This window comes from Anaeromyxobacter sp. SG64, from assembly GCF_022690745.1.
Lineage (GTDB): Bacteria > Myxococcota > Myxococcia > Myxococcales > Anaeromyxobacteraceae > Anaeromyxobacter > Anaeromyxobacter soli.
Genome location: NZ_JALCZB010000012.1, coordinates 1 through 54844 on the forward strand (window position 1 = coordinate 1; position 54844 = coordinate 54844).

The following is a 54844-nucleotide window of genomic DNA, read 5'->3' on the forward strand; positions in this document are numbered from 1 at the left end:
CGGCGCGGGCCCTCGCCGACGCCGCGGTGCGCGCCGCGCCGCGGGCCGCGATCGCCCACGAGGCGCTCGGGATGGTGCTCGACGCGCAGGGTGAGCGGAAGGAGGCCCGCCGCGCGCTGGAGCGGGCCCTGGAGCTCGAGCCCGGACGCGCGTCGGCCAGGGCGCGCCTGAAGAGCCTCCGGTGGAGCTTCCTCGGATGAGCGACCTCGATCCCGTCGTCGGCATCGACCTCGGCACCACGAACTCGGTGGTCGCCACTGTCCAGGACGGCGTCCCGCGCGTCATCCCCGGGCGCACCGGACAGCCGCTCACGCCCTCGGTCGTGGCGATCGCGAAGAACGGCAAGCGCCTCGTGGGCGCGCTCGCGAAGCGGCAGGCGATCACGAACCCCGACGGCACGGTGTTCGCCGCGAAGCGGCTCATCGGCCGGCGCTGGGGGTCGCAGGAGGTCGAGGACGCCCGCAAGGTCCTGCCCTACGCGCTCGTGGCGGGCCCGGAGGGGAACGACGTCCGCGTGGAGCTCGGCGGCCGCGGGGTCTCCATCCCGGAGATCTCGGCGCTCGTGCTCGCCGAGCTGAAGGGGGACGCGGAGGCGTTCCTGGGCCGGCCGGTGCGCCGCGCCGTCGTCACCGTCCCCGCCTACTTCAACGACGGGCAGCGCCAGGCCACGAAGGACGCGGGGCGGATCGCCGGGCTCGAGGTGCTGCGGATCGTGAACGAGCCCACGGCCGCGGCGCTCGCCTACGGGTTCGGGAAGCACGTGCAGAGCAAGGTCGTCGTGTTCGACCTCGGCGGCGGCACGTTCGACGTCTCGGTGCTCGACATCGGCAGGAGCGTCTACGACGTCGTCGCCGTCGGCGGCGACACCTACCTCGGCGGCGAGGACTTCGACCGCCGGGTCATGGACTGGCTCACCTTCGGCTTCGCGAAGGAGCACGGCGGGGTGGACCTTCGCCAGGACAAGATGGCGCTGCAGCGGGTCCGCGACGCGGCCGAGCGCGCCAAGTGCGAGCTCTCCTCCACCCAGACCGCCGCGATCCACCTGCCGTTCCTGCTCGGCGGCGGGGAGGGCAAGGGCGCCCTGCACCTCGACCGCCAGCTCTCGCGCGAGGGGCTCGAGGAGCTCACGAAGGACCTCGTCGATCGCTGCATCGCCGTCACCGATCGGACCCTGAAGGACGCCGGCGTCCGCCCGGCCCAGGTCGGCGAGGTGATCCTCGTCGGCGGGATGACCCGCATGCCGCGCGTGCAGCGCGCGGTGCGCGAGTTCTTCGGGCGCGAGCCGTGCAAGGGGGTCCACCCGGACGAGGTGGTCGCGCTCGGCGCGGCGATCCAGGCCCACGCCCTCGCGGCGCCGGCGAAGGGGGACGACGTCCTCCTCCTCGACGTCACGCCCCAGAACCTCGGCCTGCTCGTGGTGGGCGGCTACTTCCAGACGGTCATCCCGCGGAACACCACCGTCCCCACCGCGCAGACCCACCTCTTCACGACGGTGAAGGACGATCAGACCTCCGTGCGCATCGCCGTCCTCCAGGGCGAGAGCGAGCGCGCGATCGAGAACGAGCTCTTGGGCGAGTTCGTCCTCGACGGCATCCCGCCCGCCCGGCGCGGCGAGATCTCGATCGAGGTCACCTTCGAGATCAGCGCGGACGGCATCGTCGGCGTCTCGGCGAAGGACGTCGCCACCGGGCAGCGGCAGTCGATCACGGTCACCGCCACCTCCGGCCTGACCGAGGAGGAGCTGCGGCGGATCCTCGACGAGCAGCTCGACGAGCAGCTCCAGCGCAAGCAGACGACGCGCGAGATCGAGGAGCGGCGGCAGTGGGTCAGCCGGATGGTGAACGAGGTCGAGGCGCTCGTCCCCGCCGCGCGCGACGCGATCGAGCGGACGCGCTTCGGGGGGGACGCGCTGAGGAAGGCCGAGGCCGTGCTCGCGCGGGCGCGGGCGGCGATGCAGGCGCGGGACGGCGACGCCCTCGCCGCGGAGGTGGAGCCCCTCGAGCGCACGCTCGCGCTCTTCCAGGGGCTCGCCGCCGGCGGGCGCACGCCCGGGGGACGGTGAGCGATGGCGACGGTTGCGGAGCTCATCGACCAGGGCGTGAAGGCCTACCTGGCCGGGCGCGTGAAGGACGCGCTGGCCGCGTTCCAGGCGGTCCTGGTGCTCGATCCCGGCAACGCGAAGGCGCGCGGGTACATCGTCCGGATCCACGCCGTGACGCCCGCCTCGACGCCCACCCCGGGCACGTTCCGGGCGGTGACGCCGGTGCCCGGTTCGCGGTACGTGACGCCGCACCCCGTCCCGGCCTCGCCGCGGCCCGAGCGCGGGCAGGAGTTCGCGCCGTCGCCCTGGGACGACGGTCCGGCGGCCGCCGCGACCTACGTGCTCGAGCCGGGAGGCGGCCTGGATCTCGAGGCGGTCTCGGAGAAGTCGGGCCTGCGACCCCTCGTGCCGGAGGGCGCCCCGGGCGCCCCGGGCGGCGCGGACCGGCGGGGCGAGCCGACCGCGTGGCTCGCGGCCGCGAAGGAGCTGTTCGCGCTCGGCGACTTCTCGGGCTCGCTCGAGCTCATCGAGAAGGTCCTGCAGGTCGATCCGGACCACCCGGAGGCGCGCGCGTACCTGGCGGAGAACGAGGCGACGCTCGTCGCGATGTACGAGTCGAAGCTCGGCCCGCGCACGGGCGTGCCGCGCCTCGCCATCCGTCCAGAGGAGGTCCTCTGGCTGAACCTCGATCACCGGGCCGGCTTCCTGCTCGCGCAGGTCGACGGGACGGTGGACTTCGAGGCGCTCTTCGCCCTCTCCGGCCTGCCGCGGCTCGACACGGCCCGGATCCTCGCGCGGCTGCTCGCCGAGGGCGTGATCGCGGTCTAGGAGGCGAGCGAGCGCGCCTCCCGGCGCGGGCCGCGCTGGAACGCGACGGCATTTTCTGCTACGTCGCGGGGACCATGAGCCGCATCTACAAGTCGCTCCCGCCCAAGGGAACCGCCCTCGGAATCGCCTTCAGCGGAGGCCTCGACACCCGCTGCGCCGTCGCCTGGCTGTCGGAGCAGGGCATGGCCGTCCACGCCTACACGGCAGACCTCGCGCAGCCGGACGAGGCGAACCCGGCCGACATCCCGCCCATCGCGCTGCAGCACGGCGCCGTGAAGGCGCGGCTCATCGACTGCCGCGACTCGATGGTGCGGGAGGGGCTCGCCGCCATCCAGTGCGGCGCGTTCCACCTCTCCTCGGGCGGCAAGAAGTACTTCAACACGACCCCCCTCGGCCGCGCGGTGACCACGACCGCCATCGTGCGGGCGATGCGCGAGGACGGCGTGCACGTCTTCGGCGACGGCTCGACGCACAAGGGCAACGACATCCAGCGCTTCTACCGCTACGGGATCCTGGTCGACCCCGACCTCAAGATCTACAAGCCTTGGCTCGACCAGGCCTTCGTGACCGCCTTCGGCGGCCGCAAGGAGATGAGCGAGTACCTCGAGCGCCGGAAGCTCCCCTACAAGATGGGGACGGAGAAGGCCTACTCCACCGACGCCAACGTGCTCGGCGCCACGCACGAGGCGAAGGACCTCGAGCGGCTCGACTCGGGCATGCGGATCGTGAACCCGATCATGGGCGTCGCGCACTGGAAGCCGGAGGTGGCGGTCAAGGCCGAGGAGGTCACCGTCGCCTACGAGAACGGCCAGCCGGTGGAGCTCAACGGCAAGCGCTTCGAGTCGCCCTACGAGCTGTTCCTCGAGGCGAACCGCATCGGCGGGCGCCACGGCCTCGGGATGAGCGACCAGATCGAGAACCGCGTCATCGACGCGAAGAGCCGCGGCATCTACGAGGCGCCCGGCATGGCGCTCCTCCACCTCGCCTACGAGCGGCTCCTCTCCGCGATCCACAACGAGAACACCCTCGATCTCTACTTCACGCTCGGGCGCAGGCTGGGCCGGCTGCTGTACGAGGGCAAGTGGTACGACCCCGAGGCGATGATGCTCCGGGACGCGCTCACGCGCTGGATCGCCCCGGCGGTCACCGGCTCCGTGAAGGTCGAGCTGCGCCGCGGAGACGACTGGACGATCGTCGCCACGAAGGCCGTGTACATGAGCTACGCGCCCGAGAAGCTCTCCATGGAGCGGGTGGAGGAGCCGGCGTTCACGCCGGAGGACCGCATCGGCGCGCTCGAGCTGCAGAACCTGAACGTGGGCGACAACCGCGCGCTCCTCCTGCACCACCTCGACGCGGTGCGCGCGCTCGGGGCGGCGAAGAGCGGGCCGAGCATCTCGGCGCTGCTCGGGGCCGGCGAAGACGACGAGTGACTCGAGGCGCGCCCGGCGCGCGCCGCGCGAGTCGTCACGGAGCCCCCGTCGGCCTCGCCGGCGGGGGCGTCCTGCTTTCGGGCACCGCCCGCCGCGCGCGCCGCCCTGCGCGCGCCGTGGCGGCTGCGCCGCGGGCGTGCGCCCGCTCCACCGCGCGAGCCCGAGTGCGAGGGAACCCGTGCGTCCCCTCGCCGGCGCCGCCGGCCCGCGGTACGTGGCTGCGGGGAGGTGGACCATGAAGGACTTCCATTGCCGGGACGTGGGGATGAGCTGCGACTTCGTGGCGCGCGGGAGCAACGAGCAGGAGATCCTGGATCAGGCCGGTCGTCACGCGCAGCAGGCGCACAACCTGACGGTGACGCCGGAGCTCGCGGACAAGGTGAAGGGGCTCATCCACGACGAGTCGAGCGACGCCCACCAGCGGTCGATGGCGCGGCGCTGAGCGGCAGCGCGTGACGGTGCGTGATTCGCGACCACTCGGTGTCGCGAATCACGCCGTCGCTCGAGCCGTCAATTCCGGACGATCGCCGTCCAGACGCCCTTCACCACCACGCGCCCGTGCTGGTTGCGCGTGGTCGTGGTGACCTCGACGAAGTCGAGGTTGCCGCGCTCCTGGAGGCGGGTGATCTCGCCCTCGGTCTCGAGGACGTCGCCCGGCCGCACCGGCTCGTGGAACTCGAACTCCTGCTCTCCGTGGACGAGCCGGAGGACGTTCACCGCGAGCTCCGGATCCGAGCAGGCCCGCGCGAACGGCTCGATGGCGAACGTGGTCGCGAACGTCGGGGGCGCGACGATCCCGCCGTGCGGGGACGCCTTCGCGGCCTCCTCGTCCCAGGTCCACGGGTGATGAAACCGGTCCGGCGGGCTCGGGAACGCATGGCCGGGGACGCCGCCGCCGGTGGCGGCCACGAAGTCCTTGATCTGCTCGACGCTCACCTGGAACCGGTACGGCCCGTAGCGGCGGCCGAGGTGCTTCCTGTCGACGGGCACGATCACCTCTCCTCGACGCGGCCCTCGGCCACGGCGCTCTTCAGCACGTCCTCACCCCGCTGGTTCCTCGCGGAGAGCTCCAGCTTCACCGCGCTGCCCTCGACGGCCACGCAGCGCCCCTCGATCCGGATGACGTCGCCCACCTGTACGGGCTTCGTGAAGCGGGCGCGCACGCGCACGAGCCGGGCGGGATCGTCCAGGTACCCCACGCACGCGTCGGAGAGCCACGAGAACGTGCACATGCCCTGGAGGATGACGCCGTGGTAGCCGGCGGCGCGGCCGACCTCGGGGTCGATGTGGATCGGGTTGAAGTCGCCCGACGCGCCCGCGTAGTAGACGGGACGGTAAGGATCGACCTCCCGGACGAGCTCGAAGGTGTCGCCCGCGGTGAAGTCCTGGAGGCGTTTCATCCCATCCCTGTAAGGGAGAGCGGACGGCAGCACAAGTCTCCGGCCCCGGCCGGCGCGCCTGACGCCGCGCGTCACGCGACGCTCGCCAGGGCCGAGCCGAGCCGTCGCGAGGTTCACGGCGGCGGCGCCCGGTCACCCGCGCGGATCGAGCGGGTCCTCCACCTCCGCCGCCCGGGCGGCGTCCTCGCGCCGGCGCGCGAAGGCGCCCTGCACGAAGTCCATGAGGCGGTCGAGGTAGCTCGCGATGGGCGGGCAGCGGATGCCGGTGCCCTCGAGCAGGTCGAGCAGGTTGCGCGGGTTGTAGATCGCGAGGTGGTTCACCCGCGCGAGCGCGGGGCGGTGCGGGCGGGAGAGCCGCTCGAGCACGGGGAGCTGGAGGATCGCGTCGAACGCTCGGGACGGGAAGGCGATCGAGGGGAGCCGCTTGCCCGCGCGCGCGGCGATGAGCTCGTACACGCGCCGCGTCGAGAGCGGCGCGGGGTCCACGAGGTGGACGGTCTTGCCCGCCGCGGCGGGGTTCCGGGCGATCGAGAGCGACGCCTCGACGACGAAGTCGATCGGCACGACGTTGAGCGGCGCCGAGCCGGCGCCCGGGAGCGGCAGCGGGACGGCGAGCGGCGACGCCACGAGGAGGATCGCGAGCGCGTACGGGCCCTCGAAGCGGTCGATCTCGCCGGTGCGCGAGTCGCCCACCACGATGCTCGGCCGGTAGATCGTCGCGGGAAGATCGGCCTGAGCGCGGCGCACGAGCAGCTCCGCCTCGTACTTGCTCTCCTCGTAGGCGTCGTGGAAGCGCTGGCCCAGCGCCAGCTCGTCCTCGAGGATGACGCCCTCGCGGTCGCCGGAGACGAGCGCGGTCGAGAAGTGGTTGAGCCGCGCGAGCCGGCGAGCGCGCTGCGCGAGCTCGAGGACGTTGCGGGTGCCCTCGACGTTCACGCGACGGACGTAGCGCGGATCGGCCCCGAGCCAGGAGATGGCGGCGAGGTGCCAGACGTCGGTCACCGCGCCGGCGAGCGCCTTGAACTCGGCGCCGGAGAGGCCGAGGTGCATCTGCTCGACGTCGCCCTCGACGACCTCGGTGTGCCGCGCCCCCAGCGCGGCGAGCTCGGCGCGCGCGGCGGCCGCGTGCTTCGGCTGCACGAGCAGCACGAGCCGGCCGCGGTCGGGCGCCGCCTGGGCGAGCTGGCGCACGAGGCGCTTGCCGATGAAGCCGGGGTAACCGGTGACGAGCTGGACGCGCTCGGAGGAGGGCATCGGCGGGGTCAATAACGTACGGCGGGTGCGTTGGGAAGCTTCCGCCCGAGGCCCCGCCGGAGGTCCGCGAGGAGGCGGTCCGCCTTGGGGCCGAGGTCCTCCTCGTCGGCGTTGTCCACGAGGAAGTCGGCCCGCCTGGCCTTCTCGTCGATGGGGAGCTGCGCCGCGAGGCGCGCGTCCGCCTCGGCGGGGGTGCTCCCGTCCCGCCGCACGACCCGGGCGCGCTGCACGTCGCGCGGCGCCCACACCACGACGACGCTGTCGAGCGCCGCGTCGAGGCCGACCTCGAAGAGGAGCGGCACGTCGTAGAAGGCGAGGTCGTGTCCGAGGCCGGCGAGGCGGGCGGTCTCGGCCACCATCGCCGCGCGGATGGCCGGGTGGGTGATCTCCTCGAGGCGCCGGCGCGCCTCCGGGTCCGAGAAGACGATGGCGCCGAGCGCCCGCCGGTCGAGGGCGCCCCGGGCGTCGAGCACGCCGGGCCCGAAGACGCGCGCGATCTCGGAGAGCGCCGGGGTGCCGGGCTCGACCACCGCGCGCGCGAGGGCGTCCGCGTCGATGACCGGGACGCCCCGGCTGCGCAGGGCCGCCGCGAACGTGCTCTTTCCCGTGGCGATCCCGCCGGTGAGGCCGATGACACGCACGCTAGCGCGCCGCCTGGGTCGCGCCCGGCGCGGCGGCCCCGGCGGCCGGCGCCCCGCCGGCCGAGGGGCCCGAGGCGGCCGGGCGCGCCTTGCCCTGGGAGAAGGTGAGCGCCTCGACGTTTCCGTCCTTCCCGAAGTAGACGGTCACGCCGGCGGCGGGATAGAGCCACACCTTCTGGAAGGTGTCCTCGAGGAACGTGCGCTGCGGCGGCTTCCCGTACGTCCCCTCCACGGTCTCCGCGTCGAGCTGGGCGGTGAGGAAGATCGTGATCTCCTGCACGACGCCGGCGGGATCGACGTGGAACTGCGCCTGGCGCGTCCCCGCGGGCGCGTGCTCGCCGTGGTAGGCGAGGACGGTGCGCGCGCCGCGCTTCGCCCGCGTGACCGGCTCCCCGAAGCGCTCGACCACGTCGCGCTGGGTGCTGGCGCCGGGCTGGATGCCCTGCCAAGGGCGCGCGACCGCGAGCGCCGGCACGAGGGCGACGAGGACCAGCAGAGCAGGGTGGACGGGACGCATGAGACATTATACTCCGTGCCCGTGATCGCCCCCGTCCGTCTCGCCCTCGTGTGCGCCCTCGCGCTGCCCGCCCTCGCCCTCGCCGGCGACCGCGTCGGCCCCGAGACGTGCAAGGCCTGTCACCCCGCCGCGTACGCGCGCTGGCGCGCCGGTCCGCACGCGCGCGCCCGCGAGAGCCTGCCCGAGAAGAGCCGCGAGGACCGGCGGTGCCTGTCCTGCCACGCGCCCGACGCCGCCGACGGGATCTCCGGCGTGAGCTGCGAGGCCTGCCACGGCCCCGGCGAGCTCTACGCCGCGAGCTACGTGATGCGCGATCCGGAGCTCTCCCACGCGCTCGGGCTCGTCGATCCCGGCGAGAAGACCTGCGGCGCGTGCCACACGGAGTCGACCCCGAGCCTCGAGCGCTTCGACGCGAAGCGAAAGATGCCGCTCATCGAGCACTGGGTCGACGAGAGGAAGGGGCGCTGACGTGCCGATCCAGGTCGTCTCCGCGGAGTTCGTGAAGACCGCGACGAAGCAGAAGGAGTGGCCGATGAGCGCCACGCCGGAGCTCGCGTTCGTCGGCCGCTCGAACGTCGGCAAGTCGTCGATGCTGAACGCGCTCACGCGCAAGAAGGGGCTCGCGCGCGTGTCGGCGACGCCCGGCCGCACGCGGGCGCTCCAGTTCTTCGACATCGCCTTCCGGCCCACGCCGGCCGCGCGGCCACGCCACGTGCGCTTCTGCGATCTGCCGGGGTACGGCTACGCCAAGGTGTCGCGCGACGAGCGCGATCGCTGGGCGGCGATGATCGAGGACTACCTCCGCGCCCGCGACGTGCTCCGCGCGGTGGTGCTCATCGTCGACGCGCGCCACGCTCCCTCCGAGAGCGACGTCGACGCCGCGTCGTTCCTGCGCGCCACCGGCCGGCGCGTGCTCGTGGCCGCGACGAAGATGGACAAGCTGCCGAAGACGCGGCGAAGCGCCGCGCTCCGAACGGTCGAGGAGACGCTGCAGCTCGAGCGGGGAGACGCGGTGCCGTTCTCGGCGATCGAGGGCACCGGCACCGACGCGCTCTGGGCGCGCATCGCGAGGTCCGCGTCGGACGAGGGGGCGCCGGCGCCGGCCGGGACCGGCGCGTAGCGCCCCCTCGCACCGAGCGCCCGCGGCGCTCAGTGACCTGCCGACGTCGTGGGCGGAAGCCCCGACTCCACTCCCATCTCGCGCTGGAAGTCCTGGCCCGTCCGGCCGCGGTTCTTCCAGGCCTCGCCGACGAGCTGGCGCATCTCGTCGCCCCGCTTCGGCGCGAACATGAGGCCGAGGCCGGCTCCCACGAGCACCCCCACCGCGAACAGGCCGAGGCCGGTGAAGACGTCGGTCGTCGGGCTGCGCTCCTCGAGCCCGATGCGCTTCAAGAGCGCATCCCGCTCCAGGTACTTCTTCATCAGCTTCCAGTTCATGTTCATGTCCATCGAGTCCCTCCCGCCCGCCTCGGGCGCCGCTCTTAGGCTGCGCACGGTCGTTCTCCCTCACATTCACCCCGGCGGGCGGACCTCCTGCGGCCGCGCCTCGCGCCGCCGCGCGCGGCGGATGGAAGCCCTCACGTGCGGACGGTCGTCACGACGCCTGCTGCCTCGATCGGCCGGAGCTCGGGCGGCCGCCGGGCCGCCGGCGCGAGCTCGAGGTCCACGACGATGGGCAGGTGGTCCGAGGCGCGCCGCGCCACCGGGTCGCGCACGACCGTGCTCCGGACGACGGTGAACGCCGAGTCCACGAAGACGCGATCGAGCCGCAGCAAGGGAAAGCGGGACGGGAAGGTCGGCGCCTCGTCGCCCGACGCGTGGGCGCAGTCGACGAGCTGGCGCCGGAGCCAGCGCGGGACGGCGGAGCGGTTGGAGAGCGAGTTGAAGTCTCCGACCAGGACGAGCGGGTGGGCGAGCGCCGCGTCGCGCAGGATGTCGGCCGAGAGGAGGGCCGCGACCTGGCGGCGGCGCTCCCTCCAGTGCAGGCCGAGGTGGGCTGCGAAGAAGTGGACGCGCAGGCCGGCGATCTCGACGTCCGCGCGCAGGCAGCCGCGCGGCTCGCGGCCGGGGACCGAGAGGTCGTAGGTGCGCGTCGCGTCGATGGGGTGCCGCGAGAGGATCCCGTTCCCGTAGGGATGGCCGTGGAAGCTCCGGGTGGGTCCGAAGGCGCTGTGCATGCCGGTGAGGCGCGCGAGCACCTCCGCGGCGTCCTGCGGCCCGCCCGCCGAGAGCTCGCCGCCCACCTCCTGCAGCCCGACGACGTCGGGGCGCAGCTCGTCGATGACCCGCGCGATGCGCTCGGGATCGCGCCGCCCGTCCGTCCCGCGGAGCGAGTGGACGTTCCAGCTCATCACTCTCACGACCTGAAAGCTAGGACGCCGGCCGCGAGGCCGGGGGATCAGCCGCGGCGGCGCGCCTCGAGCTCGCCCAGGATGCGCTCGAGGCGGCGCTCCTCCGGGCCGACGTCCAGCCCAGCCGCCCTCGCCCCCTCCACCACGGCCAGGCAGAACATGAACAGATCGACGTGCGCGCGGTCCGGCCGCTCGCCCGGATGCTCGAGGAGGAAGTGCGTGAGCCTCGCCTCCGCCCCGGCGAGGTCGCGCAGGCAGACGGCGGCGGGGAGCCCCTCGAGCGGTCCCGTGCTGGAGGTCACCGGCGGGAAGGCGAGCCCCGCGTCCGTGAGGGCGATCTCGGTCCCGCCATCGCGCAGCAGGGCCAGGTAGGCACGCCCGGTCGTCGCGTCCCTCCGCTCCTCGACGGCGGCGAGGGCGGCGTAGTCGAGCGGGAGCGCCTTGCCAGAGAAGACGTCGAGGAGCGACGGGCCCGTCGCGTCGAGGAGGAGGGCGAAGGGGCGCTCGCGGACGTAGCGCTCGACGAGAGCGCGCTGCGCTGCCCGGTCGGTGACGGCGGTCATGATCTCTCCGGGGCGGTCCAGCAGATCTCGACGATCGTCAGCTCCGCCTCGCCGGCGGGGCGCTGCACCACGACCGAGTCGCCCTCGCGCTTGCCGAGGAGCGCCCGGCCGAGCGGCGCGTCCACGCTGATGAGTCCGGCCGGGACGTCGAACTCGTCGGGGCCCACGAGCCGGTACGTCCGCTCGTCGCCGTCCTCCCCCTCCACCGTCACCCAGGCCCCGAAGAACGCGCGCCCGTGCGGGTGGGGCCGCGGCACGATCACCGTGAGCGCGTCCATCCGCTGGGATAGGAAGCGCAGCCGCCGGTCCAGCTCGCGCAGCTTCTTCTTGCCGTAGATGTACTCGGCGTTCTCGCTGCGATCGCCGAGGGCGGCCGCGGCCTCGACCTCCGCCACGATGCGGGGGCGGTCCACGGACCAGATGCGCTCGTGCTCGGCGGCGAGCCGGCGGAAACCTTCGGGCGTGATGTAGCGGGGCGGCTTCGACATGGCGGCGGGACAGGCTTCATTGTAACCTCCGGCGGACCGTGCGGATCAGCGACCTCCTCCGCTTCGCCCGCGAGCGCGGCGAGCCCATCTTCTCGTTCGAGTTCTTCCCGCCGAAGACGGACGACGGAGTCCGCCAGCTCTTCGAGACCGTCGAGGCGCTCCGGCCGCTCGGGCCCGCCTACGTGTCGGTGACCTACGGCGCCGGCGGGTCGACCCGGCAGCGCACGCTCGAGCTCGTGAAGCGGCTCAAGGGCGAGACCGAGGTCGAGGCGATGGCGCACGTCACCTGCGTCGGCGCCTCGCGCGAGGAGCTCGCCGGCGTCCTCGACGAGCTCGCGGACGCGGGGATCCAGAACGTCCTCGCCCTCCGCGGCGATCCCCCGCGCGGGCAGGCGAGCTTCGAGCCGCACCCGGAGGGCTTCCGCTACGCGAGCGAGCTCGTCGCCTTCATCCGCTCGCGCCCGGACCGCTGGCGCTTCTGCGTGGGCGCGGCGGCGTACCCGGAGGGCCACGTCGAGACGCGCGACCTCGCGGCCGATCTCGCGCACCTCAAGATCAAGGTGGAGGCCGGGGCCGACTTCCTCGTCACCCAGCTCTTCTTCGAGAACGCGCACTACGTCCGCTTCGTCGAGCGGGCCCGCGCGGCGGGCATCACCGTGCCGATCGTGCCGGGGATCATGCCGTTCACGAACGTGGACCAGACCGAGCGCTTCACGGCGATGTGCGGCGCGGCCATCCCCCCGCCGCTGCGCGCCGCGATGGAGGTCCGCCGCAGCGATCCGGACTCGGCGCGAGATCTCGGCGTCGCCTACGCCACCCTGCAGTGCGCCGAGCTCCTGCGCCGCGGGGCGCCCGGCATCCACTTCTACACGCTCAACCGCTCCACCTCGACCCGCGCCATCGTGGCCGCGCTGCGGGCGAGCGAGCCATGGAGAGGCTGAGCGCCCGCTGGCCGGCGCCGCGCTGCGCTCGGAGGGCCGGAGGCCCGCCCGGGCCTTGCCCGCGCCTTAGATTCCTGGAGTGAACGGCCGCTTCGCCCGCTTCGCCCTGGCGATCTCGGAGGTGGTGGGGACGCCCCGCGCGTTCCTCCTCGCGCTCGCCCTCGTGGTCGGGTGGGGGGTGACCGGGCCGCTCTTCCACTTCAGCGACAGCTGGCAGCTGGTCATCAACACCGGCACGACGGTCGTGACCTTCCTCATGGTGTTCCTCATCCAGGCGACCCAGAACCGCGAGACGCGCGCGCTGCACCTGAAGCTCGACGAGCTCATCCGCTCGCAGCGGAAGGCGAGGAACATCTTCACCGACCTCGAGCACGCGACGGACGACGAGCTCGCGGAGCTCGAGGCCGAGTTCCGGAAGGTCCGCGCGCGCGCCGAGGCGCGGCAGGCGGCGAAGAGCGCGGGCAACACGCACTGAGGCGAGCGGACGGCGCGGCCCGGCGGTGTCGCCACCCCGTGCTACGTGGAATCGCCCGCCGAGGGAGGGCGCTCGATCTCCAGCGCCGCGAGCACGCGCGCCGAGTTCACGAGCGCCACGTGCGTGAAGGCCTGGGGGAAGTTTCCGAGCAGCCCAGCGGCGGGATCGTATTCCTCCGAGAGGAGGCCGACGTCGTTGCGGAGCGAGAGGAGGCGCTCGAAGAGGGCCCGCGCCTCGCCCACCCGGCCCGTCACGGCGAGCGCGTCGACGAGCCAGAAGCTGGACGGCAGGAAGTACCCTTCTCCCGGTGGGAGCCCATCCACGTCGGCGTCGTCGCGGTACCGGCGCACGAGCCCGTCGTGGACGAGATCGCGCTCGACGGCGCGGACGGTGCCGAGGACACGCCGGTCGTGCGGCGGCAGGAACCCGACGAGCGGCAGGGTGAGCAGGCTCGCGTCCACCTCCGCGGAGCCGTAGGTCTGCGTGAACGTGCCGCGCGCCGCGTCGTATCCCCGGCGGCACACCTCCGCGTGGACGTCGTCCCGCACCCTGCGCCAACGCGCGGCGGGTCCATCGAGCCCGAACCGCTCCACGGCCCGCGCGGCGCGGTCGAACGCCACCCACGCCATCACCTTCGAGTGCGTGAAGTGGCGGCGACCGCCGCGCACCTCCCAGATGCCCTCGTCCGGCAGCTGCCAGCGGGACTCGAGCAGCTCCACGAGCGCCCGCACCACCTCCCAGCCCCGCGCAGCCGGCTCGACGCCGCTCTCCGCCGTCGCGTGCAGGGCGGAGAGCAGCTCGCCGAACACGTCGAGCTGCCGCTGGCCCGCGGCGGCGTTCCCGACGCGGACCGGCGCGGAGCGCGCATGGCCGGGCAGCCAGGGCAGGATGAGCTCGGGCAGCTGCCGCTCGCCGGCGACACCGTAGAGGACCTGGACCTGCTCCGGGGCGCCCGCCACCGCGCGCAGGAGCCAGTCTCGCCACGCGCGCGCCTCGTCCCGGTAGCCGGCGTGCAGCAGCGCGTACAGCGTGAGCGCGGCGTCCCGCACCCAGCAGTACCGGTAGTCCCAGTTCCGCTCGCCGCCGAGCCGCTCCGGAAGCGAGGTGGTCGGTGCCGCCACGATCCCGCCGGTCGGGGCATACGTGAGGGCCTTCAGCGTGACGAGCGATCGCACGACCGCGTCGCGCCAGGGCCCGGCATGCAGGACACGCCCCGACCACGCGGTCCAGTACGCGTCCGTCTCGGCCAGCAGGGCGGCCGGATCCTCCGGGTTCGGCGGGCGCTCGTGCGAAGGAAACCACGCGAGCTCGAGCTCCGCGCTCGCCCCGGCCTCCAGCGCGAACTCGGCCGTCACCGAGCCAGGGCGGACGTGAGGCTCGATGGTGCCGCGGTACGCGAGCGCGTCGGGGCCGCCCACGAGCACGAGCTGGCCGGCTGATCGCCACACCCACGGCAGGATCGCCCCGTAGCCGAACCGCGGCGCGAGCTCCATGCGCATCTCCACGCGCCCGCGGACGCCCTCCACGATCCGGAGCACCCGCGGCGGGCCCCTGCGCGGGGGCATGAAGTCGACGAGGCGCACCGTGCCGTCGGGTGTGTCGAGCTCCGTCTCGAGGACGAGCGAGCCCGGCCGATACCGTCGGCGGACTGCGTGGGCAGGGGCGAGGGGCGCGACGCGCCAGAGGCCGTGTCGCTCGTCTCCCAGCAGAGCTGCGAACACGGCGGGCGAATCGAAGCGCGGCAGGCACGCCCAGTCGATCGAGCCGTCGGATGCGACGAGGGCGGCGGAGTGGGTATCCCCGAGCAGCGCGTGTTCCGAGATCGAGGCAGGCATCATCGTCCTCCCTCGCAACGTGCGTGCCGCTCAGAGAAAGATGTGAAGGCCGATCCCGGCGAACGACACCTCCTCCGAGAAGAACTGCCCGTAGCGCCCAGCGGCGCCGCCTGCCGCCGGGCGCTCCGGGCGACGGGCCGAGCTCGACGCCCGCGCGCAGGCTCACGTCGGCTGCACGCTCGGTGGACCACGAGCAGCGCTCTGGCGCCGCGGCGACCCCTCGCGCCTGCGGCCGAGCGGCGCACGCGCGTGAGGCATTGCGCGCCGGCCGGCGCCGCGCCGGGACGTTCGCGCCGCCCCTGGGCGAGCGGGGTGGGGACCCGGTGTAAACGAATCCGACGGAGATGCCGGTCTTCCTGACACGCTGACGCCCGACGGCAACGGCCGATTGACCGCGCTGCCGCATGACGGCGCCGCCCTCACCGCTTCTCGACCGTTCGTCGCGCTCGCATCGTGCCTCGGGCCGAGCTTTGCAGGGGGTCGCGAAGGGGGACATTCCATGAAGCTCCACCGCATCCGCTCCACGCTCGTCGCGCCAGGCGTCCTCGCAGACCGCGCCGTCCGGCTGCGCGTCTTCCTGACGGTCGTCTCGGTCGGCGCTGCGCTCGCGTGCCGGGAGGCCGAGCCCCCGCCGCGACTCGCTCGCGCAGTCCGCGTCGCCACCGTCGGTGCCCGACCCACCGGGACCCCGTCGCGCTTCGCGGGCGCGCTGGAGCCGGAGACACGGCTCGAGCTGAGCTTCAAGCTCGGGGGCCGCGTGGCGAGGCTTCTGGAGGTGAACGCCGACGAGGGTCGACGTGCCGTGCAGGAGGGAGACGTCGTCCGCAAGGGTGCCGTGCTCGCCACGCTCGACCCGCAGGACCTGCTCATGCAGGCGCGCGCGGCGCAGGCGTCGCTCGCGAACGTCGAGGCGCAGGAGCGCTCGGCCGAGGCGGCGCTCGCGCAGGCCGAGCTCGATGCGCGGCGCGCGCGCTACCTGCTCGAGCACCAGACCATCGCGCGTGCGGAGCTGGATCGCGCGGAGACCGCACTCCGTACGGCCCAGGGAAACCTCGCGGCGGCGCGGGCGCAGCGCCGCTCGCGCGCGGAGGAGGCCGCGCTCGCCGCCGGGAACGTCGAGGACACGCGGCTCGTGAGTCCCGTGGACGGCGTCGTCGCCCGGCGCGGCGTGAACGCCGGCGAGCGCGTCGGACCGGGGCAGCCCGTCTTCACGATCCTCCGCACCGCCGAGATGAGGACCGTCTTCGGCGTGCCCGACGGACGGGTGAACGATCTCGCGCTCGGCGATCGGGTCCCGGTGGAGGTGGACGCGCTGCCGGGGCGCCTCATCGAGGGGAGGATCACCAAGATCTCGCCGGTCCCGGATCCCGGGCTGCGCTCGTACGCGGTCGAGGTGACGATCCCCAACTCCGCGGGCGCGCTCAAGCCGGGGATGGTCGCCACCGCCCGGATCGCGCCGGACGACGCCCGCGAGGCGATCCTCGTCCCGCTCTCCGCGGTCGCGCGAGCGCCCGACGGGAAGGGCTTCGCCGCGTTCGTGCTGCGCGAGGGCGGCCGGCACGTCGCCGCGCGCCGGGTGGAGATCGGCGACCTCCACCAGGACGACGTCGCGATCGTCTCGGGGCTCTCGGGGGGCGAGCGCATCGTGGTGGACGGCGCACAGTTCCTCCACGACGGGCAGCAGGTCGAGGTCGTGCCGTGAACATGCACCCGGCCGGCGGGCGCTTCAACACGGCGCGCTTCTTCGTCGAGCACCCGCACATCGCGTGGGTGGCGCTCGTGGCGACCCTCGCGTGGGGCGCCTGGGCGTACGTCCAGATGCCGCAGCGCAAGGATCCCGAGATCCTCGTGAAGACCGCGACCGTCACCGCCGCGTGGCCCGGAGCGGAGGCCGCCGACGTCGAGCAGCTCGTTGCGCGCCCGCTCGAGCTCCTCGTCGCGCAGGTGCCGCACGTGGACGAGATCGAGTCCATCACGCGCACCGGCACGACCACGCTCTTCGTGACGCTCGAGGACGACGTCGGCAAGCAGGAGCTCGAGGAGGCCTGGAACGATCTGGAGTCGCGCCTTCAGACCCTGCGCGGGCTCCCTGCCGGCGCGCTCCGCCCGTTGCTCAACACGCACTTCGGAGACACCGCGACCGTCCTGTACTCCGTGGCGAGCCCGCCGGTGGACGAGGTGGAGGTCGACGTGCGGGCGGCATCGATCCGGAAGGCGATCGAGGCGCACCGCGCGGGGAAGCCGGACGCCGCCGGGCGCGCGGCCAAGGTCTTCGTGTTCCCGGCGGGCGTGGACGGCCGGACGGTCGCGGCGGCCGCGCGGAAGTACCTCGAGACCGGCGAGCGGATGGGGGCGATCGCGGACGGCGCGGTCCTGGGCGGCGGCGGCTTCGTCGCGATCGACTACTCGCCGCGAGGAGAGGAGCGGATCGCGGCGCTCGACGCGCACTTTCGCCAGGAGGTGATGGGGGGAGAGCTCCCGCACCCCGACATCTGGACGCCGATCCTGGTCCGCGACCCCGCCGCCGTGCGCGCACAGCTCGTGGCGTCCGCCGGCGACAAGTACAGCTATCGCGAGCTCGACGAGTTCACGACGGTCCTCCGCGACGAGCTGGCGCGCCTGCCCGCGGTGGGACGGGTCGAGCGGTACGGGGTCGTCCCGGAGAAGCTGTACCTGCTCTACTCCCAGGAGCGCCTCGCCTCGTTCGACCTCCAGCCGCAGCGAGTCGCCGCGGCGCTCCGGGGGCGGAACGTGATCCTCCCGGGCGGGAGCGTCGCCGCGGGGCGGCAGACGATCTTGCTCGAGCCCTCGGGTGCATTCGAGGACGAGCGCGACGTGCTCGACGCGCCGGTGGCCCGGACGAAGGACGGGCGGACGGTGTACGTCCGGGACGTCGCCGAGGTTCACCGTACGTACGAAACGCCGGTCTCCGACGCGAGCTGGGTCTCCTGGCGCGACGCGCGGGGCGGTTGGCATCGCACGCGCTCGCTGGCGGTCGCGGTCCAGGCGCGGAGCGGCGTGCAGGTGGCGGAGCTCGGTCACGAGCTCGACGCTCGTGTCGAGGAGCTGCGTCACCGGCTCCCGGCGGATCTGCGCGTCGTCAAGACGAGCGACCAGCCCGAGCTCGTGCGCGAGAAGATCGGGGAGTTCTCGCGAAGCCTCGTCGAGGCGGTCGCGATCGTCATCGGGGTGGCGCTCTTGTTCATGGAGCGGCGGAGCGCGCTGCTCGTCGCGGCGAGCGTCCCGCTCGCGCTCGCGATGACCTTCGGGCTCATGCAGCTCCTGGGGATCGACCTCCAGCAGGTCTCGATCGCCTCGCTCATCATCGCGCTCGGCCTCCTGGTGGACGATCCCGTGGTGGCGGCGGACGCGATCAACCGTGAGCTGGCCGCCGGCACGCCGCGGAGGCGAGCCGCGTGGCTGGGCCCGACCCGGCTGGCGAAGGCGATCCTGTTCGCCACGCTCACGAACGTCGTCGCGTTCGCCCCCCTGCTCCTCGTCGAGGGATCGATGGGCGAGTTCATCTACTCGCTCCCCGTGGTCGTCTCGCTCGCGCTCCTCTCGAGCCGGGTCGTGTCGATGACGTTCATGCCGCTCCTCGGCATGTACCTGCTGCGCGGGCAGCGCGGAGTCGAGGCGGGCGGCGCGCGGTCCGCGCGGGTCGCCGCCTGGTATCGCCGCGCGGTCGACGCGATGCTCCGTCGCAAGCGGCGCAGCCTCGTCGCCGCGGCGGTGTTCCTGGGGGTCGGGCTCGCGCCGGCGCTCCTCATCCGAACGCAATTCTTCCCGGAGGAGGACCTGGAGCGCTTCTACGTCGAGGTGCGGCTCCCGGAGGGTTCGGACGTCCGGGCGACGCACGACGTCCTCGAGCGCGCGCGCACGACGATCCTCGCGCGGGAGGGAGAGGCGCTCGAGCAGATCACCTCCTTCGTCGGCGGTGGCGAGCCGCGCTGGTGGGCGAACGTGGGCCCGGAGCCGAAGAACCCGGCCTACGGCGTGCTCATCCTCCAGGCTCGGGACCCGGCGGAGTCCCGGCCGATGCAGGGGCGGATCCAGGAGACGCTCACCCGTTCCGTGCCGGGAGCCCGGTTCGCGGTGTACCGGCTCTCGTCCGGCGCGCCTGCGGTGGTGCCGGTGGAGGTCCGCATGTCCGGCCCCGACATCCAGGTCCTTCGCCGCCTCTCCGAGGCGGCGAAGGGGATCTTCCGGACGCTCCCCGCGAGCGGCGAGGTGAGCGACGACTGGGGAGCGGAGGGCGCCCGGCTCGGCGTCGAGGTGGACGACGCGCGCGCCGGCCGCGCCGGGGTGACGCACGCGGACGTGGCGAGCTCGACCACGACCGCGCTGAGCGGGCAGGCCGTCACGCAGCTCCGCGACGGCGATCGCCTCATCGACATCGTCCTGCGGCTCACTCCGAGCGAGCGCGCCTCGACCTCGAGCGTGCGAGATCTGTACGTCTGGGGCGCCGAGGGAGGACGCGCGGTCCGGCTCGACCAGATCGCAGCCCTCGAGGAGAGCTACGAGCCGCAGAAGATCGTCCGGTACCGGCAGGAGCGGACGATCACGGTGGGCGCGAGTCCGCGCGCGGGCGTGCTCGCGTCGACGCTCCTCGGCGACGCGCGGCCCCGGCTCGAGGCGATGCCGCTGCCGCCGGGGTACCACCTCTCCTACGGAGGTGAGTACGAGCAGCAGACGGAGGCGTTCGCCGGGGTCGCCGTCGCCTTGAAGGTCTCCATCGCGCTCATCTTCCTCGTGCTCGTGTGGCAGTTCGCGAGCGTGTTCAAGCCGCTCGTCGTCTTCGGAGCGCTCCCGTTCGGGATGGTCGGTGCGGTGCTGGGGCTCTGGGCGACGCGGACGAACTTCGGGTTCATGGCGTTCCTGGGCGTCACGAGCCTCATGGGCGTCATCGTGAGCCACATCATCGTGCTGAACGACTTCATCGAGGAGGCGCGGGAGGAGGGTGTGCCCCTCCGGAAGGCCGTGGTGGACGCGGGCCTCGTCCGGCTCCGGCCGGTGCTCACCACCGTCCTCGCGACCGTAGGCGGCCTCATCCCGCTCGCGATCGAGGGCGGGCCCATGTGGCAGCAGCTCGTGTACGTCCTCGTCGCGGGGCTGCTGCTCGCGAGCTTCGTGACCCTCGGCGTCGTGCCCCTGCTGTACGTGGTGCTCGTCGAGGACCTGAAGCTCGTCGCCTGGAAGCCGACGGAGCGGGACGACGCCGCCGCGCACACGTGACGAGGCCTGAAACGCGTGGGGCACCCTTCCGCCGGCTCGCGAGGGCCCGATGCTGCATGTGCGATTCCCGGGCTTGAGCGCTCACCCGCTCCCGGACGAGCATCGCCGCTCTTCGTCTGGGGAGTGCTCGCATGCGCCTTCGCCGCCTCGTACCCGCAGTGCTCGCCGCCGCGCTCGCCGCGTGCGCGCAAAACACGACCCCCATCGAGAAGAAGGGCTACACCGGGAAGCCGCCGCTCGGGCAGGCGATCTCCGAGGCGGAGCTGCCGCTCGAGACCTGGGCCTGGATCCCCTTCGACGACGCCGTGTGCGCCGACGGCTCCACCACGGGCCTCGCCGTGAACCGCGGGAGCGGGTCCGACCTGCTCGTGTTCTTCGACGGCGGGGGCGCCTGCTGGGACTACGCGACCTGCGCCGCCGGGACCGCGGTCGACGACCACTACGGCCAGGCTCAGTGGGACGTCGAGCTGCGGGACTACGTGCCGAGCTCGCTCACGGATCGCGCGAACCTTCCGCCCTCCCTCGCCGGCGCGACGATCGTGTTCGTGCCCTACTGCACGGGCGACGTGCACGGCGGGAGCAACGTGAAGGTGTACGGGAACGCGGTCTTCTCCGAGACCTGGAGGCACGTCGGGCACGCGAACGTGCTCGCGTACCTCGCGCGGCTCGCCCCGACGTTCCCGTCGCCCCGCAAGCTCGTCGTGGCGGGCTCCTCCGCCGGCGGCTTCGGCGCGCTGGTGAGCTACGAGGCGTTCCGCTGGTACTGGCCGGAGGCGCGAGGCTACCTCGTGGACGACTCCGGGCCCGCGCTCGTCAACAACGACGTGCCCGCGGACCTGCGCGACGCGTTCTACGGCTCCTGGCACCTCGGCGAGGCGCTCGACCCCGTCTGCGTCGAGTGCCGCTCGAACCTGTCCGCCGCGTTCAGCGAGCTCTCCTCCTCGCACGCGGGCGACCGGATCGCCTTCCTGTCTCACGTCCGCGACCCGGTCATGGCCACGTTCATGCTCTCGACCCCGGACGCGTTCGAGGCGTCGCTCCGCGAGCTCGAGGCGCTCGTCTTCGCGCCGACCGGCAACGCGCGCGTCTTCTACGACACGGACGGCGGGCAGCTCGACGCCCACATGCTCCTCACGCCCGCGACGCCGTTCGCCGGGGGCTCCTACGTCGCCTCGCACGAGGAGGGCGGGACCACGCTCGCGGCCTGGCTCGAGCTCATGGTCTCGGACGACCCGCGCTGGACGACCGTGATGCCGCCGTGACGGGCGGCGGCCGCAGAGATCGCAGCAGGCCGATCCCCACGGTGAGCGTCGCGTACACGACGAGCGCCGCGCCCGCGTAGAGCAGCGCGCGGAGCGGGGGCGCGTGGGCGAGCCCGAAGAAGCCGGCCGAGACCAGGATCGCGGCGAGAGGGGCGGCGACGCGCGCGCTCCAGGCGACGCCCGGTGAGAGCCGGACCGCGTCGAGCAGGTGCTGCAGCACGAGCGACAGCAGGACGAGCACGCCCGCGTGAGCATGGCCGGCACGGTACAGCGTGAGCTGCAGCGGGGTCAGCTCCGGGCCGGGGACGCCCGCCCCGCCGGCCGTGACGATGCCGAGCACGGCGAGGCCGCCGAACACGATGGTCGGGACGGTGACGAGGGTGGCGCCGATCATCAGCCGGGTCGCGTGTGACATCGCAGGCTCCTCCTCCGTGCGGGCGGTCGGCGGATCGCCCGGCTTTGAGCGGCGTGTGGCCCCGAGAGGTCATGGCACCGAGCGCGCCGCTCCCACAGGCACTGGGCCGATATGACGGAGTCAGTCAACGGTATCGCCTCGCGCTTCAAGGCGGTGCTCGACGCAGCGCCGGACGCGATGGTGATCACGGACCGCGTCGGCCGCATGGTGGTCGTGAACGCCGAGGCCGAGCGGCTCTTCGGCTACCGGAGCGAGGAGCTCCTCGGTGAGCCCGTCGAGATGCTCATGCCCGAGCGCTTCCGGGCGGCGCACCCGCACCACCGGAACGGCTACTTCCGCGACCCGCGCACGCGTCCCATGGGCGCCGTCGGCGGCCTCGAGCTCTTCGGGCTGCGCAAGGACGGCACCGAGTTCCCCGCGGAGATCAGCCTCTCGCCCCTCGAGACCGAGGACGGGATGTACGCGATCACGGCGCTCCGGGACGTCACGGCTCGCAAGAAGGTGGAGTCGTACGTGAAGGGCGTCCTCGAGGCCGCGCCGGACGCGATGGTGGTGACCGACAGGCGCGGCAAGGTGATCCTCGTGAACGCGCAGGCCGAGAAGCTCTTCGGCTACTCGCGCGAGGAGCTGCTCGGCCAGCGCGTGGAGGCGCTCATCCCGGCGCGCTTCCGCGCGGCGCACCCGGCCCACCGCACCGAGTACTTCGCCTCGCCGAGGACCCGTCCGATGGGCGCGGGGCGCCTCGAGCTCTTCGGCCTCACGAAGGACGGGACCGAGTTCCCCGCGGAGATCAGCCTCTCGCCGCTGGAGACCGAGGACGGACCGCTCGCCATCACCGCCATCCGCGACGTCGCGGAGCGCAAGCGCGCGGAGGAGGAGCGGGCGCGCCTGCACGCACGGCTCGAGGCGACGCTCGGCGAGCTGGGCGCCGCCTACGACAAGTCGAAGGAGCTGGAGCGCCAGAAGGCCCGGTTCTTCGCGAACGTGAGCCACGAGCTGCGGACCCCGCTCGCGCTCATCCTCGGCCCCGCCGACGAGCTCCTGGCCGCGGAGCTCCCCTCGGGGACCCGGCGCGACCTCGAGGTCATCGCGCGCAACGCGCGTACGCTCGCGAAGCACGTGAACGACCTGCTCGACGTCTCGAAGCTCGAGGCCGGCAAGATGGCGCTCGAGCTCGCGGACGCGGACGTGGGGCGCCTGGTCCGCCTCGTCGCCGCGCACTTCGAGGCCTTCGCGGCGGAGCGCGGCACGGCCTTCGCCGTCGAAGGCCCCGAGTCGCTCGCAGCCCGCGTCGATCCCGGGAAGCTCCAGCGCGTCCTGTTCAACCTCCTCTCGAACGCCTTCAAGTTCACGCCGGCCGGGGGGCGGATCCGCTGCTCCCTGCGCGCGGTCACGGCCGCGGGCGCGGAGGTCACGCCGGGCTTCGCGCTCGAGGTCGCGGACAGCGGACCGGGCGTGCCGGAGGCGCAGCGGGAGTCGGTCTTCGCCCGCTTCGCGCGCGGGGACGACGAGGCGGCGCGCCGCGTGGGCGGGACCGGGCTCGGCCTCGCCATCGCCAAGGAGTTCGTGGAGCTGCACGGCGGCCGGATCGAGGTGGACGAGGCGCCGGAGGGCGGCGCGCTCTTCACGGTCCACCTGCCCCCGCAGGCCCGCAAGGAGGAGCTCCCCCCGGGCGCCGCGGGCGGGGAGGGCGACTACGGGTCCGGGGTCGTCGAGGAGCTTCGGACCGCCGCGGATCCGCCGGACGAGGTCTCGCGCGGAGGGCTGGACAGGCCGCGCGTGCTCGTCGTGGAGGACAACGCGGAGATGCGCCGCTTCGTCGCCGAGGTGCTCTCCGGCGAGTTCGAGGTCTCGACCGCTCCCGACGGGGAGGCCGGCCTGGTGGAGGCGCTCGCACGGCCGCCGGACGCGGTCGTCACGGACGTGATGATGCCGCGCATGAGCGGCGACGCGCTCGTCCGCGCCATGCGCGAGCGCCGCGAGCTCGACGGCGTCCCGGTGCTCGTGCTCACCGCGAGGGCGGACGACGCGCTCCGCGCCCAGCTCCTCCGGGAAGGCGCGCAGGACTACCTCATGAAGCCGTTCGTGGCCGAGGAGGCGCGGGCCCGGGTCGCGAACCTCGTCTCCGTGAAGCGCGCCCGGGAGGTCCTGCAGCGCGAGCTCGACTCCCAGACGCACGACGTCGTCGCGCTCGCCGGAGCGCTCGCGGCGCGCAAGCGCGAGCTCGAGGCCGCGCTCGAGGTGGCGCGGCGCGCGCAGGAGGACGCGGAGCGGGCGAACGCGGTAAGGACCCACTTCCTCCGCCTCGTCTCCCACGAGCTGCGGACTCCGCTCACGACCCTGCACCTCCAGCTCCAGCGGCTCACCCGCGACGCCGAGCATCCGCTCGAGGAGCACCAGCGCGCGATCCTGCGCCGCGGGGTGTTCGCCGCGACCCGGCTCACCGGGCTCGTCGAGGCGCTCCTGCACCAGGCCCAGCTCGCGAGCGGCCGGCTCGCGGCCGAGGTCGAGGACGTCGATCTCGGGGCGCTGGTCGCGAAGGTCGTGGAGGAGCAGCGCCCGCAGGCGGAGGACAAGGGGATCGAGCTCGTCCTCCGCGCGCCGGATCACGTCCCATGGATCGAGACGGAGCCGCGGTTCCTGCGCCTCATCCTCGCGAACCTCGTCGGGAACGCCATCAAGTTCACCACCGCCGGCGCGGTGGAGGTCGCGATCGAGAGCCGCGGCGACGAGCTCCGCGTGCAGGTGAAGGACTCCGGACCGGGCATCGCGCCGGAGGATCGCTCCCGCCTCTTCGAGCCCTTCGAGCGCAGCGCGCGCGCCGCCGAGCAATACGTCCCGGGGCTCGGTCTCGGCCTCACGGTCGCGCGGGACCTCGGGGCCGCGATCGGCGCGCGCGTGGAGCTGGCGTCCTCCTCCGGGATGGGGAGCACCTTCGTCGTGGCGCTCCCGAGCGGCCAGCCCGCGGCGGCGCGCGGGGCGGTCGCGCGGCGCCGGCCGGAACGCGAGCGGTGAGCGGAGCGCAGGCCGTCGGCCGGCGCCTCGGTCGGTGTGCTCCGGGTGGGTTTCCGCTCCTGGTATAGGGCGATCGCGCGAGGCGCCGTCACGGAGCGGCGCGCCCGAGCTCCTTGCGCATGGGGCGCCTGCTGCCCACGTGAAGTGGTGCGCCTGCGCCCGGATCCGGCCATGGCCTCGCTCGCCAAGATCTCCCGCCCGCGGCTGCCTGCCGTCGTGCCCCGCGCGCGGCTCTTCGCGCGGCTCGACGAGGCGCGAGCGGCGACCTGGATCGCCGGGCCTCCCGGCGCGGGGAAGACGACGCTCGCCGCGAGCTACGTGACGGCCCGCGCGCTGCGCTGCCTCTGGTACCAGCTCGATCCCGGCGACGCCGACCCCGCGACCTTCTTCTACTATCTCGTCCAGGCGTCGCGGCGCGCGACGCCCGGCTCCCGGCGGCCGCTCCCGCTCTTCACCCCTCCGTATCACGGTGGGCTCCAGACCTTCGCGCGCCGCTTCTTCCGCCAGCTCTGGGCCAGCATCAAGGTGCCGTTCGTCTTCGTGCTCGACGGCCTGCACGAGGTGCCGCCTGGTTGCGAGCTCCCCGACCTGCTGCGCGAGGCGCTCCCCGAGCAGTCCGCGGCCGTGAGGCACCTCGTGCAGCTGTTCCGCGAGGCGTCGGCCGCGTCGAACGCGCCCGAGCACACGGCCGCATCGGTGGCGCAGCCGGTGCAGAGGCCGTCGAGGCAGAGCGCGCCCGCGGCGCAGTCGTAATCGGCGAAGCAGCCGCCGGGCTCGACGGGGGCTCGCTGCTGCGGCCACGGGAGAAGCTCCATGGCTGCGGCGGGCCCAGGTGGCTGCGCGGTCTGCGCGCGCCCCCTCGGCGCGCGAGACGTCCGTGATCCGCGCTACACGAGATCACGCTGCGCGGCCTCCGGGCGTTGGTGTGCCGAGGACGCGGTTCCCGAGAACCGACGCGCAGGGCCGGGCGGAGCGTCGGCGGCGGCCCTCCGGTCCCCGCTCGGCCTCCGGCGTTAGGCCCAAGTCCCGCTCGGCGCGGGCACGCGATCGTGTGGAGGGGAGGCGCGGATGTGGATCGCGGCGCGAATAGGGCGCCCGCCCATCTGCCCCCGCGAGCGCCGCTCGCCGGAGCGGCGCCGTCACGTAGAGTCGCCGAAGCAGGAGAACGGAAGCCCTCGCGGTCGACGCGCCGGTATGCGGCGGCCGGTCGTGGGCGGCTACACGGAGCGTCACCATGGCCGACGTCGTTCGATCCGTCACCGTACCGCTCGACCCCTTCGTCTCGTCCGTTCCCGCTGGCGTGAAGGTCCCCGCCCGGATCGACTTCCGGGTCGCCCTCGCGCTCGTCGGCACGGACGCGGGCTTCGTGCTCCTGCACCTCGGCAGGCACTTCGGGTGGCTCCCGGACGATCCCATGCTCTCGCTGTCCCAGGACGGCGGCTACGCGGAGTGGTTCCAGTACGCGAAGGAGCTCTCCGTGCTCCTGCTCCTCGGGATCGCCGGCGTCCGCAAGCGGAGCACGCTCCTCGCCGTCCTGGCGCTGCTCTACCTGTACCTCCTCCTCGACGACTCGCTGCGGATCCACGAGGTCATGGGCTCGGCGGTGGCGGCCTCGGGGCTGCTCCCGGAGAAGCTCGGACAGCCTGCGTGGGCCGCGGCCGTCGGGTCGATGTTCCTCGTACCGCTCGGTCTCGGCTATCTCCGGAGCGACGCGGACACGAGACGCTTCGCGCGCTGGCTCCTCGGGCTCACGGCCCTGCTCGCGGCGTTCGGGGTCGTGGTCGACTTCGCGCTGGCGGGACTCCGCGGCGGCGCGCTGATCGAGGAGATCGGCGAGCTGCTCGTGATGAGCGCCACCGTCACGTTCGTGCTCGGGGTCTTCCCACCCGCCTGTCCCCGCGCGGCGCTTGAGCGGGGACACCTCGGGTAGGCGGGGGAGGGGACCGAGGGGTCGATGGTCCCGGAGGCTCACCCGCACGCCTCAGGCCGCAGGCAGGTTCAGGCGGCGGAGCAGGGCGGGATATCGGGGATCGGATCGCAGGCTGCGCAGGAAGGGGTCGCGGGTGACGAGCACGAGGCCGGCGTCTTGCGACGTCCGGGCCCGCTCGAGCCAGGCGAACGCTCTTTCGTGCTCGCCGCGCCACGCGTGGATCTCGGCGAGCTGGTACGGCATCGAGGACGCGAACCTGGCCTCGAGCGCCTCGAGCGCGACGCGTGAGCGCGAGGCGTGGCCGAGCGCGTGATGTGCGATCGCTGCGATCGTCAGCCCGAACCCCTCGTGCGCCTGCGACGTGTGCGGCGCGAAGACGGCGGTCGCCTGGATGGCGCGACCGCTCAGGACCAGCGCCGCGGACCGCCAGAACGCGGCGTAGGGATTCCCGGGATCGAGCTCGAGCGCCCGCTCCGCGGCCCGCGCGCACTGCTCGACGTCTCCCGTGCCGGCGTACGTCATCGCGAGGTACGTCCAGGCGAGCGCGTCGAGCGGATCGAGCTCGGTCGCCCTCACCAGCGACGCGAGCCCTTCCTCGACCCGGCCGAACGGGACGAGGACCATGCACGCGTGGTCCCGCACCACGCGCGCGTCGCCCCGCCCGAGGGCGACGGCGCGCTCGAGGTCCTCGCGGCCCGCGGCGAAATCCCACCGGAGGAGCATCCGCAGGGTTCCGCGCGTGCTCCACGCCGTCGCGAGCCCCGGATCGAGCGCGACGGCGCGCTCCGCCGCCTCGAGCGCGCGCCCCCGCCACCCGGTCCGGGAGGCCGCGTCGGCCACCAGGTCGGAGGCCCAGAGGAGCGCCTCCGCGAGGTCCCCCCACGCCGGCGCGTAGCCGGGATCGAGCGCGATGACCTTCTCGTAAGCGCTCGTCGCGCCGGCCTGGCCCAGCAGATCGCGTCGCTCGAGCAGCCGGCGCGCGATGAGGTAGGCGTCGTACACCTCCGGGCGCGCGGTGCGATGGGACTCGACCGACGGCGCCTCGCCGCGCGCGAGCCGGACCTCGAGCGCGGCGACGACCGCGCTCGCGATGCCCTCCTGGACCGCGAACACGTCCGTCAGCTCCCGGTCGTACGTCTGCGACCAGAGCGTGAACCCGTCGGACGCGCTCAGGAGCTTAGCGGTGATGCGCGCTCGGTCGCCGGCGCGGCGCACGCTCCCCTCGAGCACGTTCGTGACCCCGAGCTTGCGCCCGATCGTCGCCGCGTCCTCACGCGAGTCGCGGAAGGAGAAGGACGAGGTCCGCCCGGCGACGTGGAGCCCGCGGACCCGCGTGAGCGCGTGCAGGATCTCCTCTGCGACCCCGTCCGAGAAGAATTCCTGGCCGGGATCCGGGCTCATGTTCGCGAACGGCAGCACCGCGATCGATGGCGGGCCGGAGCCGCGGCCGTGCGGCTCGTATCGTGTGTCGCGCCAGGAGGCGGAAGATGGCGTCGGCGCCGCTGCGGGACCGCGCTCGAGCGCGGCGAGCGCGGCGACGACCTCGCCGCCGTCCCGAGGGCGCTCCACCGGATCGGCCGCGAGCATCCGCGTGACGAGCGGAGCGACCGAAGGGGGCTCGGGGACCCTGAGCACGGCGCCCTCGACGTCGCCCTCGCCGTCCCGCGGCGGCGGCTCCGCCCCGGAGCATCTGGAACAGGAGGACGCCGAGCGCGAACACGTCGGTGCGCTCGTCCTCCGGGGCGCCCCGCACCTGCTCGGGCGCCATGTGACCAGGGGTTCCGCCCGGCATCGCGCGGTGCGCGAACGCTTGCGCCATCCCGAGATCGAGGACCTTCACGCGCCCGTCGCTGCACAGGAAGACGTTTCCGGGCTTGAGATCGCGGTGGACGACGCCGCTCGCGTGCGCGTGCGCGACCCCTCGGGCGACCTCGAGCGCGATGCGCAGCGCCTCGCGCGGCGGGAGCGGCCCGCGGGCGAGGCGGGCTCCGAGCGTCTCTCCCCGGAGGAGCTCGAGGACCAGGAAAGGGCCCGCCGGTGCGCGCCCGAAATCGAAGAGCGTGACGACGTTCGGGTGCGAGAGGCTCGCCGCGATCGCCGCCTCTCGCAGGAGGGGATCCTCTGCGACGTCGCGCCCAGCCCCGCGGCGGAGCGCCTTGAAGGCGACGCCGCGGCCCAGCTCCCGGTCGCGCGCTTCCCAGACGATCCCGAAGCCGCCGCGTCCGAGCTCGCGAATCAGCTCGAACCTGCCGATGACTGCTCCCGGCCGGAGCTCGGCCTCCCACGCGCCCTCGGGCGCCCGCGCGAGCTCCGCGAGCAAAGCCGAGAGCGCGCCGGGGTCTTGACGCGACGACGGCTCAGCGACGCTGCGCACGCCCTGCTCCGGCATGAGAGACCCTCAACCCAGCCAGCGAGACGATAGCTCCGCGGAGGCTCCAGGGGCGTCCGCCGAACGCGGGAATGCTGCGCAGCTGCCCTGCGATGGCACGCCCGGCGCGGGTCGATGACGGCAAGACGAGGGCACGGGCAGCCGTCCCCCGCCTCGCTCCCAGGCGGGCAACTCGCAGCGCGGACCGACTGACCGGGCTACGACCGCGCGATGACCGAACGAGACAAGATGGCTGCGGGCGAGCTCTACCTGGCCTCGGACCCGGAGCTCGTTCGAGCGCGTTCCCGCGCTCGCCGCCTGATCAAGCATCTGTCCGAGGTGGATGCCGACGATCTGGATGCTCGCAACGCCGTCCTCTCGGACCTGCTCGGCTCGATGGCATCGGGCGTCTACGTCGAGCCGCCGCTGTTCGTGGACTACGGGTTCAACGTGAGCCTCGGAGCGCGTACCTACCTCAACACCGGCTGCATCCTGCTCGACTGCAACCGCATCGACGTCGGTGAGGACGTGCTCATCGGCCCGGCGGTCCAGGTCTACACGGCGACGCACCCCGTCGATCCCGGCGAGCGAGCTCGAGGGCTGGAGCGGGCCCTCGCCGTTCGCATCGAGTCGCGGGTGTGGATCGGAGGCGCAGCGGTGATACTCCCCGGCGTCACGGTGGGTGAGGGCTCGACGATCGGCGCGGGGAGCGTCGTCACGGCAGACGTACCGCCGCGCTGCGTCGCTGCGGGAAACCCTTGCAAGGTGATCCGCCGCCTCGGCTGAGGGGCGTATTCTCCACGGTCCCCGGTGCTGCTTCACGTCTGCGCTGCAAACCGGATGGAGTTCCGATGATCGATCACGTGAGCGTCATCGTCAGCGACTACGCGAAGAGCAAGGCCTTCTACCTGCAGGCGCTCGCGCAGACCGGCCATTCGCGGCTGGTGGAGCTCCCTGCCGCGCGCGATGGCCATGCGCTGACCGCCGGCTTCTGTCATGCCGACGGATCCGATTTCTGGATCAGCCAGGGCGATGCGATCACACCGCCCATCCACATCGCATTTCGCGTGTCCTCGCGCGCAGCGGTGGATGCCTTCCACAAGGCGGCCATCGCAGCAGGCGGCAGGGACAACGGTGCGCCGGGCCTGAGGCCGCACTACCACCCGAACTACTACGGCGCCTATGTGCTCGATCCGGACGGTCACAACATCGAGGCTGTCTGTCACGACGCGCAGTGACGTCGGGCGGGACGCGGCGGTGGCAAGCGATCCGCGGGATGTCGCAACACCCTCGACGCACGTCCCACGAACGACGACCCGGGCAACGGAGGCGCAGAAAGGCGCGTCTCCGTAAACCCGAGTCGGAATCAATGGATGGTGAGTGACCCCACGGGGATTCGAACCCCGGTTGCGGCCTTGAAAGGGCCGAGTCCTGGGCCTCTAGACGATGGGGTCGGGCGGTCTAGTACCCGACAAGGCGGCGTCTGTCAAAGGGTCGGCGCTCGCCGGGCGTCGGTTCAGACGCGACGGGCGGCGGCGGGGTGCGCCGGTGCGCCGCGCGGGCGGTAGACGGTCCCGCGGACGTGGTCCCAGAGCGGGAACGTCACGTTGAAGTTCCAGCGCTGCATGAGGCTCGTCGCGTGGTGCAGCTGGTGGTGGCGGCGCAGGTAGCCGATCGCGCGGGTGCGGCCGATGGGGCTCTCCTCGGGCAGGTGATAGGCGAGGTGGAGCCACTCGTACGAGAGCACGTAAAGGACGACCGTCGCGACCCACAGCGCGGCGAGGTTCGGCTGGCGGAGCCAGAGGAACAGGAGCGCCATCGGCGAGGTGAGGATCACGATGCCGAACACCGCGTACGCGGGGAGGAGCACGAGCTTCAGCTCCTTCGCGCTGCGGAGCGCCATGTCCTGGCCGACGAACACGGCGTGGTGCTGCGGCGTGTGGCGTGTGTAGAAGACCTCGAGCCAGCGCACGCGCCGGTGCAGGAGCCCGCGGTGCACGTGCCACTCGACGGCGTTGCCGAAGGCGAAGAAGACAGGGACGAGCAGGAGCTGCCAGGCGGTCAGGCCCTCGACGCGCGAGAGGGCGAGGGCCGCGAGAGCGAGGCCGCCGAGGCTCGGCAGCAACAGGTGCAGCGTGGGCGAGTAGGTGCTCGGGATGCGCCCCATGAGCTCGGCGCGGAGCTCCTCGCGCGACGCGTGCGTCATTTGGCGGCCTTGCCTCCGGGCGGCGCAGGAGCGCCCTTCTCCCTGGAAGGTAGGGGGCGGCCGTTCGGCCCGCAACGCGACACGCGGGAAGCGTACCCGGAGCGCGTCGGGGGCGGCGGCGCCCCGACGCGGCGCGCCAGGTGTCAGCGGGCGCCTTCCTCGAACAGCCAGGTCGACAGGTAGCGCTCGCCCGTGTCCGGCAGCACCACGACGACGAGCTTGCCGGCATTCTCCGGCCGGCGGGCCACCTCGCGCGCCGCCCAGGCGGCGCCGCCGCAGGAGATTCCGGAGAGGATGCCCTCCTCGCGGCAGAGGCGCCGCGCCATCTCCCCGGCCGGATCGTTCCCGACCGTGATCACCTCGTCGATGAGGTTCACGTTGAGGACCTTCGGCACGAACCCCGGGCCCCAGCCCTGGATCTTGTGCGGCCCGCCCTTGCCGCCGGAGAGGACCGGCGAGTCGGCGGGCTCGGCGGCGACGATGCGGATCCCCGGCTTCCGCGCCTTCAGGACCTCGGCGCAGCCGGTGACCGTGCCGCCCGTGCCCGTGCCGGCGACGAGGATGTCGATGCGACCGTCGGTGTCTCGCCAGATCTCCTCGGCGGTGGTGCGGCGGTGGATCTCCGGGTTCGCCGGGTTCTCGAACTGCTGCAGGACGAGGTAGCGGCCGTCCTCGGCGGCGAGGTCCTCCGCCTTCTTGATGGCGCCCTTCATGCCCTCCGGCCCGGGCGTGAGGACGAGCTTCGCGCCGAGCGCGAGGAGGAGCTTGCGCCGCTCGATGCTCATCGTCTCCGGCATCGTGAGCACGATGGGGATGCCCTTCGCCGCGGCCGCGAAGGCGAGGCCGATGCCGGTGTTGCCGCTCGTGGGCTCGAGGAGGATGGTGTCGGGCTTGATGCGCCCGTCGCGCTCGGCCGCCTCGATCATCGCGACGCCGATCCGGTCCTTCACCGACGAGCACGGGTTGAAGCTCTCGAGCTTGGCGGCGACGTTGGCGCGCGCGCCATCCATCACCCGGTTGAGCCGCACGAGCGGCGTGTTGCCGATGAGCTTCGTCACGTCGTCCGCGATGCGCATCCCGTGTCCTCTCGCGAGCGGTCCCGGCGCGGGTTCCGCTATAACGGACGCCATCTTTAAAAGCGGATGCGAGTCCTGTCAAGCAGAGGCTCGCCGGGCGGGCGACCCGCACCGGGAGAGACGGTCGCCAGGGTGAGCGCGGGCCGGCGGCGGGGCGCGGCATGCGCCTCGCCCGCAACCCACGCGAGCCAGGTGCCTCCCCGGCCGTCGCGCGCACGGTAGGCCCGCAGCGCGGCCCGAGCTCGACTCCGGCGCCTCGCGAGCGCGGCGCTGTCCGGGGGCGCCGCGCTTGCACGGGGGCGCCGCATGCGACGCCCTCTGGCCGCGCTCGCCGCGGCGCTCCTCACCGGCTGCCAGCCCCTGCTCGACGTCCCCGCGCGCGCGCCCGAGGTGCGGGCGGTGCGGATCGTCACCTGGAACGTCCACGATCTCTTCGACGCCGAGGACCGCCTCCTGCCGCCCGGCGCGGAGGACGAGGTGCCCTCGACCGCAGAGGTGGAGGCGAAGCTCGGCGCGCTCGCGGCGGTGCTCGCTCGCCTCGACGCCGACGTGGTGCTGCTGCAGGAGGTCGAGAACCTCGCGCTGCTCGAGGCGCTCGCGGAGGGCGCGGGATACGAGGTCGCGCGGCTCGTCGAGGGCAACGACCCGCGGGGCATCGACGTCGCGGCGCTCTCGCGCCGGCCGATCTCGCGCTACGTGAGCCACGCCGGGGAGCGCGACGCGGCGGGCCGGGTGCTCTGGCCGCGCGACTGCGCGGAGGTCCACCTCGCCGCGGGCGCCACGCGGCTCGCGATCGTCATGAGCCACCTCAGCTCGCGCCTCTCGGACGACGGCACCCGTCGCGCGGCCCAGGCGGCGCGCATGCGCGAGATCGCCGACGCGCTCGCCATGGCGGATCCGGACGCGGTCGTGCTCGCCGGCGGCGATCTCAACGACCCGCCCACGGCGCCCGCCCTCGGGCCGCTCGCCGCCGACGGCTCGTACCTCGATCCGCTGCCTGCCGAGGCGACGACCTGGTCCACGGGGGTGGCCGCCGAGCGGCTGGACGCGCTGCTCGTCGCGCGGGGGCACGCGGGCGCGGTCGTGCGCGCGGAGGTCGTGCACGGGACCGACGTCGCCCGCGCGTCCGACCATCAGCCGATCGTGCTGGACCTCCGTCTGCCGTGACATCGCGCGGGCGGCAGGGACTCCCCACCTTGAAAGGGAAGGGGACTTTCGATGGCGAAACAACGGACACCGAAGGACGAGCTGGGCACCGAGCCGGGGCTCGCGGGCGGGCCCGGACCGAAGCCGCCCGGCTTCGACGATGGGACGCCGCGCATCCTGGGGGACGGCTCGCCGGGCTACCCGCCCGAGGGAGCGCTCGAGCCCCGGGACGAGGAGGTCGAGAACCGGAAGGGTGAGCCGGTGGAGCACCCGCACCATCCCGCCCCCCGGGGCCCGAGGCGCGGGAGCGAGGGGTGAGCCGCAGGTTCGCGGGGAGGGTGGTCGTCGTCACCGGGGCCGCCGCCGGGCTCGGCCGCGCCATCGCGCGGGCGTTCGGCGCGGAGGGGGCGCGGGTGGGGCTGCTCGCGCGCGGGAGCGAGGCGCTCGAGAACGCGGCGGCCGAGATCCGCGCCGCCGGCGGCGAGGCGCTGGTCCTGGTGGCGGACGTGGCGGACGATCGCGCGGTCCAGGCGGCGGCCGACGCGGTCGTCGGTCAGTGGGGCGCCATCGATCTCTGGGTCAACGACGCGATGGTCAGCGTCTTCTCGCCCGTGATGGAGATGACCGCCGACGAGTACCGGAGAGTCACCGAGGTCACCTACCTCGGCGTCGTCCACGGCACGCGCGCCGCGCTCCGGCACATGCTCCCGCGCGACCGCGGGCACGTGATCCAGATCGGCTCGGCGCTCGCCTACCGGTCCATCCCGCTCCAGAGCGCCTACTGCGCCGCCAAGGCCGCGGCGCGGGGCTTCACCGACGCCCTCCGCTGCGAGCTCCACCACGACCGCTCGCGCGTGAAGCTCTCGATGATCCATCTCCCTGCCGTGAACACCGCGCAGTTCGACCTCGTCCGCACGCGGCTTCCCGGGCACCCGAAGCCCGTGCCGCCCATCTACCAGCCCGAGCTCATCGCCGGCGCGGTGCTCCGCGTGGCGGGGCGCCCGGTGCGGGAGCTCTGGCTCGGCTGGCCCACCGCGCGGGCGATCCTCGGCCAGTTCGTCATCCCCGGCCTGCTCGATCGCTACCTCGGGCGGATCGGCTACCGCGCCCAGCAGGCCGACTTCCCGCCGGAGCCGGGCCGGCCCGACGACGTCGACGCGCCCGTCCCGGGCGATCCGGGCGCGCGCGGCGAGTTCGATCGCGAGGCGCACGCGACGAGCCTGTCGATGTGGCTGCAGCTCCGGCGCGGCGCGATCCTCGCGTCGCTGGCGGCCGTCGCCCTCGCAGGGTGGGGCGCCCGGCGGCTCGGGGCGCGCTGAGTAGGGAGGGGAAGCGTATCAGCTCTCCTTCGAGCCCACCGGCGGCGCGTGCGCCGCGAGGAACCGCGCGACCCGCGCGCGCACGAGGTCGCGGTGCGTGAAGATGGCGACGTGCTCGCCGCCCTCGATCTCGAGCAGCTCAGCGCCCGGGACCCGCGCCGCGAGCTCCTGGCCTTGCGCGAACGGCGCCGCGCTGTCCCGCGTCCCGTGCACGACCAGGAGCGGCGCCGCGATCCGCTCGAGCGGGAACGACAGGTCGCTGCGCGTGGCGGCGACGTCGAGCTCCGTGCCGGGCATGCGGAGCGCCATCCGATCCATCGTGCTGAGCTGCAGCTCCCTGAGCAGCGGGCCTGCTTCGGGATCGCCGAGCGTCCGCGCGCGCACCGCCGGGTCCCGGATCGGCCGGCGCGCTGACGCCTCCGGATCCCGCTCCGCCTTCCGGCGCATCGCGGCGACGAGCGGGCCGCAGCGCGCGGTCAGCTTCATGACGTACCACGCGAGCGGCAGGCGCTGCTCGACGCGCCGGCAGACAGACGACACGATCACGAGGCCCCAGCAGCGATCGGGGTGGCTGAGCGCGAACTGGAGGGCGGACGGGCCGCCGCCCGAGACGGCCATCACGGCGGCGCGCTCGACGCCGAGCGCGTCGAGCAGGTCGCGGTAGAGATCGGCCTGCTCGGCCAGCGTCCGGCCGGCGGAGAGCGGCGTGCCGAGGTAGCCCGGGCGCGAGGGCGCGACGTACCGGAACCCCGGCGCGCCGATCGTCCGCGCGAGGATGAGCCCTTGGTCGTGGCCGCCCATCGCGCCGTGGAGCGATAGCACCGCGGGACCCTCGCCCGAGATGGCGCACTCGACGGGCCCGCGCCGCGTGCTCACCATGCGCGGTGAGCCGTCAGCCGCCGCCGTCCGTCCTGCGTTCGATTCGAGCTCACGTTCCGCGCGCATGCCGTCCTCCTGGGGTGCGCGCCGTTCGTAGCGCGGCCCGGACGGCGCCGTCTTGTGGAAATGCGACACGCCGCCCCGGCGATCCGCGCGCTACGGCCTCACGCGGTGCACGACCCGCGTGTCCCCGCGCGCGAGCGTCCGGCTGCGAGCGGCGTCGTCGTCGGCGGGGAGCCGACCCGTCAGCGCCTTGAAGTCATGGACGAGGTGCGGCTGGTCCGCGTAGCCGCACGCATGGGCGAGGTCGGCCAGGTTCCCGTACCCGCCGGCGTGGAGCGCGCCCAGCACGTGGCGGAGGCGGACGAGCCGCGCCACCCGCTTCGGCGTCATTCCGAAGGCGTCCAGGAACAGCCGCTCCAGGCTGCGGACGTGGAGGCCGACGGCGGCGGCGAGCGCGTCCACCCTGACCCGTCCGCCCCGGGCCTCGAGGAGGAGCGCGGCCTGGCGGCACCGCTCGTCTTCCACGAGCGGTCGCGCCGCCCGCCGCACGAGCGCCTCGAGCGCGCGCTGCCGCGAGGCGAGGTCCGGAAGCGCGCCGAGCCGTTCGGCGATCACCTCGAGCGGCTCGCCCGCGAGCCGGTCGAGCTCGACGCAGCCGTCGGTGAGCTCCGAGGAGCGGACGTCGGCGAGGCGGGGAGCCTGACCGGCGCGGAAGCGGATCCCGAGGTACTCCGCGCCTGCGGCGCGCTCGATCGTGGCCCGCTCGGTCGCGGGCCCGAGCAGCACCAGCCGGGACCCGGTCTCGGACCGCCGCAAGACGAGGTGCACGCCGGCGTCGGGGAAGAACTCGTGGCGCGTCGTGCCGGGGCCGGCGCCCACGGCGGACCAGCAGAGATCGATCCGTCCGGCGAGGTCCGGGGCAGGCGGCGTGAACACGGCCGCGGGGGCCGTCGCGCCGGCAGCCGCGCCCAGGCCCGGCGCACCCGCTTCGCGTCCGGCCGGCGCGGCTCGATCGTGGGCTGATCTCGCGTTGCGCACGTCGCGTTCACCCCGGAGCGGCGCCGGCGCCGATCGGTCGGTGCTCGACCACCTGCCGGCTCTCGCTCAGGACGCTGCGGCTAATGAGGCGCCTGGGAATCGAACCCAGAACCACCGGCTTAAAAGGCCGATGCTCTGCCAGTTGAGCTAGCGCCTCGAGGCTCCGCACTTCTTAGCTAATCACGCCGGGCGATGCATCGCCCTCCTTCACGTCCGTGCCGAAGATCGACAGGAGGAGCCCGCGGTCGCGCCGGAACCCGGCCATGATCCGGTGACTCGCCCCCGTGTGTCGCGTCGCTTGATACCACGTGGCCGGCGAGGAACGCTGCACGAGTTGAGCGCCGCCGGAGGAGCTCGTGGAGCAGCGGGACCGGACGAGGCTCGCGGCCGGCGGGTGCGCCCCGTGGACGTCGCTTGCCCGAGTCGCGAGTCGATGAGCGCGCTCTTCACTGCGGCGGTCATCGGCGTCACGTGACTGGCGCCCCCGCGCAGCCTGCCCCCGCCTGACCGGGATGCGCCCGGCGTGGCGTCCGCTCTCTGAGACCGTGGACGACTCTGGAGAACGCTACTCGCACCGTCACGGAGCCGCGTCGCGCGCCACGAATTGCGAGCGCGATGTGTGCACGCAGATGGGCGCCTTCCGCATCGCTTGCGCACCCCTGGTGGGTGGCGCACGTCCCGGATCGCTTGCTGGCGTGGTGAGGCGCGCATGTTGCTACACCCCCGCGTTCAACCCCGAGCCACGCGAGCGTCGACATGCGGATCGGAATCCTTGCCTTTGCGAGCGCAGGCCTGCTCGCCGTCACCGCCTGCGGAGGGTCGTCGACGACGAACCCGAGCAACAGCTCGACGACAGCCGACAGGACGCAGATAGCGGATTACCAGGACCTGACGGCGCGCGTGCAGTCGGCGGCGCTTTCCTATCGCGCGACGATGGGCGCTTCCACGATGACGGTCACGGGTTGCCCGGCGGCGCACGACGCCTACGACGCGCAGGTGCGTCCGTGGATCTCGCAGATGGTCCAGCTGAGCGGCGCGATGGACGGCTTCATCGGTGCGCACGACGGCGTCGCGTACGTGGACATGAGCTGCGTCGCGAGCGCGATGCTCGCCGAGCTCGACGCGCACGGCCGCGTCGCGTGCACCTTCGCGAGCCTGACCGACGACCAGGCGGAGGCCTTCCGTCACGCGGACGTCATGGCCTCGTACTCCGCGCACGTCTACGCGCGGTGCGGACAGATGATGAGCGGTCTCGACGGCTACGGCTACGGCTGGGGACCGATGGCGAACGGATGCGGCGGTGGCCCGGGCGTCGTCCCCGGCCCGAGCGGCGATCCCGTCGCTCTCGGCGAGCGCATCTTCGACTGGGGGATCGGCGCTGACGGACAGCCGATCGTCCGCAGCGGCGGCTTCGGGATGATGATGATGACCAGGAGCGGCTGCGCAGGCTGTCACGGGTCCGATGGGCATGGCCTCCGCACCATGATGTTCACGACGCCGAACATCACGTACCCGAACCTCACGGACCCGTCCGGCCTGCGCGAGCCCGACGGCACTCGAGGCCCCACGTATACGGACGAGCTCATCCGCCGCGCGGTCGTCGAGGGCGTCGGCGCCGACGGCGAGACGCTCGACCCCCGCATGCCGCGCTGGCAGCTGAGCGGGCAGGATTGGGACGATCTGCTCCTGTTCCTGAAGACGCTGCGGTGAGGTCCTCCGCGGCCGCTTGACCGAGCGGAGCCGATTTCGTAGTTTCGAAGTCGTGGAAGTGACTTCCGCCCGACCCCGCCGTGCCCGTCCCCCGCGCCTCGACGCGTCGGGTGAGTGCGCGGTGGTGTGCGTGGACGCGCGCAGGGTCGCCGCGGTTCGCGCCGCGGCCCCGGACGACGCGGCCATCTTGCAGGTCGCCGAGCGGTTCTCGGCGCTCTCCGATCCCACCCGGGTCCGCATCCTGCACGCGCTCTGCCGCGCCGAGCTGTGCGTCTGCGATCTCTCGAAGGTCGCGGGGCGCTCGATGCCCGCCACCTCGCAGCAGCTGCAGCTCCTCCGCAGGCTCGGCCTCGTGAAGTTCCGAATGGACGGCAAGCTCGCGTACTACAGCCTCGCCGACGCGTGGGTCCGGGAAGCGCTCGAGACCGCGCTCGAAGGGACGCGGTGAGCATGCGCCTCCTGCGTGTGCTCGTCCTCGTCGCCGTCGGCGTGTTCACGTCGGGCGTCCCCCAGGTCCTCACGGCCGCGCTGGACGACGACTGCGCAGCGGCGTGCGACGGCGCGCTGGACGGCAAGCACTGTCCGCCGAACTGCGCCCAGGGCATCTGCGCGAACGTGCATGCATCCCTCGCCGTGGTCGGCGCGCCGTGCCCCGGCCCGGCAGCAGCGACGATCGTGCGCAGCGTCGTCGTCGCGCAGGCGTCGCCTCGGCTCCCGGTGGTGACGGCCGGCGTGTTTCACCCGCCGAGAGCCTGACGCGCTCCCATCACGGGAGCAGTGTGCCCGCTCGAGCGGGTTTCCCCGTCCTTCGTCCAAAGTCCACGACGCGCCCGCGCGATAGCGCGGTCCGCTCGCCGCGCCCACTGCGCGGAAGGAGAAGAGTCCATGCGCACGATCGTCCTCGCGCTCGGCTTGGTCACCCTGTTCACCTCCGCCGTCCCGGGCCGTGCCGCCGAGCCGGCCGCGCGCGCGGCGGACTCCACCGCGGCCAGGTGCGAGCACGGCGTGAAGAAGACGCTCTGCGCGCGGTGCAACCCGAAGCTCGTCCCCGTGTTCAAGGCGAAGGGCGACTGGTGCGGGGAGCACGGCGTGCCCGAGAGCCAGTGCGCCCGGTGCAACCCGAAGCTCGCGAAGGAGGGCGTGAAGTGACCCGGGTCGCCCTGACGGTAGCGCTCGCCGCGGTCGTCGCCGGGGCAGGTTGCACGCGCACGGCGCCGGGCGCGGAGGGACCGCACGGCGGCACCTCGGAGAAGGCGGAGCACGCCGCGAGCGCCGAGGCGCCGAGGCTCTGCGAGCACGGCGTCCCCGCGGACCTGTGCACGAGGTGCAACCCGGACCTCATCCCGGCGTTCAAGGAGATGGGCGACTGGTGCAACGAGCACGGCGTCCCCGAGTCGCAGTGCGTGAAGTGCAACCCAGGGCTCACGTTCGCGGCCGCGAAGACGACGGCGAAGGCCGCGCCGGGCCCCTTGCCCTGGTGCAAGGAGCACGCGGTCCCCGAGGAGATGTGCACGAAGTGCCGGCCGCAGCTCATCGCGAAGTTCATCCAGGCCGGCGACTACTGCCGCGAGCACGGGTATCCCGAGTCCGTGTGCCCGTACTGTCACCCCGAGAAGGTGAAGGCCGCCGGGCACGAGCTCCCCTCGTTTCCGGAGCCGGGGACGAAGATCCGCCTCGCCTCCGCAGAGCTGGAGCGGGAAGCCGGGATCGTGACCACGCGCGTCGTGGAGCGTCCGTTCGCGCCGAGGATCGAGGCGGTCGGCCAGCTCGAGTTCGACCAGAACAAGCTCGCGCGGCTGTCCGCGCGCGGCGAGGCGACCGTCGTCGAGGTGAAGGTCGACGTGGGCGAGGACGTCCGCCGAGGCCAGCCGCTCGTCGTGCTCGCTTCCGGCGCCGTCGGCGGGGCGCAGTCGAGGCTCGCCGCGGCCGAGGCGCGCGCTCAGTCGGCGCGGGCAGCGCTCGCCCGTGAGGAGTCGCTCGTGGGCGACGGGATCAGCTCGCGACGCGACGTGGAGCAGGCGCGCACGGAGCTCGCCGCGGCCGAGGCCGAGCGTGACGCGGCTCGAGCCGAGCTGCGCGCCGCAGGCGCGGGCGCAGCGGGGAGCGGCGGCCGGTACGCGCTCGTCGCCCCGTTCGATGGGACCGTGGTCGCGCGGGCCGCCGTCGCGGGACGGGCGGTCTCGCCGGAGGACTCCCTCGTCGAGATCGCGGACGTCCGCACGCTCTGGGCCGTGCTCGAGGTCCCCGAGGAGCACGCGGGAGCGCTCCGCGCAGGCCAGAAGGTGACGGTTCGCGTCGACGGGTCCGGTGAGGTCCGCGAGGCGCGCGTCGCGCGCGTGCCCGCGTCGGTCGACCCGCGGACGCGAACGGTCCGCGTCCGCGTGGACCTGCCGAACCAGGACCGAGCGCTCCGGGCAGGCGCGTTCGTGCACGGCACCATCGAGGTGGCCGCGCCGCGGGGCGCCCTCCTCGTCCCGCGCGACGCGATCCAGCGGGCGCAGGAGCACGATCTCGTGTTCGTGCGGACCGCGCCGGGCCAGTACGACCCCGTCGCGGTCCGGCTCGGCGCGCGGGTCGGCGGTGACGTGGAGGTCGTCGGCGGCCTCGCGCCCGGCTCGGAGGTCGTCACGACCGGCGCGTTCGTCCTCAAGACCGAGATCCTGAAGGACTCCATCGGCGCTGGCTGCGCCGACGACTAGGAGCGACCGTGCTCACGCGAATCATCGAGTGGTCCCTCGGGCACCGCCGGGCCGTCGTCGGCGCCTGGATCGCGATCGTCGTCGCCGGGGTGCTCTCGTTCCGCGCGCTCCCCATGGACGCCTTCCCGGACACGACGCCCGTGCAGGTGCAGGTGAACACGGTCGCGCCCGCCCTGGCGCCGCTCGAGGTCGAGCGGCAGCTCACGATCCCCGTAGAGCAGGTGCTCGCGGGGCTGCCGAAGGTCGAGGACCTCCGCTCCATCTCGAAGTTCGGGCTCTCGCAGATCACCGTCCAGTTCGAGGACGGCACGGACCTGTGGTTCGCCCGGCAGCAGGTCTCGGAGCGACTCTCCCGGCTCGAGCTCCCCGCGGGCATCGAACGGCCGGCGCTCGGGCCGGTCGCGACCGGTCTCGGCGAGGTCTTCCACTATCTCGTGAAGGGGAAGGGCAGGTCGCTCGAGGAGATCCGGACCGCGCACGACTGGATCGTGGCGCCCCAGCTCCGGAGCGTCCCCGGGGTGGCCGAGGTGAACGCCTGGGGCGGCAACGAGAAGCAGTGGCACGTCGTCGTCGATCCGCGCCGCCTCCAGAAGTTCGACCTGTCGCTCGGCGACGTCTACGAGGCGCTCGAGAAGAACAACGCGAACGTCGGCGGCGGCGTCCTCGATCGCGGCGGGACGAGCCGCCTCGTGCTGGGCGTCGGCGCGCTCACGGACGGGCGCGACGTCGAAGGCGTGGTCGTCGCCGCGCACGACGGCGTGCCCGTGCGGATCCGCGACGTCGCCCGCGTCGAGGTCGGGCACGAGATCCGCCGCGCGGCCGTCACGGCGGACGGCGAGGGCGAGGCCGTGCTCGGGCTCGGCTTCATGCTCGTCCACGAGAACAGCCACGAGGTCACGAAGGCGCTCGCGGCGCGCCTCGCGGACCTCCAGAAGAGCCTCCCTGCCGGAATCACGGCCGAGCCGGTCTACGAGCGCACCGAGCTCGTGGACCTCGTGCTGCGGACGGTCCGGAACAACCTGCTCGAGGGGGCGCTCCTCGTCGTGGCGGTGCTGTTCGCGTTCCTCGGGAACCTCCGCGCAGGGCTGATCGTGGCGAGCGCCATCCCGCTCTCCCTGCTCTTCGCGTTCACGGGGATGCTGCGGTTCGGCGTCGCCGGGACGCTCATGTCTCTCGGCGCGATCGACTTCGGGCTGGTCGTGGACAGCTCCGTGATCCTGGTCGAGAACGCCGAGCGGCGCCTGGGAATGGAGGGCGGGCGGCGCACGGTCAGCGAGGTCGTGCGCGACGCGGCCGTCGAGGTGCGCAAGCCGACGCTCTTCGGTGAGCTCATCATCGCGCTCGTGTACCTGCCGATCCTCACGCTCGAGGGCGTCGAGGGGAAGCTGTTCCGGCCGATGGCGCTCACCGTCGTGCTCGCGCTGCTCGGCTCCGTCCTCCTGTCGATGACGCTCGCGCCGGTGCTCGCGTCGCTGGCGCTTCGCAGGGGTGCCCACCCGGAGCCGAGGTGGGTGGGATGGCTGAAGCGGACGTACGCGCCGATCCTCGCGTGGACGATGGCGCACTCACGGTGGGTACTCGGCGGCGCCGCGGCGGTCGTCGCGCTGGCGGCGATCGGCGCGCTCCGGCTCGGGAGCGAGTTCGTGCCGCGCCTGTCGGAGGGGACGATCGTCGTGAACGTCGCGCGCCTCGCCGAGGTCTCGCTCGACGAGTCCGTCCGCATGGGCGAGCGGATCGAGCAGGTGATCCTGGCGAAGTTCCCGGACGAGGCGGAGCGCGTCTGGACACGCACCGGCACGCCGGAGGTCGCGACGGATCCGATGGGCGTCGAGCTGTCCGACGTGTTCGTGGCGCTCCGCCCGCGGGAGCGCTGGAAGCGCGCGCACACGCAAGCCGAGCTCGTCGAGGCGATGCGAAAGGAGCTCGAGGGCCTCCCGGGCGAGCGGCTCGCCTTCACGCAGCCCATCGAGATGCGGCTCAACGAGATGGTCGCCGGCATCCGCAGCGACCTGGGCGTGAAGCTGTTCGGCGACGATCTCGACCTCCTTCGCGCGAAGGCACGCGAGGTCGAGACGGTGCTGAGGGGCATCCCCGGGGCCGCGGACGTGACGGTGGAGCAGGTGACCGGGCAGCCCGTGCTCCAGGTCACCGTGGACCGCGACGCCATCGCCCGGTACGGGATCACCGCCCGCAGCGTGCTCGACGCCACGGAGGCGGTCGGGATCCGCCACGTGGGAGAGATCCGCGAGGGGGACCGCCGCTTCGCGCTCGGCGTCCGCCTCCCGGAGGAGTTCCGGGATCCCGAGGCGCTGGGGGCCGTGCAGGTGCCGGGCCCCGCCGGCGAGCGGATCCCGCTCTCGCGGCTCACGCACGTCGAGGAGCACTCGGGCCCGACGACCATCCAGCGGGAGTGGGGCAAGCGGCGCGTGGTGGTCCAGGCGAACGTGCACGGCCGCGATCTCGGGTCCTTCGTGGCGGCGGCCCGGCAGGCGATCGGCGAGCGGGTGGAGCTGCCCGACGGCTACTTCGTGCGCTTCGGCGGGCAGTTCACGAACCTGGAGCGCGCCCGCACGCGGCTCCTCGTCGTGGTGCCGATCGCGCTCGCGCTGGTGTTCCTCTTGATCCACGCCTCGAGCGGGCGCCTGCTCGACACGCTCCGCATCTTCAGCGGCGTACCCTTCGCCCTCGTCGGAGGCATCCTGGCGCTGACCGCGCGCGGGCTGCCGTTCTCGATCTCGGCGGCGGTCGGGTTCGTGGCGCTGTTCGGCGTCGCGGTGCTGAATGGGCTCGTGCTCGTCTCGCGTGTCCGGCAGCTGCTCGACCGGGGCGTCGCGCTCCTCGAGGCGGTACGCGAGGCGGCGATCTCCCGGCTTCGGCCGGTGCTCATGACCGCGTCGGTGGCATCGCTCGGGTTCATCCCCATGGCGCTCGCGACGGGACCGGGCGCCGAGGTCCAGCGACCGCTCGCGACGGTCGTGATAGGCGGCGTCCTGTCGTCCACCGCGCTCACGCTGCTCGTGATGCCCGTCCTGTTCACCGCGCTGCGGGCGAAGGGCGACGCGGAGCGCGGTGAGCGAGAGGAGGACCTGGACCCGGAGCGCGAGCCCGAACGATCCGGGCTTTCGGCGGCACGGGAGGGGCGGGCGTGAACGCGAAGAACATCGCCGCCGCGGCGGCCGTCTGCCTGGCGTCGGCGGCAGGGGCGGAACCCCTCACGAGCGAGCGCGCGGTCGCGATCGCGCTGGAGCGGAACCCGGAGCTCGCCGGGCTCGCCGCGGAGGCCCGGGCGGCCCGCGCGCGGCTCGCCGACGCGGAGCTCCCGCTTCGAGCCAACCCGGAGATCTCGGCGGCCGCCGGCCCACGGAGCCGGGGCGACCGGCGCACGACCGACGTCGAGGTCGCAGTCTCGCAGCGCGTCGAGCTCTTCGGTCAGCGCGGCGCGCGGATCGACGTGACGTCGGCGGAGCGGGACGTGTCCGAGGCGCGCCTCGCGGCGCGACGCGTCGGGCTCGCGTCCGAGGTCCGCGCCTCGTTCGCACGCGTGCTCGCGGCCGAGCGGCTGATCGCGCTCGCACGTGAGGACCTCACGGTCGCCCGTGACGCCGTGCACGCGGTCGAGCGGCGTTTCGAGCTCGGCGCGACGACGCAGCTCGAGGTGAACGCGGCGCGCGTGGAGGGAGCACGCGCGGCGCGAGCGGTCGCGGTGGCGTCTCGGCGACAAGCGTCCGCGCTGTCCGAGCTGCGGACGCTGCTCGGCAGCGAGCCGGGCGCGCCGCTCGAGCTCGCCGGCGCGCTGCCGCGGGCGATCCGCGCCGCCCCCCTCGACACCGAGGGCCTCGTGAACCGGGCGCTGTCCGCCCGGACGGATCTCGTCGCGGCGCGGCGCGAGCTCGCCGCGGCCGAGAGCGAGGTGCGGCTCGCGCGACGCGAGTCGCTTCCCGCTCCGGCGATCGGCGGAAGGTACTCCCGCGAGGAGGGGGCCGACGTGGTCCTCGGGACGCTCACGTTCGAGCTGCCGGTCTTCAACCGTAACCAGGGCGGGCGAGGCCTCGCCTCGGCCCGCGTGGCGCGGGCCGAGGCCGAGGTCGCAGCGGCGGAGCGGCGCGTCCGTGAGGAGGTGCGGCTGGCCGTCTCGCGGCTCGAGACCGCCGCGGAGGCCGCTCAGGCGTTCGAGGGCGAGGCCCTCGCCGGCGCCGCGGCGAACGTCACGCTCGCGACGAAGGCTTACGACGCCGGAAAGATCGGGGTCGCCGAGCTGCTGCTCATCCGGCGTGGCGCCGTCGAGGCGAGGCGGGAGCACGTGGAGGCGCTCGCGGAGCTCGCGGAGGCCGAGGCAGAGCTCGCCCGGGCGATGGGATCCGAGGCGCCCTTCGGGGGTGCGGGATGAGGACGCCGTCCCGCGGTTGCGCGGAGGGTCGCGGCCTCGCCCAGCGCGCGGAGGTCAGGGCTTGCGCTTCGTGCCGGCGGCCACGGCCATGCGAGCACGGGCTGCCGCGGGAGCGGCAGGGGCGGGTCTAGCGGGGACTCGCGTCACGGGCGCGGCGCGCGGCGCGCAGGCGCGCTCGTCCGCCTCCACCCGCGCGAACCACTGGGCGGCGGTCGCCTTCACGCGGGCCCAGCGGATGTCCTCGGCGCTCGCCATCGGGATCTCGGCAGGCGCGGAGGCCCGGGCGGGCGCGTCGATCACCCGCGCCCCTGCGCGCCGCCGGAACACCTCGCCGTAGAGCGAGGAGTGCGTCCGCGCGCAGAACGGGCACTGGAAGTAGCGGATCTGGCTGGCCGGAGCCGACCAGCTCGTCATCACGACCTTGCAGTGAGTGCACTCGACCGCGGCATCCATCGATTTCCCGGGATATCGCCGGGGGATCCCAGGGTCAAGAATTCGGGCCGGATCCGTAGGGGGCGCCCGCGCGGTCGAGCGACTCGTGCGGTCCACACCCCGGCGCGCCGGGCGCGCGCTTCTCCGCTAGAACAGGGGCATGCGGACGCTCGTGAACCTCGACGGCTCCCTCGTCGCCCCCGCGGAGGCGAGGGTCTCGGTGTTCGACCGCGGCTTCCTGTACGGCGACAGCGTCTACGAGGTGATCCGGACCTACGGCGGCCGCCCGTTCGAGCGCGAGGCCCACCTCGCCCGGCTCGCGCACTCCGCGGCCCGCATCGGGCTCTCGCCGCGCTGGGACGCGCAACGGACGGCCGCGGAGATCGATCGCACCCTCGCCGCCGCGCGCGGAGCGGACGCGCCGGAGCCGGACGCGGCGCCGTGGAACGCGGGCGAGCGGTACGTCCGCGTGGTGATGACGCGCGGGGCAGGGGAGATCGGGCTCGATCCGGCGCTCGCCGTCGATCCGCTCGCCATCGTGATCGTGCAGCCGCTCGTCGGACCGCCGGCGCGGGCCTACGCGGACGGGATCCCGGCGGCGGTCGTGGGAGTTCGGCGCGCCTCCCCGCAGGCGGTGGACCCCTCCGCGAAGACGGGCGCCCATTTGACGCACGTGCTCGCCGTCCGGGAGGCACGCGCGGCCGGCGCGCAGGAGGCGCTGCTGCTCGACGACGCGGGGTTCGTGACGGAGGGCTCGTCCTCCAACGTCTTCGCGGTGGCCGGGGGCCGGCTGCTCACCCCGCCCATCGCGTCCGGGATCCTCGAGGGCGTGACGCGGGCGGTGGTGCTCCGGCTCGCGCGAGCCGAGGGCGTCCCCGTCGAGGAGGTGCCGCTCCGACCGGAAGACCTGGAGCGCGCGGACGAGCTCTTCATCACCTCCACCGTCCGGGAGATCCTCCCCGTCACACGGCTCGGGGACAGCCCCGTCGGCGCCGGGCGCCCCGGGCCGCTCACCCATCACCTGCACCAGGCCTTCAGGCGACTCGCGGGCGGTCCTGTAGGACTGAGGGTGCGCAGGTAGGCGGCGAAATCGCCCTGGCGGCGGCAGGGCGCGAGCGTACACTCGCGCGCGCATGCCACGGATCGCAGTCTGCGCAGTCCTCCTCGCGCTCACCGCGGTCGCCCGCGCCGACTCCCACGACGACGCCGCCCGCGCGCTCCGCGAGGACGGCTCGGTGAAGGTCCGCGCTCAGGCGGCGATCGTGCTCGGCCAGCGCGGCGAAGCGGAGGCCGTCCCGCTGCTCGCCGCGGCGCTCGCGTCCGACGCCGCGCCCGCGGTCCGCATCGCCGCGGCCGGCGCGCTGGGCAGGGTCGGGGGCGGAGGGGCACGCCGGGCGCTCGAGGCGGCGCGCCGCTCGGACGCGGATCCGGCCGTGCGGGCCGCGGTCGTCCGCGCCCTCGACGTGCTCGGCCTCGCGTTCTCGATCGACGAGCCCGGCGGGAGCGCCGGCGGGGCCGCGGCCCGGGACGCGCTCCGCGCAGCGATCGCGCGGCACCTCGCGGCGCACGGCTGGGAGGTCCTCGAACGCGGCGGGATGGTGCTGAAGCCGACGGTGCTGCGGGTCGACGTGGACTCGGACGCCGTGCGGACGATCGTCGCCGTCAAGGCGGCGCTCGTCGCCGTCGACGGCGATGGGCGCATGGCGGCGATGCTCGAGAGCGGCGCGCGCCTCTCCGCGGCGGGGGCGATCCCCGAGGCGAAGATCGCCTCCTACGCCGCCCGGGCCCTCGACGCCGCCGCCCGGGCGCTGTGCGAGGATCTCGCGGCGCGGCTCGGGGGGAGGTAAACCGAAGGGATGGAATCCGCGTCCGGCCGGCAGAGTCCCGTCCCGCCGCCCTCACCTGGCGCGGCGCCAGCGCCGGCCGCGCCCGAGCCTTTGGCTCCTCCCGCAGAGCCCCCGCGCCGGCGGTTCCGCAACTATCTCCTCGACGGCGCGCTGCAGCTCCGGCTCGCGAGCTACCTCCTCGCCGTGGCGGTCGCGCTCTCGGCCGGCCTGGGCTGGCTCCTCTGGACGGCGTATCGCGAGACGAGCCGGGTCGTGGCCCTCGGCGATCCGCTCGCCGGCGAGTCCCTCGCGCAGGCGCTCGCGGCGGAGGACCGAGGACGCATCGGCCTCGTGGCCGTCGTGCTCGCCGCCGTGCTGCCGTGCCTCCTCGCGGCTGCGGTGGTGGTGACGCACCGGATCGCCGGCCCCGCGCTCGTCCTGAGCCGCGCCTGTCGCGACGTCGCCGCAGGCCGGCTCGCGCCGGTCCGGCCCCTGCGCGCTCGCGACCTGCTCGTCGATCTCGCGGTGGACGTCGGCGCGATGGTGGACGCCATCCGCGAGCGCGAGGCTCGAGAGCGCGAGGAGCTCGCGCGGGCCGCTGCGCTCCTCCGCGATCCCGGCGCTGCCCCGGAGGCGCGGGCCGCCGCCGCCGCGTCGCTGGAGGCGCTGGCGGCCGAGAAGGACGCGCGGCTCGCGTCGTGAGGAGCCGCGGAGCCCTGGGGTTCGCCGTCGCCGCGCTGCTCGCGTGCGCGATCGGGCGGAACGAGGTGGGAGGCACGGGGAGGGTGGAGCACGCCCCGAGCTCGACCTCGCCGTCGCCGTCGCCGTCGATCTCCACCCCCGCCCCGGCCCTGACCTCGACCCCTACCTCGACCCCGACCCCCACCCCGACCTCGACCTCGACCCCGACCCCGACCCCGACCGCCATCCCGCCTCCGGCGCCCGCTCCCCTCGCTCCCCCTCCCGCCGCCGATCTCGCCGATCCCCTCGAGCTCCTCTGGGCCCACCGCCTCGCGTTCACGCGAGACGGCGAGCCGCTCGTCACGATCCGGCTGATGGAGGGGCAGCGCGAGATCGCGTTCCGCGCCCGCGCCCCCGGGCGGATCACGCTGCGAGGGGGGACCGTCGTCGAGGTCCCTGCCGGTGCCCGGCTCACGGTCCGCGCGCGCGAGGCGGCGCCCGCGATCGTCGTTCACCACGCCCTGCTCGCGGAGGCGCCGCTCGCGGCGCGTGCCGCGCTCGACGAGGCGCGGCGCACCTGGGCGGCGCGAGGTGTGCCGGTGCGCTCCCGCGTGACCGGCACGGTGTACGGCGTCGGCGGCAGGGTGGTGGACGCGCGCCGCGAGCTCCTCGTCGCCGAGGGAGACGGCTCGCTCGAGGCGGCGCGGGCGACCGGCGCGTCGCTGCGCGAGCGGTTCGGGGAGCAGCCGGCGCTGAGCGCAGAGGTGGTCGCCCGGCCGCGCGGGACGCTCGAGCTCCGCGGCGAGGGCGGCGCGCCGCTCGGCGAGGCGGACGCGGCGCTGTGGCTGGACGTCGCGGGAGACGCCGGGTTCCTCGTCGAGGGCGTCGAGCACGATCGCGGTCCTCGCGGCCGGGCGCGCGAGGACAGGGCCTACGGAGGCCGACTGTTCGTCACGCTGGACGCGCACGGGGGGCTCGCAGCCATCCACGGGGTCCCGCTCGAGGAGCTCCTGCGCGGGCTCGTCCCCAGCGAGATGCCAGCGTCCTCGCCGCTCGAGGCGCTCAAGGCCCAGGCGGTCACCGCCCGCTCGAACGTCCTCGCGCAGCTCGGCGCGCGCCACTCGGCCGACCCGTTCATGCTGTGCGCCGAGGTTCACTGTCAGGCGTACCGCGGCGACGGCGCGCGGACCTCGCGCACGGACGAGGCGGTGCGCACCACGCGCGGGGAGACGCTCTTCGGCGCGGCGGACCAGGCGCTCGTCGACGCCGTGTACTCCGCGACCTGCGGCGGCCACGGGGAGCACAACGAGCTCGTCTGGGGCGGCGCCGCGAGCGCGAGCCTGCGTGGACGGCCCGATCTTCCCGCGGCCCAGGCGGCGAGATGGAAGGAAGGCCTCGCCGACGAGGCGAGGCTCCGCGCGTTCCTCGCCGAGCCCGGAGACGCGTGGTGCCGCCGGCCCTCCACGCCGGGCATCACGCGTTTCCGATGGGAGCGCCGCCTCTCGGCCGCGGAGCTCGACGCGGCGGCCGCGCAGCTCGGGGTCGGTCATGTGCGCGCCATCGCGGTCGGCGCGCGCGGCGTGTCGGGTCGCGCCCGCCGCCTCGCCGTCGAGGGCGAGCGTGGGCGCGTCGAGATCGCCGGTGAGCTCCGCATCCGGCGGCTCCTCGGCGAGCTGCCCTCCGCGATGTTCGTGGTGGAGCCCACCAGCGACGGCGTCGTCCTGCGCGGCGGGGGGTGGGGCCACGGCGCGGGGATGTGCCAGTGGGGCGCGGTGGGGCGTGCGCAGGCCGGCCAGGGGTACCGCGAGATCCTGGGCAGCTACTACTCGGGCGCGGAGCTCGCCCGCCTCTATTGAAGAGCGCCGCGAGGGGTTCCCGCCCGGGAGCGCGCGTCGCCCCTTCCACCGATCACCAGCTGGAGCGCGCGCCGAGATCGTAGACGCGCGAGTAGCCGAGCCCTGCGAGCGCGCGAGCGACCGCGGCGCTCTTCCTCCCCGTCTCGCAGTACACGATCACCGGGAGACCGGGCGGGCCGAGCTCCGCGAGCCGCGCGCCGGGGCTCGGAGCGGCGTCAGGGCCGGCGATCCGCGTCGCCGAGGGTGAGCGTGCGCTTCCTGCGGCGCGGTCGAAGCGCGGCGGCGGCCACGAACGCCGCGCCGAGCGCGAGGACGCCGACGAGCGCCTCGACGAGCGCGACGCGCTCGAGGAGCGTCGCCTCGCCGCCCTGCAGCGCGCGCGCGCCGCGGGCGGAGTCGTACGCCTTCCACAGCATGAACGCGCCTCCCGTCGCGAGCAGGACCGCCCGGAGGAGGAGACGGGAACGGGACATCCGCACGGCCCCGGTATGTCATGGAACGCCTCCACGCGAAAGCGAAGCGAAGCGCTCGCTCGGCCGTCAGCCGCCGCGTTAGGGCCGGTGCCGGGAACACCTGGTCGTTCCATTTTCACACCGGCGGCAAGCACCTCCCCGCCGGCGGAACGACGATGGACAAAGACTGCACCGTACTGGTCATCGAGGACGACGACGACGCCCGCGAGGCGCTCTGCGAGTTCCTCGCGACCGCGGGATATCGCGTGCGCCCCCTTCGCAACGGCGTCGAGGCGCTGGCGGCGATCGCGAACTCCAGCCCCCACGCCGTGCTGCTCGATCTGGTGATCCCCGAGCCCGACGGGTTCGAGGTCCTCCGGCGCATCCGCGAGCGCGACCCGCGCGTCCCGGTGATCGTCATGTCGGCGCTGGCGCAGGCGGAGGACGTCGTCCGTGCGATGAAGCTCGGCGCGAACGACTACCTCCCGAAGCCCTTCGAGGTCTCCGAGCTGAACCTCGTGCTGCGCCGCGCCCTCGACGGACCCGGACGGCGTCCCCCCGACGTCGCCGAGGCGCGCGTCGCAGCGGTCGTGGCCGAGTCGGGCGACGGCGACCTCTTGCCCACCACCCCGCTCTCCGGCCCGATGGAGCGCGTCTGGTCGCTGGTGAACCGGATCGCCGACACGGACGTGCCGGTGCTGCTCATCGGCGAGAGCGGCGTCGGCAAGGACGTGATCGCTCGGCGGATCCACGCGACCAGCCACCGCGCGGGCCGCCCCTTCGTGAAGATCAACTGCGCGGCCCTTCCGGGAGAGCTCCTCGAGAGCGAGCTCTTCGGACACGAGAAGGGGGCGTTCACGGGAGCGCACGCGGAGAAGCCCGGCAAGTTCGAGCTGGCTCACCGGGGGACGATCTTCCTCGACGAGATCGGCGAGATGGATCCGCGGCTGCAGGCGAAGCTGCTGCAGGTCCTCCAGGACGAGGAGTTCTACCGGGTGGGCGGCAAGCGCCCGGTGCGCGTGGACGCCCGCGTCGTGGTCGCGACGAACCGCAACCTCGAGGCGGCCATCCGGCAGGGCACGTTCCGGGAGGACCTCTTCTACCGGCTGAACGTCGTCACGATCCGGGTCCCGCCCCTCCGCGAGCGGCGCGAGGAGATCGGTCCCCTCGTGCGGCACTTCGTCGACAAGTACCGGCAGCGCTACCGGGGCGGGCTCGAGGAGATCCCGGCCGAGGTGATGGAGCGCTTCCACGCCTACGACTGGCCCGGGAACGTCCGGGAGCTCGAGAACCTCGTGCGACGGCTCGTCGTCCTGCGCGATCCCGCGATGGTCCTGGGTGAGCTGGGCGGCTCGCCGCCGGCGCTCGTCGCCGCGGGGGCCCATCCGCCGGCAGCGCCCGGGGTCAACGGCGTCCACCGCCCGGGCGAGGGCCCGGCGCTCCCGGAGGATGCGCCGCTCAAGGACGTGGCCCGGCGGGCCGCGCGCATCGCGGAGCGCGAGGCGATCCTCCGCGCGCTCATGCGGACCGGCTGGAACAAGCGGAAGGCCGCGAAGCGCCTGCAGGTCAGCTACAAGGCGCTGCTCTACAAGATCAAGGACTGCGGGATCGTCGACCCGCGAGACGCGGCGACGATCGAGTGAGAAAGCAGCGCGGCGCGGCCCCGCGAGGAGCCGCGCCGCGCCCTGGTCCCCCCCCGGAGATCCGATGCGCCCCTCCCGCCGGAAAGCTCAGGCCGCAGCCTGCTTGGGGGCGAGCTCGCCGCGCGAGCGGCGCTCGCGGAAGCCGGTGCGCGCGCTCACGTACAGGAACGCGATCCCGAGCGCGAGCAGCACGATCGGCTCGACCCATGCCGATTCCGGAAACAGTCCAACGACCGAAGTGCCGACCCCGAACAGGCCCAGCGTCCACGCCGCCGCCCTCAGCATGCCTTCCCGCCCTCCATACCGGCGCCGACTGCCGGTCCATCCTGCCGCGTCCAGGGAGAACGTCATCCCGCCTCGTCGCCGCGGCAACGCAGGCACGTCCGTTCCCACGCGAGGGAAAAAAGTTCCTCAGCGTCGCACCGGAACCCGCTCTCGGCGGCAGCCGCTCGCTCGCGCGTCGCGTTCGTGGCCGCACGCCGGATCGCGTGGACGACGTGCGCTGGAGGAGCGGCGACGCGTGGCGTGGAGTTCGCTCGGGGTGCACGACGCGTCGTGGCACGAGGTGTGCTCGATGCGAGGGAGTCGTTTCGGGACGGGGAGTCCCGGGAGGAATTGGATGGCGTTCTCGAAGAGGGCAGTGGTGGCCGGCATTCTCCTCGCCGCGACGGGGTGCGCTTCGTCGGGGGCCTCGCAGCGGCCGGATCCCCGGCCCGAAGTGGGCGAGTACCGCATCGGGCGCGAGGACGTGCTCGAGGTCGTCGTCTGGCACGAGCCAGAGCTGACGCGGGTCGTGCCCGTCCGGCCGGACGGCAAGATTTCGCTTCCGCTCGCGGGGGAGATGGACGCGGCAGGCAAGACGCCGGGGGAGCTGCAGCAGGGCCTCACGAAGGCGCTCGGCCCGTACATCAAGGACGCGGCCGTGGCCGTGCTGGTCCGGGAGATCAACGGACCGCGGGTGTACGTGCTCGGCGAGGTGACGCGCCCTGGCGGGTTCCCGCTGCGCGGTCCCATGTCGGTGGTGCAGGCGATCGCGCTCGCCGGCGGGCGCACCGAGTTCGCCCGCGGCGAGGTGAGCTGGCTCCGCCAGGGAGCGAACGGGAAGACCGATCGAGTGAAGCTCTCGTTCGACGAGCTGGTGAAGGGGGAGGCGGAGGGTGCGCTCTGGCTCAGGGGCGGCGACGTCCTCTACGTGCCGTAGCGGGACGGTGCCGACCATGAGAGGGCCGAGGAAGAGGTGGGCGATGGGAGCGCCGGGGCGCTTCGGGAGGGCGGCGCTCTGCGCTGTGTCTCTCTGCGCTGCGGCGCGGGCGGCGGCGAGCACGGTCGTGGATCCCATCGCCCGCCTCACCCTCGAGGGCGGCTACGACTCGAACGTGCTCTACGACGGCTCGGGCAGCGACCGCGTCGGCCGGGTGTCCCCGGACGTGGGGCTCCGCTTCCGCGATCACACCTGGGAGCTCCGCACGCTCTACGGCGTGGACTTCCTCACGTACGAGCGCATGCAGCCCGGAGGGAGCTGGAACCACCGCGGGTCGCTCGTGCTCGACGCGCGAACCACGCGGCGCCTCACGCTCCACGCGGACTTCCGGGGCGCGTACGCGTTCGACCCGGTGGGGCTCGCGCAGATGGGCGTCTTCCGCACGGGGCGCGACTCCGCGCTCATCCTCCACGGCCGGGGCAGGGCCGAGTACCGCGCCTCCGAGCGCGTGGACGTGGCCGCCCTGCTCACGGAGGACACGGTCCGCTTCGACGACCGCACGGGCGGCGCGATGCACCAGCCCGGCGTGGAGGCGCTGTACCGGTACGGCCGGCGCCTCTCGTTCGGGGCCGGCTACCTGGCCTCGCTGTTCCAGGGCTTCGAGCGGGACGCCACCGACTGGGCCTTCGCGCACGCGCTCAGGGCGCGCGCGCGGTACGAGCTCAGCCGGCAGCTGACCGTGAACGGCTCCGCGGGGCCCGCCCTGTGGCTGAAGAGCGGAAATGCGGTCGTCGTCCCCGAGGGCAGCGTCGAGCTCGTCGGCGTCTCCCGCGACTGGGAGGGGCGTGCGCAGCTCGCCCACGGGCTGGGCCTCGGCAACACCGCGAGCCCTGGCCTCGTCGACTCGGTCGAGCTCGGGCTCGCGCGCAGGTTCGCGCGGCGCTTCGAGCTGCGCGGTGACGGCGGCATCTGGCGCTCCGGCCGGGCCCCGAGCGGCGGGGACGCGGTGACCGGCTACGTGACCTACGGCGAGGCGGCACTCCTCGTCGGGGGAGGGGTGCGCTTGGCGCTGGCAGCGACACATTTCGCGCGGCTCGACGATTCGTCGGCCGCGCTGCGGCGAACGACGTTCGGACTCCGGCTCGGCTGGACCCTGCCGGAACGGTGACGAAGAGGAAGGACGAATGGAACGGACCTACACCCTGCAGGATCTCCTCGCGGCGCTGCGGCGTCGCCGGCTCCTCGCGCTGGTCGTCGCAGGCGCGGTGCTCGTCGTCGGGGTTGCGCTCGCGCTCGGCGTC

General features: G+C 73.8%; 54 protein-coding genes, 2 tRNA genes and 1 pseudogene (1 of these 57 cut by a window edge). 35 read left to right on the top strand and 22 right to left on the bottom strand.

The features are described from left to right. From MNZ29_RS05690 to MNZ29_RS05710, 5 genes are all read left to right on the top strand, one after another. Positions 1-200, top strand: a 200-nt coding sequence (locus tag MNZ29_RS05690; protein WP_242353548.1) for a tetratricopeptide repeat protein, incomplete at its 5' end; no start/stop codon positions are given. Next, positions 197-2062: a molecular chaperone DnaK gene (gene dnaK, locus MNZ29_RS05695; protein ID WP_242335673.1), complete on the top strand. Its 1866-nt coding sequence runs from the start codon at positions 197-199 to the stop codon at positions 2060-2062. The genes MNZ29_RS05690 and dnaK, both read left to right, overlap by 4 nt. Before the next feature lie 3 nt (positions 2063-2065). Then, positions 2066-2869, top strand: coding sequence for a tetratricopeptide repeat protein (locus MNZ29_RS05700; RefSeq protein WP_242335676.1), 804 nt, complete (start codon positions 2066-2068; stop codon positions 2867-2869). A 74-nt stretch (positions 2870-2943) separates the two neighbouring features. Next, the gene (gene argG / locus MNZ29_RS05705; RefSeq protein WP_242335679.1) at positions 2944-4299 is read left to right on the top strand and encodes an argininosuccinate synthase; all 1356 of its coding nucleotides are present in this window, start codon (positions 2944-2946) and stop codon (positions 4297-4299) included. Positions 4300-4534: 235 nt separating this feature from the next. Next, positions 4535-4741, top strand: a complete 207-nt coding sequence (locus MNZ29_RS05710) for a DUF1059 domain-containing protein (protein WP_242335682.1) — start codon at positions 4535-4537, stop codon at positions 4739-4741. A 68-nt stretch (positions 4742-4809) separates the two neighbouring features. Here MNZ29_RS05710 and MNZ29_RS05715 read toward each other — a convergent pair whose 3' ends face one another. From MNZ29_RS05715 to MNZ29_RS05735, 5 genes are all read right to left on the bottom strand, one after another. Then, complete coding sequence (locus tag MNZ29_RS05715) at positions 4810-5289, bottom strand: MaoC family dehydratase N-terminal domain-containing protein (RefSeq protein WP_242335685.1); 480 nt, start codon at positions 5287-5289, stop codon at positions 4810-4812. A gap of 2 nt (positions 5290-5291) precedes the next feature. Beyond that, complete coding sequence (locus tag MNZ29_RS05720) at positions 5292-5699, bottom strand: MaoC family dehydratase (protein ID WP_242335688.1); 408 nt, start codon at positions 5697-5699, stop codon at positions 5292-5294. A 132-nt stretch (positions 5700-5831) separates the two neighbouring features. Further along, entirely contained in the window at positions 5832-6953 is a 1122-nt protein-coding gene (locus tag MNZ29_RS05725; RefSeq protein WP_242335691.1) for an SDR family oxidoreductase, read from the bottom strand. A gap of 8 nt (positions 6954-6961) precedes the next feature. Then, a complete protein-coding gene (gene coaE, locus MNZ29_RS05730; protein ID WP_242335695.1) occupies positions 6962-7594 on the bottom strand; it encodes a dephospho-CoA kinase in 633 nt (210 codons plus the stop codon). A gap of 1 nt (position 7595) precedes the next feature. Then, entirely contained in the window at positions 7596-8111 is a 516-nt protein-coding gene (locus tag MNZ29_RS05735) for a hypothetical protein (RefSeq protein WP_242335698.1), read from the bottom strand. Between the two features lie 21 nt (positions 8112-8132). Between MNZ29_RS05735 and MNZ29_RS05740 the strand changes: the two genes are divergently transcribed. Both MNZ29_RS05740 and yihA read left to right on the top strand, forming a co-directional pair. After that, positions 8133-8579, top strand: coding sequence for a cytochrome c family protein (locus MNZ29_RS05740; RefSeq protein ID WP_242335701.1), 447 nt, complete (start codon positions 8133-8135; stop codon positions 8577-8579). Position 8580: 1 nt separating this feature from the next. Continuing rightward, positions 8581-9231: a ribosome biogenesis GTP-binding protein YihA/YsxC gene (gene yihA, locus MNZ29_RS05745; protein ID WP_242335703.1), complete on the top strand. Its 651-nt coding sequence runs from the start codon at positions 8581-8583 to the stop codon at positions 9229-9231. A gap of 29 nt (positions 9232-9260) precedes the next feature. On the opposite strand, the gene MNZ29_RS05750 is transcribed toward yihA, so the two are convergent. The 4 genes from MNZ29_RS05750 to greB all read right to left on the bottom strand — a co-directional run bounded on the left by MNZ29_RS05750 (position 9261) and on the right by greB (position 11513). Beyond that, complete coding sequence (locus MNZ29_RS05750; RefSeq protein ID WP_242335706.1) at positions 9261-9605, bottom strand: YtxH domain-containing protein; 345 nt, start codon at positions 9603-9605, stop codon at positions 9261-9263. A gap of 83 nt (positions 9606-9688) precedes the next feature. Further along, a complete protein-coding gene (locus MNZ29_RS05755; RefSeq protein ID WP_242335709.1) occupies positions 9689-10462 on the bottom strand; it encodes an endonuclease/exonuclease/phosphatase family protein in 774 nt (257 codons plus the stop codon). 47 nt (positions 10463-10509) lie between these two features. Next, positions 10510-11025 (bottom strand): hypothetical protein, encoded by a 516-nt coding sequence (locus MNZ29_RS05760; RefSeq protein WP_242335712.1) that lies wholly within the window; start codon positions 11023-11025, stop codon positions 10510-10512. After that, positions 11022-11513, bottom strand: a complete 492-nt coding sequence (greB, locus tag MNZ29_RS05765; protein ID WP_242335715.1) for a transcription elongation factor GreB — start codon at positions 11511-11513, stop codon at positions 11022-11024. Before greB ends, MNZ29_RS05760 begins: the two co-directional genes overlap by 4 nt. A 38-nt stretch (positions 11514-11551) precedes the next feature. On the opposite strand from greB, the gene metF reads away from it, so the two are divergent. Together metF and MNZ29_RS05775 are read left to right on the top strand one after the other, a co-directional pair. Next, on the top strand, positions 11552-12454 hold the full coding sequence (gene metF / locus MNZ29_RS05770) for a methylenetetrahydrofolate reductase [NAD(P)H] (protein WP_242335718.1): 903 nt from the start codon (positions 11552-11554) through the stop codon (positions 12452-12454). A gap of 79 nt (positions 12455-12533) precedes the next feature. Next, positions 12534-12929: a low affinity iron permease family protein gene (locus MNZ29_RS05775; protein ID WP_242335721.1), complete on the top strand. Its 396-nt coding sequence runs from the start codon at positions 12534-12536 to the stop codon at positions 12927-12929. A 41-nt stretch (positions 12930-12970) separates the two neighbouring features. Here MNZ29_RS05775 and MNZ29_RS05780 read toward each other — a convergent pair whose 3' ends face one another. Then, on the bottom strand, positions 12971-14764 hold the full coding sequence (locus tag MNZ29_RS05780) for a glycoside hydrolase family 15 protein (protein WP_242335724.1): 1794 nt from the start codon (positions 14762-14764) through the stop codon (positions 12971-12973). Positions 14765-15263: 499 nt separating this feature from the next. Between MNZ29_RS05780 and MNZ29_RS05785 the strand changes: the two genes are divergently transcribed. The 3 genes from MNZ29_RS05785 to MNZ29_RS05795 all read left to right on the top strand — a co-directional run bounded on the left by MNZ29_RS05785 (position 15264) and on the right by MNZ29_RS05795 (position 21261). After that, entirely contained in the window at positions 15264-16466 is a 1203-nt protein-coding gene (locus MNZ29_RS05785) for an efflux RND transporter periplasmic adaptor subunit (protein WP_242335727.1), read from the top strand. 2 nt (positions 16467-16468) lie between these two features. Continuing rightward, positions 16469-19999, top strand: coding sequence for an efflux RND transporter permease subunit (locus MNZ29_RS05790; protein ID WP_242335895.1), 3531 nt, complete (start codon positions 16469-16471; stop codon positions 19997-19999). Between the two features lie 131 nt (positions 20000-20130). Continuing rightward, on the top strand, positions 20131-21261 hold the full coding sequence (locus MNZ29_RS05795) for a pectin acetylesterase-family hydrolase (protein ID WP_242335730.1): 1131 nt from the start codon (positions 20131-20133) through the stop codon (positions 21259-21261). Here the strand turns inward: MNZ29_RS05795 and MNZ29_RS05800 are convergent. After that, entirely contained in the window at positions 21215-21676 is a 462-nt protein-coding gene (locus MNZ29_RS05800; RefSeq protein ID WP_242335732.1) for a hypothetical protein, read from the bottom strand. The two genes, MNZ29_RS05795 and MNZ29_RS05800, sit on opposite strands and share 47 nt — an antisense overlap. 111 nt (positions 21677-21787) lie before the next feature. Here MNZ29_RS05800 and MNZ29_RS05805 point away from each other — a divergent pair, with 111 nt between their 5' ends. The 3 genes from MNZ29_RS05805 to MNZ29_RS05815 all read left to right on the top strand — a co-directional run bounded on the left by MNZ29_RS05805 (position 21788) and on the right by MNZ29_RS05815 (position 26621). Next, positions 21788-24691 carry an ATP-binding protein gene (locus tag MNZ29_RS05805; protein ID WP_242335735.1) on the top strand — a complete coding sequence of 968 codons (2904 nt, stop codon included), beginning with the start codon at positions 21788-21790 and terminating at the stop codon, positions 24689-24691. Positions 24692-24862: 171 nt separating this feature from the next. Further along, complete coding sequence (locus MNZ29_RS05810) at positions 24863-25444, top strand: hypothetical protein (protein ID WP_242335738.1); 582 nt, start codon at positions 24863-24865, stop codon at positions 25442-25444. A 481-nt stretch (positions 25445-25925) separates the two neighbouring features. Continuing rightward, positions 25926-26621 (top strand): hypothetical protein, encoded by a 696-nt coding sequence (locus tag MNZ29_RS05815; protein ID WP_242335741.1) that lies wholly within the window; start codon positions 25926-25928, stop codon positions 26619-26621. A gap of 51 nt (positions 26622-26672) precedes the next feature. Here MNZ29_RS05815 and MNZ29_RS05820 read toward each other — a convergent pair whose 3' ends face one another. Continuing rightward, a complete protein-coding gene (locus tag MNZ29_RS05820; RefSeq protein WP_242353550.1) occupies positions 26673-28022 on the bottom strand; it encodes a tetratricopeptide repeat protein in 1350 nt (449 codons plus the stop codon). A 328-nt stretch (positions 28023-28350) separates the two neighbouring features. Continuing rightward, a pseudogene (locus MNZ29_RS05825) lies at positions 28351-29010 on the bottom strand (serine/threonine-protein kinase); the annotation flags it as partial. A gap of 210 nt (positions 29011-29220) precedes the next feature. Between MNZ29_RS05825 and MNZ29_RS05830 the strand changes: the two are divergent. Together MNZ29_RS05830 and MNZ29_RS05835 are read left to right on the top strand one after the other, a co-directional pair. Further along, a complete protein-coding gene (locus MNZ29_RS05830; RefSeq protein ID WP_242353552.1) occupies positions 29221-29775 on the top strand; it encodes a sugar O-acetyltransferase in 555 nt (184 codons plus the stop codon). Between the two features lie 65 nt (positions 29776-29840). Continuing rightward, entirely contained in the window at positions 29841-30227 is a 387-nt protein-coding gene (locus MNZ29_RS05835; protein WP_242335748.1) for a VOC family protein, read from the top strand. A gap of 143 nt (positions 30228-30370) precedes the next feature. Here MNZ29_RS05835 and MNZ29_RS05840 read toward each other — a convergent pair. From MNZ29_RS05840 to cysK, 3 genes are all read right to left on the bottom strand, one after another. Further along, positions 30371-30443 (bottom strand) — tRNA-Glu (locus MNZ29_RS05840). Between the two features lie 62 nt (positions 30444-30505). Beyond that, complete coding sequence (locus tag MNZ29_RS05845) at positions 30506-31195, bottom strand: sterol desaturase family protein (protein WP_242353554.1); 690 nt, start codon at positions 31193-31195, stop codon at positions 30506-30508. Between the two features lie 143 nt (positions 31196-31338). Next, positions 31339-32271 carry a cysteine synthase A gene (gene cysK / locus MNZ29_RS05850; RefSeq protein ID WP_242353563.1) on the bottom strand — a complete coding sequence of 311 codons (933 nt, stop codon included), beginning with the start codon at positions 32269-32271 and terminating at the stop codon, positions 31339-31341. A gap of 306 nt (positions 32272-32577) precedes the next feature. Between cysK and MNZ29_RS05855 the strand changes: the two genes are divergently transcribed. Genes MNZ29_RS05855 through MNZ29_RS05865 form a run of 3 tightly spaced genes read left to right on the top strand, consistent with a single transcriptional unit; the run spans position 32578 to position 34736 of the window. After that, positions 32578-33438, top strand: a complete 861-nt coding sequence (locus MNZ29_RS05855; RefSeq protein ID WP_242353567.1) for an endonuclease/exonuclease/phosphatase family protein — start codon at positions 32578-32580, stop codon at positions 33436-33438. 51 nt (positions 33439-33489) lie between these two features. Next, positions 33490-33735 carry a hypothetical protein gene (locus MNZ29_RS05860; protein ID WP_242353584.1) on the top strand — a complete coding sequence of 82 codons (246 nt, stop codon included), beginning with the start codon at positions 33490-33492 and terminating at the stop codon, positions 33733-33735. Beyond that, on the top strand, positions 33732-34736 hold the full coding sequence (locus MNZ29_RS05865; protein WP_242353586.1) for an SDR family oxidoreductase: 1005 nt from the start codon (positions 33732-33734) through the stop codon (positions 34734-34736). The genes MNZ29_RS05860 and MNZ29_RS05865 overlap by 4 nt, the downstream gene beginning before the upstream one ends. Before the next feature lie 18 nt (positions 34737-34754). Here MNZ29_RS05865 and MNZ29_RS05870 read toward each other — a convergent pair whose 3' ends face one another. The 3 genes from MNZ29_RS05870 to MNZ29_RS05880 all read right to left on the bottom strand — a co-directional run bounded on the left by MNZ29_RS05870 (position 34755) and on the right by MNZ29_RS05880 (position 36813). Then, entirely contained in the window at positions 34755-35558 is an 804-nt protein-coding gene (locus MNZ29_RS05870; RefSeq protein ID WP_242353588.1) for an alpha/beta fold hydrolase, read from the bottom strand. Between the two features lie 213 nt (positions 35559-35771). Then, positions 35772-36554: an AraC family transcriptional regulator gene (locus MNZ29_RS05875; RefSeq protein ID WP_242353590.1), complete on the bottom strand. Its 783-nt coding sequence runs from the start codon at positions 36552-36554 to the stop codon at positions 35772-35774. Between the two features lie 186 nt (positions 36555-36740). Continuing rightward, positions 36741-36813, bottom strand: a tRNA-Lys gene (locus tag MNZ29_RS05880). Between the two features lie 791 nt (positions 36814-37604). On the opposite strand from MNZ29_RS05880, the gene MNZ29_RS05885 reads away from it, so the two are divergent. The 7 genes from MNZ29_RS05885 (at position 37605) to MNZ29_RS05915 (ending at position 45452) form a co-directional block, all read left to right on the top strand. Continuing rightward, entirely contained in the window at positions 37605-38366 is a 762-nt protein-coding gene (locus MNZ29_RS05885) for a c-type cytochrome (RefSeq protein WP_242353592.1), read from the top strand. A gap of 130 nt (positions 38367-38496) precedes the next feature. Continuing rightward, on the top strand, positions 38497-38814 hold the full coding sequence (locus MNZ29_RS05890; protein WP_242353604.1) for a metalloregulator ArsR/SmtB family transcription factor: 318 nt from the start codon (positions 38497-38499) through the stop codon (positions 38812-38814). Positions 38815-38816: 2 nt separating this feature from the next. Further along, on the top strand, positions 38817-39122 hold the full coding sequence (locus tag MNZ29_RS05895) for a hypothetical protein (protein ID WP_242353606.1): 306 nt from the start codon (positions 38817-38819) through the stop codon (positions 39120-39122). Between the two features lie 129 nt (positions 39123-39251). Then, positions 39252-39515 carry a hypothetical protein gene (locus tag MNZ29_RS05900; protein ID WP_242353608.1) on the top strand — a complete coding sequence of 88 codons (264 nt, stop codon included), beginning with the start codon at positions 39252-39254 and terminating at the stop codon, positions 39513-39515. Beyond that, entirely contained in the window at positions 39512-41065 is a 1554-nt protein-coding gene (locus MNZ29_RS05905) for an efflux RND transporter periplasmic adaptor subunit (protein ID WP_242353610.1), read from the top strand. Before MNZ29_RS05900 ends, MNZ29_RS05905 begins: the two co-directional genes overlap by 4 nt. A gap of 8 nt (positions 41066-41073) precedes the next feature. Beyond that, entirely contained in the window at positions 41074-44214 is a 3141-nt protein-coding gene (locus tag MNZ29_RS05910; RefSeq protein WP_242353620.1) for an efflux RND transporter permease subunit, read from the top strand. Next, positions 44211-45452 (top strand): TolC family protein, encoded by a 1242-nt coding sequence (locus MNZ29_RS05915; protein ID WP_242353630.1) that lies wholly within the window; start codon positions 44211-44213, stop codon positions 45450-45452. The genes MNZ29_RS05910 and MNZ29_RS05915 overlap by 4 nt, the downstream gene beginning before the upstream one ends. A gap of 54 nt (positions 45453-45506) precedes the next feature. On the opposite strand, the gene MNZ29_RS05920 is transcribed toward MNZ29_RS05915, so the two are convergent. Continuing rightward, a complete protein-coding gene (locus MNZ29_RS05920) occupies positions 45507-45905 on the bottom strand; it encodes a hypothetical protein (RefSeq protein WP_242335791.1) in 399 nt (132 codons plus the stop codon). Between the two features lie 139 nt (positions 45906-46044). On the opposite strand from MNZ29_RS05920, the gene MNZ29_RS05925 reads away from it, so the two are divergent. The 4 genes from MNZ29_RS05925 (at position 46045) to MNZ29_RS05940 (ending at position 50247) form a co-directional block, all read left to right on the top strand. Next, complete coding sequence (locus MNZ29_RS05925; protein ID WP_242353641.1) at positions 46045-46965, top strand: aminotransferase class IV; 921 nt, start codon at positions 46045-46047, stop codon at positions 46963-46965. A 52-nt stretch (positions 46966-47017) separates the two neighbouring features. Continuing rightward, the gene (locus MNZ29_RS05930) at positions 47018-47731 is read left to right on the top strand and encodes a HEAT repeat domain-containing protein (protein WP_242353643.1); all 714 of its coding nucleotides are present in this window, start codon (positions 47018-47020) and stop codon (positions 47729-47731) included. 90 nt (positions 47732-47821) lie between these two features. Further along, positions 47822-48412, top strand: coding sequence for a hypothetical protein (locus MNZ29_RS05935; protein WP_242335800.1), 591 nt, complete (start codon positions 47822-47824; stop codon positions 48410-48412). Next, positions 48409-50247, top strand: a complete 1839-nt coding sequence (locus MNZ29_RS05940) for a SpoIID/LytB domain-containing protein (protein ID WP_242353653.1) — start codon at positions 48409-48411, stop codon at positions 50245-50247. Before MNZ29_RS05935 ends, MNZ29_RS05940 begins: the two co-directional genes overlap by 4 nt. A 215-nt stretch (positions 50248-50462) precedes the next feature. Here the strand turns inward: MNZ29_RS05940 and MNZ29_RS05945 are convergent, their stop codons facing one another. Then, positions 50463-50720 (bottom strand): hypothetical protein, encoded by a 258-nt coding sequence (locus tag MNZ29_RS05945; protein WP_242335809.1) that lies wholly within the window; start codon positions 50718-50720, stop codon positions 50463-50465. A gap of 155 nt (positions 50721-50875) precedes the next feature. Between MNZ29_RS05945 and MNZ29_RS05950 the strand changes: the two genes are divergently transcribed. After that, the gene (locus MNZ29_RS05950; protein ID WP_242335811.1) at positions 50876-52342 is read left to right on the top strand and encodes a sigma-54 dependent transcriptional regulator; all 1467 of its coding nucleotides are present in this window, start codon (positions 50876-50878) and stop codon (positions 52340-52342) included. 87 nt (positions 52343-52429) lie between these two features. Here the strand turns inward: MNZ29_RS05950 and MNZ29_RS05955 are convergent, their stop codons facing one another. Further along, complete coding sequence (locus tag MNZ29_RS05955; RefSeq protein WP_242335814.1) at positions 52430-52693, bottom strand: hypothetical protein; 264 nt, start codon at positions 52691-52693, stop codon at positions 52430-52432. A gap of 268 nt (positions 52694-52961) precedes the next feature. On the opposite strand from MNZ29_RS05955, the gene MNZ29_RS05960 reads away from it, so the two are divergent. The 3 genes from MNZ29_RS05960 to MNZ29_RS05970 all read left to right on the top strand — a co-directional run. Beyond that, on the top strand, positions 52962-53543 hold the full coding sequence (locus tag MNZ29_RS05960) for a polysaccharide biosynthesis/export family protein (protein WP_242335817.1): 582 nt from the start codon (positions 52962-52964) through the stop codon (positions 53541-53543). 127 nt (positions 53544-53670) lie between these two features. Then, positions 53671-54711, top strand: a complete 1041-nt coding sequence (locus tag MNZ29_RS05965) for a hypothetical protein (RefSeq protein ID WP_242335821.1) — start codon at positions 53671-53673, stop codon at positions 54709-54711. 16 nt (positions 54712-54727) lie between these two features. After that, positions 54728-54844, top strand: partial view of a lipopolysaccharide biosynthesis protein gene (locus tag MNZ29_RS05970; protein WP_242335823.1) — the 5' end (the start) only. The gene runs 1245 nt beyond the window's last position; the window shows 117 of its 1362 coding nt (coding positions 1-117); the start codon lies at positions 54728-54730; the stop codon falls past the right edge of the window.

Bases quoted from the DNA above. Each gene is read 5' to 3' on its own strand.
- MNZ29_RS05950 (WP_242335811.1), top strand. From the start codon at position 50,876: ATGGACAAAGACTGCACCGTACTGGTCATCGAGGACGACGACGACGCC.
- MNZ29_RS05710 (WP_242335682.1), top strand. From the start codon at position 4,535: ATGAAGGACTTCCATTGCCGGGACGTGGGGATGAGCTGCGACTTCGTG.
- MNZ29_RS05930 (WP_242353643.1), top strand. From the start codon at position 47,018: ATGCCACGGATCGCAGTCTGCGCAGTCCTCCTCGCGCTCACCGCGGTC.
- dnaK (WP_242335673.1), top strand. From the start codon at position 197: ATGAGCGACCTCGATCCCGTCGTCGGCATCGACCTCGGCACCACGAAC.
- MNZ29_RS05960 (WP_242335817.1), top strand. From the start codon at position 52,962: ATGGCGTTCTCGAAGAGGGCAGTGGTGGCCGGCATTCTCCTCGCCGCG.
- MNZ29_RS05900 (WP_242353608.1), top strand. From the start codon at position 39,252: ATGCGCACGATCGTCCTCGCGCTCGGCTTGGTCACCCTGTTCACCTCC.
- MNZ29_RS05810 (WP_242335738.1), top strand. From the start codon at position 24,863: ATGGCCTCGCTCGCCAAGATCTCCCGCCCGCGGCTGCCTGCCGTCGTG.
- MNZ29_RS05785 (WP_242335727.1), top strand. From the start codon at position 15,264: ATGAAGCTCCACCGCATCCGCTCCACGCTCGTCGCGCCAGGCGTCCTC.
- greB (WP_242335715.1), bottom strand. From the start codon at position 11,513: ATGTCGAAGCCGCCCCGCTACATCACGCCCGAAGGTTTCCGCCGGCTC.
- MNZ29_RS05845 (WP_242353554.1), bottom strand. From the start codon at position 31,195: ATGACGCACGCGTCGCGCGAGGAGCTCCGCGCCGAGCTCATGGGGCGC.
- MNZ29_RS05945 (WP_242335809.1), bottom strand. From the start codon at position 50,720: ATGTCCCGTTCCCGTCTCCTCCTCCGGGCGGTCCTGCTCGCGACGGGA.
- MNZ29_RS05735 (WP_242335698.1), bottom strand. From the start codon at position 8,111: ATGCGTCCCGTCCACCCTGCTCTGCTGGTCCTCGTCGCCCTCGTGCCG.
- MNZ29_RS05760 (WP_242335712.1), bottom strand. From the start codon at position 11,025: ATGACCGCCGTCACCGACCGGGCAGCGCAGCGCGCTCTCGTCGAGCGC.
- MNZ29_RS05805 (WP_242335735.1), top strand. From the start codon at position 21,788: ATGACGGAGTCAGTCAACGGTATCGCCTCGCGCTTCAAGGCGGTGCTC.
- MNZ29_RS05700 (WP_242335676.1), top strand. From the start codon at position 2,066: ATGGCGACGGTTGCGGAGCTCATCGACCAGGGCGTGAAGGCCTACCTG.
- MNZ29_RS05855 (WP_242353567.1), top strand. From the start codon at position 32,578: ATGCGACGCCCTCTGGCCGCGCTCGCCGCGGCGCTCCTCACCGGCTGC.
- argG (WP_242335679.1), top strand. From the start codon at position 2,944: ATGAGCCGCATCTACAAGTCGCTCCCGCCCAAGGGAACCGCCCTCGGA.
- MNZ29_RS05955 (WP_242335814.1), bottom strand. From the start codon at position 52,693: ATGACGTTCTCCCTGGACGCGGCAGGATGGACCGGCAGTCGGCGCCGG.
- MNZ29_RS05795 (WP_242335730.1), top strand. From the start codon at position 20,131: ATGCGCCTTCGCCGCCTCGTACCCGCAGTGCTCGCCGCCGCGCTCGCC.
- MNZ29_RS05820 (WP_242353550.1), bottom strand. From the start codon at position 28,022: ATGAGCCCGGATCCCGGCCAGGAATTCTTCTCGGACGGGGTCGCAGAG.
- MNZ29_RS05815 (WP_242335741.1), top strand. From the start codon at position 25,926: ATGGCCGACGTCGTTCGATCCGTCACCGTACCGCTCGACCCCTTCGTC.
- MNZ29_RS05725 (WP_242335691.1), bottom strand. From the start codon at position 6,953: ATGCCCTCCTCCGAGCGCGTCCAGCTCGTCACCGGTTACCCCGGCTTC.
- MNZ29_RS05925 (WP_242353641.1), top strand. From the start codon at position 46,045: ATGCGGACGCTCGTGAACCTCGACGGCTCCCTCGTCGCCCCCGCGGAG.
- MNZ29_RS05790 (WP_242335895.1), top strand. From the start codon at position 16,469: ATGCACCCGGCCGGCGGGCGCTTCAACACGGCGCGCTTCTTCGTCGAG.
- cysK (WP_242353563.1), bottom strand. From the start codon at position 32,271: ATGCGCATCGCGGACGACGTGACGAAGCTCATCGGCAACACGCCGCTC.
- MNZ29_RS05780 (WP_242335724.1), bottom strand. From the start codon at position 14,764: ATGCCTGCCTCGATCTCGGAACACGCGCTGCTCGGGGATACCCACTCC.
- MNZ29_RS05885 (WP_242353592.1), top strand. From the start codon at position 37,605: ATGACGGTCACGGGTTGCCCGGCGGCGCACGACGCCTACGACGCGCAG.
- MNZ29_RS05920 (WP_242335791.1), bottom strand. From the start codon at position 45,905: ATGGATGCCGCGGTCGAGTGCACTCACTGCAAGGTCGTGATGACGAGC.
- MNZ29_RS05720 (WP_242335688.1), bottom strand. From the start codon at position 5,699: ATGAAACGCCTCCAGGACTTCACCGCGGGCGACACCTTCGAGCTCGTC.
- MNZ29_RS05755 (WP_242335709.1), bottom strand. From the start codon at position 10,462: ATGAGCTGGAACGTCCACTCGCTCCGCGGGACGGACGGGCGGCGCGAT.
- MNZ29_RS05835 (WP_242335748.1), top strand. From the start codon at position 29,841: ATGATCGATCACGTGAGCGTCATCGTCAGCGACTACGCGAAGAGCAAG.
- MNZ29_RS05860 (WP_242353584.1), top strand. From the start codon at position 33,490: ATGGCGAAACAACGGACACCGAAGGACGAGCTGGGCACCGAGCCGGGG.
- MNZ29_RS05800 (WP_242335732.1), bottom strand. From the start codon at position 21,676: ATGTCACACGCGACCCGGCTGATGATCGGCGCCACCCTCGTCACCGTC.
- MNZ29_RS05830 (WP_242353552.1), top strand. From the start codon at position 29,221: ATGACCGAACGAGACAAGATGGCTGCGGGCGAGCTCTACCTGGCCTCG.
- MNZ29_RS05895 (WP_242353606.1), top strand. From the start codon at position 38,817: ATGCGCCTCCTGCGTGTGCTCGTCCTCGTCGCCGTCGGCGTGTTCACG.